Origin of the sequence: Pseudomonas sp. IT-232MI5, assembly GCF_949767845.1 — a bacterium.
Lineage (GTDB): Bacteria > Pseudomonadota > Gammaproteobacteria > Pseudomonadales > Pseudomonadaceae > Aquipseudomonas.
In genome coordinates this window covers 1-56,280 of sequence record NZ_CATKQE010000009.1, presented here as the reverse complement: position 1 = coordinate 56,280, position 56,280 = coordinate 1, and the positions used below count along the sequence as shown (strand labels likewise).

Here is a 56,280-nt window from a genome sequence, read left to right as displayed (position 1 = left end):
CCGTGCATTCCTTGTCCTCAATGGTGGGGTGTCGCAATTGCGATCCAGCCTATTCACCTTGCGGCCAACTGTCCCTGCCGGCCCTTTGCCCAAATCATTGCAATCGATGTCGCCCGCTGGTTATAGTCGGCGCTCGTGAGCCCCATGGTTCACCTTCCAGCCTTTCAAAAAAGATCTGCCCCTATGCCTGCATCCCTCATCAACGCGGTAGTCGATTCAGCGGTCAACGCTGGCGTCGTGCCGTGCGGGAATCAGCAGCCCCAGCAGATCAGTCATTACCCTCCACCTGTCAGTAGCACGCCGGTGTGCGCAGTCGTATCACCGCCGGGCGTTGGCGTTTCGGGCTGATCGGCAGTTTTTGCTGACCCCTGCGCCCGCCAGAAAAACCTACTGAATTTCAGCTTCGGCTGAGTTGGCTATTTGCCTGACTACAGGTGGTATTCATGTTTGTCCTGTCGAAAAAATCCGCGCTCGCGGCCGCGTCCACGAGCCTGTTCGTCCTGCTGTGGAGCAGCGGTGCGATCTTCTCCAAATGGGGCCTGGCCCATGCTTCGCCGTTTGCCTTTCTGCTGATTCGCTTTGTGATTGCCTTGTGCGGGCTGGTGCTGCTGGCGCCGCTGCTCGAACTGAAGTTGCCCAAGGGTCGACGGCCGATGCTGTTTGCGATCGCCACCGGCGTGGTGTTGTTGGGGGCTTATCAGATTTTCTATCTGCTGGCGCTCAACACCAAAGTCACCCCGGGGGTGATGGCGACCATCATGGGCGTGCAGCCGATTCTCACGGTGGTATTGATGGAGCGGCAGCGCTCGGCGAGCCGGATGTTTGGTCTGGCGTTGGGGCTGGCGGGGCTGATCATGGTGGTTTACCAAGGCATCGGTCTGGCCGGGATGTCCTGGGCGGGGATGCTGTTTGGTCTGCTGGCGCTGGCGAGCATGACGCTGGGCTCGATCATGCAGAAGCGCATCACCGACAATCCCCTCGGCACGCTGCCGGTGCAATATCTGGCCGGGCTGTTGTTGTGCGGGATCTTCGTGCCGTTTCAGCCGTTCCACTTTGAACACAGCACAGGCTTTATCGTACCTGTTTTGTGGATGGGGCTGGTGGTCTCGGTGCTGGCGACGCTGTTGCTGTATCGATTGATCGCGCGAGGCAATCTGGTGAATGTCACCAGTCTGTTCTATCTGGTGCCGGCGGTGACGGCAGTGATGGACTACTTGATTTTCGGCAATCGCCTGGCGGCATTGAGCGTGCTGGGTATGCTGTTGATCATTGTCGGTCTGGCGTTTGTCTTCCGTAAAAGGGGGTAACAGGTCGTCAGGTGGCGGCTTTTAGGCCATCGATCGCGAGCAGGCTCACTCCTACAGGGGAACGCATTCCAATTGTAGGAGTGAGCCTGCTCGCGATTGCCTTTTCGGCAACAGTACAAATTTATCGGGCCGGCACCTCAGCCGGCTTCACCACCGCCGGCTTCAACACCAGCCACAACGCCAAGGCAATCAACACCCCGCCATAAATGTGCGCCATCGACAACGGCTCATCCAGCAACAACGCCCCCCACAAAACCCCGAACGGCGGAATCATGAAGGTCACGGTCATCGACTTCACCGGACCGATCGAACTGAGCAGGCGGAAATAAATGATGTAGGCAAACGCCGTACAGCCCAACCCCAGGCCCAACAGCGACAGCCAGACATTCCAGCCGCCCCAGCTGACTGGCGGTGCAGTGATTACGCTATAGCCGAACAGCGGCAACAGGAACAACGTCGCACCGAGCATGCTGCCCAGCGCCGACAATCGGCTGTCCAGTCCACCGGCCTGATCCAGCCAACGCCGCGCGAGGAAACCGGCGAAGCCATAGCAAGTGGTCGCGAGCAGGCAGGCGACGGCGCCCATCAACAACTGCAAGTCGAACGCCACGGGGCCGGCGCGGGTCAGCACGCCAACACCGAACAGGCCGAGGAACACCCCACCCAACTTGGCAGCAGTGAGTTTTTCACTGAAGAACAACCCGCCAATCAGCACGCCCATCAACGGCGTGGTGGCATTGAAAATCGCCGAGTAGCCGGCTGGCAACACCTGAGCCGCAACGGAATACAGCGTCGCCGGAATCCCCGAATTGATCACGCCCAGCAGCATCACGGTTTTCAATTTGCCTTTGAAATCCCAGCGCACGCGCATCAGCCCGAGGATCACCAGCAGGCCAACGGCCGCAATCGACACGCGAAAAAAACCGGTCGGGATCGTGCCAATCACCGGCGCAATAATGCGCATGAACAGAAAACTCGCGCCCCAGATGGCCGCCAGCGACAACATACGGAAAATATCGACAGGGCTCACGGCGGGTCTCCTTCCTTGATCGGGACGAGAGTGTTGCCGAGCGCCCTGACGATGGCAACCGCTATTCGGGCATTCAACTTTGCGCTCAGATCACAAAGCGTGTCACCAGACCGTTGAGATCGACCGCCAGACGCGACAACTCCTGGCTCGCCGCCGAGGTCTGAGTCGCCCCGGCGGCGGTTTGCGTGGAGAGGTCACGGATGGTCACCAGATTCTGATCGACCTCACGCGCCACCAAAGCCTGCTGCTCGGCCGCGCTGGCGATCACCAGGTTGCGCTGGTTGATCTGCGAGATCGACGCGGTGATTTTCTCCAGCGCCTGACCCGCGCTGTTGGCTCGGCGCAACGTCTGACCAGCCTGCTCGGCACTGCTCTGCAACGCGCCCACTGTTGCCCCTGTGCCTTGCTGGATGCTGCTGATCATCAGCTCGATTTCTTCGGTGGAATTCTGCGTGCGTTGTGCCAGCGAACGCACTTCGTCGGCGACCACGGCAAAACCGCGCCCGGCTTCACCGGCGCGCGCCGCTTCGATCGCCGCATTGAGCGCCAACAAGTTGGTCTGCCCGGCAATCCCGCGAATCACCTCCAGCACTTTGCTGATGTCCTGTGCCTGAGTGGCCAGGCCCTCGGCTTGTTCGGAAGCACCGAGTACCGCATCGACCAGCTCCTGAATCGAACTGATGGTTTCGCTGACCTGTACATGACCGTGCTTGCTGTCTTCGTTGGATGCAGCGGACGCTTCGGCGCTGGACACCGCATTGGCCGCGACCTCATCCACCGCCGTGCTCATCTCGGTGACTGCTGTAGCGGCTTGTTCAATCTGATCGTTCTGTTGTTGCAGGCCGCGGGTGCTTTGCTCCATCACCGAACTCATTTCCTCGGCAGCGGAAGCCAGTTGCTGTGCCGATTCGCTGATTCCTCGAATGGTCGAGCGCAAATTGCCCTGCATCTCGGCCAAGGCGTCGAGCAGGTGCGCAGCCTCATCTTTACCAGTGCTGACGATCTGGCCGCTGAGATCACCGGCAGCAATGCGTCGCGCTACACCCAGTGCCTGATTGATCGGGGTGGTGATGCTGCGCGTCAACTGCCAGGCCAACAGCAGCGTGGCAATCAGGGCAATCACGATGATCGAGGCGACGATCCACAATGCCCGTTGGTACATCGCTGCGGCGGCATCGGCGGCGGCGTCGGCACCTTGCTGATTGAACGCGATCATCTGCTCAAGGGTTTTGTCGAGCAGCGTTCCCTGCGGCGCCAGTTCATTGTTAAGCCGCGTGTAGGCCTGTTCACTTTGCCCGGCGTCGATCTGGCCGATGATCTGTTCGAGAATGCTCATGTACTTGGCGGTGTTGGCATTCAAGCCATCGAGCATCAGCCGTTCTTCTTCGCTGGTGAGCAGGGCTTTGTGATCGGCGAGGCGCTTGAGCAGTTCTTCGCGCTGCGCCTTGATGATGCCTTTGCTTCTGTCGCGCACAGCAGACTGGGTGCTGGTGATCAGGCGCAAGGATTCAAGACGGATGCTGGCGATATTCGCCGCCGCGTCATGAATGCTTTCGATACTCGGCATCCATGACTCTTCGATCACCGCTGCACTTTCGCGCAGGGTTTTCATCTGGCCCAGCCCGAACAGGCCGACCACCACCAGCAGAGCGGCCAAAACGGCAAAGCTCAAACTGGCGCGCAAACCTATGCGCAGATTCCGGATAGACATCAGTGTGCTCCTTGATCTTTGAGGGGAGAGGTCGTCCTCGTCGGCGAGGATCTTGTTATGAGGCGGGTAATGGCGGGCTGTATATCAAAGTGCCACTATTTTGGTAAGACCAATCTGGAATCGGCACTGACGGTAAGTGCATTGGCAGCAAAGCCATGAACTAGACGCGCCTGATCAGTATTGGATCCGAAGCCCAGAGAATTCGCGGGCTGGCGCAGGACGGCCAGAAAGACCGGTAAGGTGATTAACTGACCGAACGGTCGATTTAAAAAACTTTGCTAAAAACTGTGTCGCTGTACAACCCTGACGCAGATTTGGCAGAAATTGCACTTCACCTGCGCGCGTATCCGTGGCTAAGCTCAGGCACAGATTTCCCAATGCACGCCGAGGTCTTATCTATGCCGCAGCAATGGCCAGCCACCGACATCGCCCGCATGATCCTCGATGGCTTTGACGATTACCGCGAGCATTTCCGGCGCATCACCGACGGTGCCCGGGAGCGCTTCGAGCAGGCGCGCTGGCAGGAGACGCAAACGGCGTCGGCAGCACGGATCAACCTTTACGAAGAAAAGGTCGGCGAAACCATCGCCCGCCTGCGCGAGTACTTCGACGATGAAACGCTGATGAATGTCAGTTGCTGGCCGCTGGTGAAAAGCGCCTACATCAGCGTCATCGACCTGCGCTTCGACGATGAGCTGTCCGAGACCTGGTACAACTCGATTTTCTGCGGGCTGTTCAGCCATGACCTGATCAGCGACGGCTGCATGTTCATCCACACCACGCGCCCGAGCCTGCGCCGCGCCCGCGCTGCGCAAACCCGCACATACAAGCCGCAGGGACAACTGTCGGGGATGCTCGCGAGCATTTTTGCCGACTACCGTTTCAGCGAGGACTACGCCGATTTGCCGGGTGACCTGCGCCGGCTCGAAGCGCAACTGCGCGAGAACCTGCCGGACTGGGTGTGCAAGGACCCGGAACTCAGCGTCGAGCTGTTTTCCTCGGTGCTGTACCGTAACAAGGGCGCGTATCTGGTCGGGCGCATCTACACCCGCGACGAGCAATGGCCGCTGGTGATCCCGCTGTTGCACCGCGAAGGGCGCGGGATTCAGATCGACGCGCTGATCACCGACGAAGCTGACGTGTCGATCATCTTCTCGTTCACCCGTTCGTATTTCATGGTCGACGTACCGGTGCCGGCGGAGTTTATCGGCTTCCTGCGGCGCATTTTGCCGGGCAAGCACATTGCCGAGTTGTACACCTCGATCGGTTTCTACAAGCACGGCAAATCCGAGTTTTACCGCGCGCTGATCAACCATCTGGCCAACACCGACGACCAGTTCATCATGGCGCCGGGTGTGCGCGGCATGGTCATGAGCGTGTTCACCCTGCCGGGCTTCAACACCGTGTTCAAGATCATCAAGGACCGTTTTTCGCCGTCGAAAAACGTCGATCGCGCCACGGTGATCGAGAAGTACCGATTGGTGAAAAGTGTCGACCGGGTAGGGCGCATGGCCGATACCCAGGAGTTCGCCGACTTCCGTTTTCCGCTGAGCAAGTTTGATCCGGCCTGTCTTGAGGAATTGTTGGAAGTGGCGCCGTCGACGGTTTCAGTCGAAGGCGACACCGTGTTGATCCGCCACTGCTGGACCGAGCGGCGAATGACCCCGCTCAATCTGTATCTGGAGAACGCCAATGACGCGCAGGTGCGCGAGGCGCTGGAGGATTACGGCCTGGCGATCAAGCAACTGGCGGCGGCGAATATCTTTCCCGGTGACATGCTGCTGAAGAACTTTGGCGTCACCCGGCACGGCCGTGTGGTGTTTTATGACTACGACGAGATCTGCTTTCTGACCGAGGCCAACTTCCGTCACATTCCTGCGCCGCGCACGCCCGAAGATGAGATGGCCTCCGAACCGTGGTATTCGATCGGGCCGCTGGATGTGTTTCCCGAGGAATTTCCGCCGTTTCTGTTTGCTGATTCGGGGCAGCGCAAGTTGTTCGATCAGTTGCATGGCGAGTTGTATAACGCTGATTACTGGAAGAGTTTGCAGGAGGCGATTCGGGCGGGGAAGGTTATTGATGTTTTTCCGTATCGCCGCAGAGGCTTGGATAACGAGTAAGCCCTGAAACCCTCACCCCAACCCTCTCCCAGAGGGAGAGGGAGCCGACCGAGTTGTCTTGCGCCAAACATTGACCTGAAAGATTTTGGCGATTATGGGTTCGGCAAAGCTCTTTCAGGTCGATGTACCTTTGAAGCATCCCCCAATTGGTCCCCTCTCCCTCAGGGAGAGGGCTAGGGTGAGGGCCGCAATCCCCCTGACACGCCACAAATCCGCCAAATCTGCGACAATCCGCCCCCTGCACATATAGACGACCGAATTGCCTACCCGATGACCGACGAATCGCCCTCCATCGACAAACTGCTGAAAAACCTCGATCACGCCATGCTTGCCGACCGTCACCGGCTGCGGCGGCAGTTGCTTGAGCTGCGCAAGAAGCCTGACGAGGACAAACTGGCCCAGTGGGTGACGCGCATGCAGGCGTCCTGTGATCAGGTGCTGGCGCGCAAGGCCAGCCTGCCGGTGATTCGTTATGACGACAGTCTGCCGATTGCGGCCAAGCGCGACGAGATCAAGAAGGCGCTGGAAAAGCATCAGGTGTTGATCATCGCCGGCGAAACCGGCTCGGGCAAAACCACCCAGTTGCCGAAAATCTGCCTGGAAATCGGTCGCGGTCAGCACGGTCTGATCGGCCACACCCAACCGCGCCGAATCGCTGCTCGCAGCGTCGCCAGCCGCGTCGCCGAAGAACTCGGCACGCCGCTCGGTGCGCTGGTCGGCTATCAGGTGCGGTTCGAGGATCAAAGCGATTCCAACACCCTGATCAAGCTGATGACCGACGGCATCCTGCTCGCGGAAACCCAGAACGACCGCTACCTCGAACGCTACGACACGATCATCGTCGACGAAGCCCACGAACGCAGCCTCAACATCGATTTCCTGCTCGGTTATCTGAAAACCCTGCTGCCGCGTCGCCCGGATCTGAAAGTCATCATCACTTCGGCGACCATCGATCTGGAGCGTTTCTCCAAGCACTTCGATGATGCGCCGATTGTTGAAGTGTCGGGTCGTACCTTCCCGGTAGACACTTGGTATCGCCCGCTGACGCTGGAGCAGGACGAGGAGGGCAACCGCGTCGAGGATGACCTGACGGTGGATCAGGCGATCCTCGCGACCCTCGACGAAATCGCCGCTTACGAGCGCAGCGAGCGTCGCAGTCCCGGTGATGTGCTGGTGTTCTTGCCCGGCGAGCGCGAGATTCGTGACGCCGCCGACATGCTGCGCAAAGCGCAAATCAAACACACTGAAATTCTGCCGTTGTACGCGCGCCTGTCGCCGGCCGAACAGCAGCGGATTTTCCAGTCGCACCCGGGCCGTCGCGTGGTGCTGGCGACCAACGTTGCCGAGACTTCGCTGACCGTGCCGGGCATCCGCTACGTGATCGACAGCGGCACCGCGCGCATCAGCCGCTACAGCTATCGCGCCAAAGTCCAGCGCTTGCCGATCGAGGCGATTTCCCAGGCCAGCGCCAATCAACGTAAAGGTCGCTGCGGCCGGGTCGAGCCGGGCATCTGCATTCGGTTGTACAGCGAAGAAGATTTTAATGGGCGCCCGGAGTTCACTGACCCGGAGATTCTGCGCACCAACCTCGCCGCTGTAATTTTGCAGATGCTGCATCTGCGCCTCGGCGAGATCACCGCGTTCCCGTTCATCGAGCCGCCGGATGGCAAGGCGATCAGCGACGGTTTCAACCTGCTGCAAGAACTCTCGGCAGTCGATCGCAACAGCCAGCTCACGCCGCTCGGTCGCCAGTTGGCACGCTTGCCGGTGGACCCGCGGATGGGCCGCATGTTGCTTGAAGCGGCCAAGCTCGGCAGCCTGCAGGAAGTGTTGATCGTCGCCAGCGCCATGTCGATTCAGGATCCGCGCGAGCGTCCGCCGGAGCGTCAGCAAGCGGCCGATCAGGCTCACGCACAGTGGAAGGATGTCGATTCGGACTTCGCCGGTCTGGTGAATCTGTGGCGTGGTTTTGAAGAGCAGCGCCAGGCGTTGACCGCAAGCCCATTGCGCAATTGGTGCCGCAAGAATTTCCTCAACTACCTGCGTCTGCGCGAGTGGCGTGATTCTCACCGCCAGTTGAGCCTGATCTGCCGCGACATGCAGTTGAGCCTGAATAAAGAGCCGGCGGATTATCCGAAACTGCACAAAGCCGTGCTGGTCGGGTTGCTCAGCCAGATCGGCCAGAAAACCGAAGACGGCGACTACCTCGGTGCGCGTCAGCGACGTTTCTGGATTCATCCGTCGTCGGGCATCGGCAAGAAGCGTCCGCAATGGCTGATGACCGCCGAACTGGTGGAAACCACCAAACTCTACGCGCGCATGGTCGCCAAGATCGACGCCGACTGGATCGAGCCGCTGGCCGGGCACTTGATCAAGAAAAACCATTTCGAACCGCACTGGGAGAAGAAGCGCGGTCAGGTCGTGGCGTTTGAACAGATCACCCTGTTCGGGCTGATCGTGGTCGGCCGCCGTCCGGTGCATTACGGCCCGGTCGATCCAGTGGTTTCCCGTGAGTTGTTTATTCGCGAAGGTCTGGTGCGTGGCGAGATTCAGTCGAAAGCCAAGTGCCTGACCGCCAACCAGCAACTGCTGGAACAGCTCGACGAACTGGAAGCCAAGGCTCGTCGCCGCGACATTCTCGCCGACGAAGAAACCTTGTATGCGTTTTACGATGCGCGGCTGCCGGCGGAGATTCACCAGACCGCGACCTTCGACAGTTGGTACCGGATCAACAGCCAGAAGAATCCGCAGCTGTTGATCATGCGCGAAGAAGACGTGCTGGCCCGCGAGGCCAGTGAAGTCACCGCGCGGGATTACCCGGATACGTTGCACATCGGCGATCTGGAGTTGGCGCTGACCTATCACTTCGAACCCAATCACCCGCGTGACGGTGTGACCCTGCGCGTACCGGCACCGCTGTTGCCGATGCTGCCGCCGGAACGCCTGGAGTGGCTGGTGCCGGGCCTGATCGAAGCCAAGTGCATCGCCCTCGTGCGCAACCTGCCCAAAGCCTTGCGCAAGAACTTCGTGCCGGTGCCAGACTTCATCAAGGCTGCCTTGCAACGCATGACCTTTGCTGAAGGTTCGTTGCCGCAAGCGCTGGGCCGCGAATTGCTGCGCATGACCGGCGCGCGGGTCAGCGATGAGGCGTGGGCAGAAGCTGAGCAAGGCGTCGAAGGGCATCTGCGGATGAACCTGGAAATCGTCGATGGTCAGGGCAAATTCCTCGGTGAAGGTCGCGACCTGGCCGAGCTGACTGCGCGGTTTGCCGAAGCCAGTCAGGCTGCACTGGCCGTGCCGCAGAGCGCGAAAAGCCAGCAACCGGTGGAGGCGAAAGTCTTCGCCCCGGTGGCGGAAAAGACTCAACAGAAGATCGCCGGGCTATCGATGACGGTGTATCCGGCGCTGGTCGAAGAGGGCGGTACGGTCAAGGAAGGGCGCTTCTCCACCCCGGCTGAAGCCGAGTTCCAGCATCGTCGTGCCTTGCAGCGTTTGTTGCTGCAACAACTGGCGGAGCCGGCCAAATTCTTGCGCGGCAAGTTGCCGGGGCAGACCGAACTGGGCTTGCTCTATCGCGAGCTGGGCCGCGTTGATGCGCTGGTTGAAGACATTCTGCTGGCCAGTCTCGACAGCTGCATTCTTGAAGGCGAAGACCCGTTGCCCCGTGATGGCGCCGGGTTGGCGGCATTGGCCGAGCGCAAACGCGGCAACTGGACCGAGCACGCCGAGCGCGTGGCCCGGTTGACGCTGGAGATTCTCAAGCTCTGGCACGGCCTGCAAAAGCGCTTCAAGGGCAAGATCGATCTGGCGCAAGCCGTGGCGCTGAATGACATCAAGCAGCAGATCAACAATCTGGTGTATCCGGGTTTCGTCCGCGAGACGCCGATGCAGTGGCTCAAAGAGTTGCCGCGTTATCTGAAAGCGGTCGAGCAGCGTTTCGAAAAACTCGGCGCGCAGGTGCAGAAGGATCGTGTCTGGAGCGGCGAACTTGCCGGTCTCTGGGCGCAATACCAGACCCGTGCCGCCAAACATGCGCAGGAAGGCAAACGCGACCCGCAGCTTGAGCTGTATCGCTGGTGGCTGGAGGAATACCGGGTCTCACTGTTTGCCCAACAGTTGGGCACCAAAGTGCCGATTTCCGACAAACGCCTGAACAAACAGTGGAGCCAGGTCGAACCGTAACGCTGATCGTTCCCACGCTCTGCGTGGGAATGCCTCTGGGGACGCTCCGCGTCCAGTGACGCGGAGCGTCACGGGCTGCATTCCCACGCAGGAGCGTGGGAACGATCATCCGTGTTGATCTTGAGAAAGGCGCCAAAAGTCTGCGTTTATGGCAAACTTCGCGACCATAAACGCCGGTTTCGCGACCCAGAGCCTTCGGCCGTGGTGCGAGATGGAATAAAGCGATGCCAGGTTTGCGTCCCCCGGATGGGAATAGACCCTTTGTGTGTTGGTACGACGGTTCCAGCACTTTCTGCCTGAACAGATTAGAGAAACGACCATGCATAACGTCGTCATCAGCGGCACCGGCCTGTACACCCCGGCCAACAGCATCTCCAACGAAGAGCTGGTGCAGTCTTTCAACGCCTACGTCGCCCAGTTCAACGCCGACAACGCCGAGGCCATTGCCAGCGGCGAAGTCCAGGCCCTGACCGAATCCAGCGCCGCGTTCATCGAAAAGGCTTCTGGCATCAAGAGCCGCTTTGTCATGGACAAGGACGGCATCCTTGATCCACAACGCATGGCCCCACGCCTGCCGGAGCGTTCCAACGACGAATGGTCGGTGCTTTGCCAGATGGCCATTGGCGCTGCCGAACAGGCCCTGCAACGCGCCGGCAAAACTGCCGCTGACATCGACGGTGTGATCGTTGCCTGTTCCAACCTGCAACGCGCTTACCCGGCCATCGCCATCGAAGTCCAGGAAGCCTTGGGCATTCAAGGCTTTGGTTTTGACATGAACGTGGCCTGCTCCTCGGCGACCTTCGGCATTCAGGCAGCGGCCAACAGCGTGCAACTGGGCCAGGCCCGGGCGATCCTGATGGTCAACCCGGAAGTCTGCACCGGTCACCTGAACTTCCGCGACCGCGACAGCCACTTCATCTTCGGCGACGCCGCGACTGCGGTGATCATCGAGCGTGCTGACACTGCGACGTCCAAGCACCAGTTCGACGTGGTCAGCACCAAACTGCTGACCAAGTTCTCCAACAACATCCGCAACAACTTCGGCTTCCTCAACCGCGCAGCGGAAGAGGGTATCGGTACCCGCGACAAGCTGTTCGTGCAGGAAGGCCGCAAGGTGTTCAAGGATGTCTGCCCGATGGTTGCCGAACTTATTGGCGAGCATCTGCAAGAGAACCAGCTCAATGTCGGCGATGTGAAACGTTTCTGGCTGCACCAAGCCAACCTGAGCATGAACCACCTGATCGTGCGCAAACTGCTCGGCCGCGAGGCCACCGAAGAAGAAGCGCCGGTGATTCTCGATACTTATGCCAATACCAGCTCCGCCGGTTCGGTGATTGCCTTCCACAAATATCAGGACGATCTGGCTGCCGGTTCGCTGGCTGTCTTGAGTTCGTTCGGTGCGGGCTATTCGATCGGCAGCGTGATTCTGCGCAAGCGTTGAAAAGAGGTTTAATTTCCTCTTAATCGCGCCGACCTTTCCTACATCCGAATCGGCTCAAACGCTGTAATTTTTCGGAAATGGCGGCAGGTGAAGACCTGCCGCTATCATTGTCGGAATCGGCACAAGGAAATTTCTGGATGGCGGCTGACGACACCCAACTGCTTGCGCGCCTGCTGGCGGGCGAGCAACAGGCTTTCAAGGAACTGGTGACGACGTATCAGAGCGCCATGCGCGCTGTGGCGTATGCGATTGTCGGCCAGCGTCACGTCGAAGAAGTGGTGCAGGACGCCTGGTTGTCGGTGGTGCGTCACATTGCCAGCTTCGAAGGCCGCTCCAGTCTCAAGACCTGGCTGTTGACCATCACGGCCAACTCGGCCAAAAGTCGTTATAAGCAAAATCGCCGGGAAGTGTTGATGGATGATTTGCCATCGCCTCATGGCACGATCGACGACGACCGCTTTTCTCCCGGTGACGGCCATTGGCTGGTCGCTCCATTCGCCTGGCACCAGGACACCCCCGAAGCGCTGCTCACTGAAGGCGAATTGCGCGACTGTCTCGAGCACACACTGCTGAGCCTGTCGGAACTGCAAAGCAGCGTTTTGCTGTTGCGCGAGCGCCAGGGATTGGAGCTGGAGGAGATCTGTAATCTTCTGGAGATTTCGCTCTCCAATGTCCGTGTGCTGCTGCATCGTGCGCGGCTGAAAGTCTTCGCGACCGTGGAGCATTTTGAGGAGACCGGAGAATGCTGACCTGTAAGGAACAAGTGGCGCGCTCCAGTGATTATCTCGATGGCCAATTGAGCTTTCGCGAAAAGCTGATGGTGCGTCATCACCTGATGTTTTGCCCGAACTGTCGGCGTTTCATTCGTCAGATGCGTTTGATGCAAGCGACCTTGAAGGCGCTGCCGGAGAAACCGGAAGAAGGCGTCGAAGAACTGGCCGAACGTCTGGCCGAGCAACGACGAAAAGATAATCCCCTGTAGGCGCTGTCGAGTGAAACGAGGCTGCGATCTTTTGATCTTTTTTAAGATCAAGATCAAAAGATCGTCCGATCGCGGCCCGAGCCTTCGGCAGCTCCTACAGGGGATTTTTGCATCCTGCAGAAATAGCCCGGCGCGAGCGAAACGAACGGATGATGGGGATCGTCCCGCCCGCACCGGGCTAAAGGGTGAAGCGTTTTAGAACTTGGCTTCCGCATCCAGCTGCAGGGTGTTGGCGTCAGCGTCACGCTGTGTACGGCTGGCGAAGTCGGCCTTGGTCAGGAAGTACGTCGCGCCAATGGCGAAGTTCTTGTCGATGTCGTAACCGACCTTGAACTTGTGGCCACGCGAACCGGTGGTGCCGTTGGCGAAGTCAGAGTCGGTGAAGGCGCCGACCACAGCGTTGCGCTGCACGTCACGATAGTTGTAATCGAGGTTCAGGCCGAAGACTTTCGACTTGGCACCCAACAGCCACGCGGTGTCCTGATCGGTTACGGCATCGTTGTTCTTCACGTACTGACCGTAGAACGACAGCGGCATCGGCAGACCGCCGATATCAACCTGGCTGAACCCTTCATACAGACGGAATTCGTTGTTGGCCGAGTTGCCGTTGACCGCCAGGGCGCACGGTGTGGAAGTGCCGGTGCAGCGGCTGTCTTCGTCGTTCTGGTAGGCGTAGACACTGCCGCCCAAGGTGACTTTCAGGTTGTCGGTGATGTTGAAGCGGCTACCCAACTGGCCAGCGGTCAGACGCAGGTCGTGACGGAATTGCACGCCATCGCCGTCGACGTTGTCCTTGAGGTTGTAGTTACCCAGACTGCCGAACAATTCGGCGCTGCTGCCCAACGGGTATTTGTAGGTAACGGCCAGACCTTCCGGGTTGATGTCGCTGTCCCAGATCACGTCGCCCATGCTGACCCACGGCTGGAGCATCTTGCCGCCAATGATGTGCAGGTTCTTGATCTGATCAGGGTGGTAGTCGATGTAACCCAGGTCGAGCCAGATCTGCTTCTTGTCGAAGTAGTTGTCCTGGTCCTGGTTGGTCGAACGGGCATCATCGCCGCCGCCGGTGGCGATACGGATGCCGGTGTCGACTTGCGGGTTGATCTCGGTGTAGGCACCCAGACGGGCACGGATGCGCTGACGATCCTTGTCGCGGCCACCGTTGTTCGGTTCGCCGTCGATCTTGATGGTTTCCTGACGGATCCGCACATCGCCCTTGAACTGGGTCTTTGCGGCCCAAGCGAGTTTCTGGTCGAAGACGCTTTGCTCGTTGGTCTTCTTCGCAACAGCAGCGACTTGTTCGTTGGTCTCTTGCTGCGCCTGCTGCGCGATTTGCTGAGCCTTCTGATCCTTGGCCAGTTCAGTTTGCAGTTCGATGTACTGCGCCTGGGAAATGGAACCGTTAGCCTTGAGCATGTCGAGCAGTTTGGCGTCGACTGCAGCACTGGCCGGAACACTCATGGCCAGCAACAAGCCACCGCACAGGGCCGCCGCAGTTTTCGTGGAAGCAAGACGCATAGCAATCTCCGAAGATGAGAGGGGATGGCACAGCCATCCGGGGCACAACCGACGATTCGAGCGTCGGAAAACAGTGTCCGGGTAGAACCCGGCGCTCTAAAAACAGGCGCCAGTATCGCGATGGTTTATGACAGGGCAGTGGCACAGTGATGGCAGGTTGATGACGATATCGATTCGCCCTGAACTATTGATCTAGAGCGCTGTCGGCCGATTGCGGGTGTGCAATGCCGCGCAATCGGCGATACTCGCCGGGCGCTGAAGTCCTGTTGTGGAGAGCTTTTTGATGCCGTTGCAACGCCTGCAAAACCTGTCGCAAATCGCTCCCGCAAGCTGGGATGCGCTGGTGCCTGAAAACCAGCCATTTCTGCGCCATGCCTTTCTCAGTGCGCTGGAAGACAGCGGCAGCGTTGGCCCCCACACCGGCTGGCAACCTGAGCATTTGCTGCACATCGAAGATGATCGTCTGATCGCCGCGTTACCCAGTTATCGCAAGTGGCATTCCTACGGCGAGTACGTGTTCGATCATGGCTGGGCCGACGCCTGCGCCCGCGCCGGCATCGATTACTACCCCAAACTGTTGAGCGCCGTACCATTCAGTCCGGTCAGCGGCCCGCGCTTGTTGGCGGCCAATGTCGAAGACGGTTTTGAACTGCTCAAGAGCCTGCCCGGCTATCTGGAAATTGAAGGGCTTTCCAGCGCGCACATCAATTTCACCGACCCGTTTACCGACGCGGCGATGGCCGAACAACCGGACTGGCTGCAACGCATCGGCTGTCAGTATCACTGGCAGAATCGTGGGTATCGTGACTTCCAGGATTTCCTCGACGTGCTCAGTTCGCGCAAGCGCAAGCAGATGCGCAAGGAACGCGAGCAGGTGGCGGGGCAGGGCTTTGAGTTCGAATGGCTGGAGGGGCGCGAGCTGGACGAGGCACAGTGGGATTTTGTCTACGCCTGTTACGCCAATACCTATGCGGTGCGTCGGCAAACGCCCTACCTGACGCGAGAGTTCTTCAGTCTGCTGGCCGAGCGCATGCCCGAGGCAATCCGCGTGGTCTTGGCCAAACAGGGCTCACGGCCGGTGGCGATGGCCTTCAGTCTGGTCGGTGGCGACAGTTTCTACGGCCGCTATTGGGGTTGTCTGGCGGAGTTTGATCGACTGCACTTCGAGACCTGTTTTTATCAGGGCATGGATTACGCGATTGCACAGGGTTATCAGCGTTTCGATGCTGGCGCTCAGGGCGAGCACAAGCTGATTCGTGGGTTTGAACCGGTGATCACCCACTCTTGGCATTATCTGCGGCATCCAGGTCTGAAAGCAGCAGTGAAAGATTTCCTGCATCAGGAACGCGCCGGCATCCTCGCCTACGCCGAAGAAGCCAAAACAGCCTTGCCCTACCGTCAGACATAAATCCCCTTTAGGAGCTGCCTTCGGCAGCTCCTACAAAGGGATCTTAGGCACCCCCTCAGGTTGCTTCCTTGCCCAACCAGCGATAAATCCCGCCACCGACCACCGCGCCAATCAACGGCGCGACCCAGAACATCCACAGTTGCGCGATCGCCCAGCCCCCGACCATCAGTGCCGGCCCCGTGCTGCGGGCCGGGTTTACCGAAGTGTTGGTGACCGGAATCGAGATCAGGTGGATCAGCGTCAGGCCCAGGCCGATGGCGATCGGTGCCAGTCCTGGTGGTGCGCGTCTATCGGTGGCGCCGAGGATGATGATCACAAACATCGCGGTCATCACCAACTCAGTGACAAACCCGGCGGCCATCGAATACTTGCCCGGCGAGTGTTCGCCATAACCGTTGGACGCCAGGCCGGCGGCGATATCGAAGCCCTCTTTGCCGCTGGCGATGTGCGCAATCAGCGCTGCCGCGAGAATTGCGCCGAGCACTTGGGCAATGATGTAAGCGGGCAGCTCTTTGGCCGGAAACCGACCGCCGACGAACAGACCGACCGAAACGGCCGGGTTGAGGTGACATCCGCTGATGTGGCCGATGGCGAACGCCATGGTCAGCACCGTCAGACCAAACGCCAGGGCCACCCCCAGCACCCCGATTCCCAACGGTGAAGACGCGGCGATCACCGCGCTGCCGCAACCACCCAATACCAACCAGAACGTACCCAACAACTCAGTGACTGAACGTTTGAACAGAGACATGAGAGGCGTCCTTGATAGCCCTGCTATCGAGACTGCATCGAGTTGTGCGTCCTTGCAGACTTACGACAGGCTCCGTTCCGGAGCCTTGGCTGAGTACAGCAGGCTTTTTGCCGATTTCCAGCGGCCACAAAAAAACTGCCAGCGCCCGTGGTTGGCGGGCTGTGGCGGTGATCGTTCCCACGCTCTTGGAGGGGTCAGTCGATGCCGACAAACCCCCCGGTCTGATGCGCCCATAGCCGTGCATACAAACCACGGTGGGCGAGCAATTCAGCATGGGTGCCGCTCTCGGCAATCTTGCCGTTCTCCAGCACCACCAGCCGATCCATGCGCGCAATGGTCGAGAGACGGTGGGCAATGGCGATTACGGTTTTGCCCTGCATCAGGGTTTCCAGACTTTCCTGAATCGCCGCTTCAACCTCCGAGTCCAGCGCCGAGGTCGCTTCGTCCATGATCAGGATCGGCGCATCCTTGAGCAGTACCCGCGCAATGGCGATGCGCTGGCGCTGGCCACCGGACAATTTCACCCCGCGCTCACCGACATGCGCGTCAAACCCGGTACGACCTTCAGCGTCCGACAACAGCGGAATGAACTCATCGGCGCGCGCCTTGTGCACCGCATCCCACAACTCGGCATCGGTCGCATCGGGTTTACCGTACAGCAAGTTGTCTCTGATCGAACGGTGCAGCAGCGAGGTGTCCTGCGTGATCATGCCGATCCGCGCGCGCAGGCTTTCCTGGCCGACTTCGGCGATGTTCTGACCGTCGATCATGATCCGCCCGCCCTCGACGTCGTAGAGGCGCAGCAACAGGTTGACCAGCGTTGATTTGCCGGCACCGGACGGCCCGATCAAACCGATTTTTTCGCCCGGTTTGATGTTCAGGTTGAGGTCGCCAATGATCCCGCGCTTCTTGCCGTAGTGAAAATCCACGTGCTCGAAACGCACTTCGCCACGGGCCACGTCCAGCGGTTTGGCCTGTTCGTGATCGGTGACGCTGACCGGTTGCGAGATGGTGCGCAAACCGTCCTGGACCATGCCGATGTTTTCGAAAATGCCGGTGACCACCCACATGATCCAGCCGGACATGTTGACGATGCGGATGACCAGGCCGGTGGCCAAGGCAATCGCACCGACAGTGATCAACGACTGCGTCCACAACCACAGGGCCAACGCGGTGGTGCCGACGATCAGCAGGCCGTTCATGGCAGTGATCGCCACGTCCATGCTGGTGACGACGCGGCCGGCCATTCGCGCTTTGACGGTCTGTTCTTCGATGGCTTCCTTGGCGTAGTGCTGTTCGAAGTTGGTGTGGGCGAACAGCTTCAGCGTGGCGATGTTGGTGTAGCCGTCGACGATGCGGCCCATCAGTTTCGAGCGCGCATCGGAGGCTTCCACCGAGCGATCTTTCACGCGCGGAACGAAGTAATACAACGCGCCGATGTAGGCGACGATCCACGTCAGCAGCGGGATCATCAGGCGCCAGTCGGCCTCGGCGAACAACACCAGCGAACTGATTGCGTAGATCACTACGTGCCACAGCGCATCCACCGCTTGCACCGCCGAATCACGCAGCGAGTTGCCGGTCTGCATGATGCGTTGGGCGATGCGCCCGGCGAAGTCGTTCTGGAAGAAGTTCAGGCTTTGCTTGAGCACGTAGCTGTGGTTCTGCCAGCGGATCATGCTGGTCATGCCGGGGCTCAAGGTTTGATGCACCAGCAGGTCGTGCAGGCCGAAGAAAATCGGCCGCAGGACGAGGGCAACCACCAGCATCCACGTCAGTTCGAGGGCGTGGTCGCTGAAGAAATTCGGGTTCGGTGTACCTTGGGCCAAGTCGATGATACGGCTCAGGTAACTGAACAGTGCCACTTCGATCAACGCGGCGAACAGGCCGACGACGAGCAGGGCGGCAAAACTTGGCCAGACTTGTTTGAGGTAATAGGTATAGAAGGGCCAGACGCGATCTGGAGGGGACGCCGTCGGCGCCTCGCGGAATATGTCGATCAGTTGTTCGAAACGGCGATAGAGCATCAGATAACCGCCCGGAGTACGGGCTCTCCTTTTATCGGTGTGAGCGGCGCGGGATCAGGCCAGCGCCGCTCGATACGCCCTGTACAGCTTAGTCGATGACTTTGGCCGACTTGATGAAAACAGGGTCGGCAGGTACATCTTTCATGCCGCTTTTGGTGGTGGTTGGCGAGTTGACGATGATGTCGACCACGTCCATGCCTTTGACCACTTTGCCGAATACTGCGTAGCCGTCGCCTTGGTCGAGGAAGTCGTTGTCCTTGACGTTGATGAAGAACTGGCTGGTCGCCGAGTCAGGTACAGAGGTGCGGGCCATGGACAGTGTGCCACGGACATTATGCAGGCCGTTTTTGGATTCGTTCTTGATAGGGGCCTTGGTTTCTTTTTGCTGCATCTGTTGAGTGAAGCCGCCGCCCTGGACCATAAAGCCCGGGATCACACGGTGGAAAATGGTGTTGTTGTAGAAGCCGCTGTTGACGTAATCGAGAAAGTTTTTGGTACTGATCGGCGCCTTGACCGGGTCCAGTTCGATTTCGATCTGGCCGTTGGTGGTGTCCAGCAGCACGTGCGGTGCTTTGGCCGGCGTGGCAGCCATCAGGTTGGCGGCAAACAGCACAGTACCAGCGGCGAGGGCGAGTTTTTTCAACATGGGTCAGTGATCCTGAGATTGAGTATCGGCTGCGGCGAGGAACTCCAGCAGCGTTTGGTTGAAGCGTTCGGGTTGATCCAGCGGGGTGGCGTGGCGCGAATCGGCGATCACCACCAGCCGCGCATTCGGCAGCAGTTTTACATAGGTTTCTTTCAGCGAGACAGGCGTGTAGTCACGGTCGGCGCTGATGACGAGCGTTGGACAGGACACTCGGGAAAGTCGTTCCTGAACGCCCCAGCCAACAATCGCATCGAAGCTGGCGAGATAAGCACGTTTGTCGTTTTTTGCCCAGCGTTCGGCCATTTTCTGCCGCAGATCGGCTTGTTCCGGTTTCGGAAAAAGTTTGCCGCCAAGGGCTTTGCCGATGCTGGAGAGGCTCAGCAGTCGCATCAGACTCCAGCGTTTGAACCACTGCCAATAATCGTCGCGGCTGCGGATTTTGACTTCGGGTGCGCTGTTGACGATGGTCAGGCTTTTCAGCATTTGCGGCTGATCGACGCCGAACTGGAAGCCGATCATGCCGCCCATCGACAGCCCGACGTAGTGCACCGGGCCGAGGTTCAAGTGCTCGATCAGCGCCAGCATATCGGCACTGAAACCGGCGATGCTGTAGCGCTCGCGCGGTTTGTCCGAGCGCCCGTGGCCGCGAATATCCGGGACGATCACCCGGTAATGCGCGGCCAGTGCCGGGATCTGCATTTCCCAGTCCAGTGTGCTCGAACCGAGCCCGTGAACCAGCAGCAACGGCGTACCGTGGCCATATTCCTCGTAGTGCAGGTTGCAACCTTCGTGCTCGAAATACGCCATCGGTGAACTCCGTGTCAGGCTTGTTCAGGGGCGGCGAACGGTGCGTCCAGCGGCAAAGTGTCGAAGGTACGCAGCAGTTCGATGAGGATTTGCGTGGCCGGGCCCAAGGGTTTGTCCTTGTTCGAATACAGATAGAAGCTGGAATTGCGGTTGCCGCCCCTGTCCAACGGTAGCAGCTTGAGCGAGCCATCTTTCAGTTCGCGCTCGATCATGTGCCGTGGCAGCCAGGCAAAACCGAGGCCGCTGCTGACAAACGTGGCCGCCGTGGCAAGGCTGCCAACGGTCCAGCGCTGCTCGGCGCCGAGCCAGCCGACGTCCCGTGGTTGCTGGCGGCCGGAGTCGCGAATCACCACTTGCATCTGGGTCTCCAGATCCTGAAAGCTCAGTTCGCGATTGAGTCGATGCAGCGGGTGATCGGGATGGGCGACGGCGACGAACTCGACGTCGCTCAATTCCGCACCGAGGTAACCGGGAATGCTCAGGCCAGTGATGGCCAGGTCGGCCACACCTTCGAGCAGCACTTCCTCGACACCCGACAATACTTCTTCACGCAGACGTACGCGGCAGCCGCGACTCTGCGGCATGAACGCGGTCAGTGCGCGAACGATGCGTGCGCTCGGGTAGGCCGCATCGACCACCAGCCGCACCTCGGCTTCCCAACCTTGTTCCATATGGTGGGCAAGGTCTTCCAGTTGGCTGGCCTGTTTCACCAATTGTCGCGAACGACGCAGCAACACGCCGCCGGCCTCGGTGAGCACGGCTTTACGCCCATCGATGCGCAGCAACGGCACGCCGAGCTGGTCCTGCATACGGGCGACGGTGTAACTCACCGACGATTGCGAACGGTGCAAGGCCTCGGCGGCCTGGGCGAATCCGCCGTGGTCGACCACGGCCTGCAATGTTCGCCATTGATCCAGGGTCACGCGGGGCGCTTTCATCAATAGCTCCTCTTGTCCTAAGCTGGCCGTCCCTCATGGAGACTGCCGAATGAAAAAATTCTGTTGTGTGCTGCTGGCGTTGCTTCCGCTGACTGCTTTTGCGTACCCGATCGATGTGCAGAAAGATCTCAATGGCATGAAGATCGATTACGAAACCTTCGACACCGATAACGACATCGGCTCGATTCGGGTGGCCAACTACGGTGATGTCGATGCATCCTGCAAAGCGGTGTTCAGCAATGGTCCGGAAGCACCGCGCACCCGCACAATCGAGGTACCGGCCGGCAAACATAAAAACGCCACGGCCAAGTTCACCCGCGAGATCATCAAGCTGCGCATCAAACTGACCTGCAGCCCGAAATAACACCGATCCCTGTAGGAGTGAGCCTGCTCGCGATAGCGGTGTTTCAGTTAAAACAGATGTAGCTGACACACCGCTATCGCGAGCAGGCTCACTCCTACAGGAGCATGGTTCAGCATCTAAACGAATTATTCGATACTTTGCAGCAATTATTTGCGCTTTTTCATCGATTCGACTCTGTTTAACCTTCACTCCATCGACCTACAACATTCTCGGATGGAGGCTACACACCATGTCCCGCGTTCTGATCATTGAAAGCAGCGCCCGCCAACAAGATTCGGTTTCCCGTCAACTGACCCAGACTTTCATCAGTCAGTGGAAGGCGGCGCATCCTAACGATCAGATCACCGTACGTGACCTCGCCGCGAACCCGGTGCCACACCTGGACAGCAACCTGCTGGGCGGCTGGATGAAGCCAGCCGAGCAGCGCAACGACAGCGAACAAGCCTCGCTGGACCGCTCCAACGAATTGACCGATGAATTGCTCGCCGCCGACGTGCTGGTCATGGCCGCGCCGATGTACAACTTCGCCATCCCGAGCACCCTCAAGGCCTGGCTCGACCACGTGCTGCGTGCCGGCGTGACCTTCAAGTACACCGAAACCGGCCCGCAAGGCTTGCTCAGCGGCAAACGTGCCTACGTACTCACCGCTCGCGGCGGCATCTACGCCGGCGGCCCGGCGGATCATCAGGAACCGTACCTGCGTCAGGTCATGGGTTTCATCGGCATCAACGACGTGACATTCATTCACGCCGAAGGCATGAATCTCGGTGGCGACTTCCAGGAGAAAGGCCTGAATCAGGCCAACGCCAAGCTGTCCCAGGTCGCTTGATAGGTTAATCGCCAGATAATCCCCGATTGTTTAAGTGACCTGGCGCAACCCCTTCAAGGCTCTACGCGCATCGAACCTCCCTTTGCACTTGTTGCTCCTGAGTGCTGTAGCCCGATTGAACGCATTAGCGAGATCGGGCTTTTTTTTGCCCGTAACTCACCGATCCCCTGTAGGAGCTGCCGCAGACTGCGGCAGCTCCTACAGGGGGATTTTTGTTGGTTGCGGGGTGGAAAAACCGCTATCGTCGCCGCCATTCGATTTCGAGGCGAGCATGGGCTATCTACTTTTTGTCACGCTGATCCAGGCGTTTTCCTTCAGTCTGATCGGCGAATACCTGGCCGGTCATGTCGACAGCTATTTCGCGGTGCTGGTGCGTGTGGTGCTGGCCGGGCTGGTGTTCATTCCACTGACCCGCTGGCGTTCGGTGGAACCTTCATTCATGCGCGGCATGCTGCTGATCGGCGCCTTGCAGTTCGGCGTGACCTACGTCTGCTTGTACCTGAGCTTCCGGGTGCTGACGGTGCCCGAAGTGTTGCTGTTCACCATCCTCACGCCGCTGCACGTGACGCTGATCGAAGATGCGCTGAACCGCCGCTTCAACCCATGGGCGCTGATCGCCGCGCTGGTGGCGGTGAGTGGGGCGGCGGTGATTCGCTTCGACAGCATCAGTCCGGACTTCTTCATGGGCTTCCTGCTCCTGCAACTGGCCAACTTCACCTATGCCGCCGGGCAGGTGATGTATAAGCATCTGGTGGCCATGCACCCGAGCGATCTACCGCACTATCGGCGCTTCGGCTTCTTCTACCTCGGTGCACTGGCGGTGGTGTTGCCCGCATTCCTGATGTTCGGCAAAGCGAATTTCCTGCCGGAAGCACCGTTGCAGTGGGGCGTGTTGCTGTTCCTCGGCCTGGTCTCGACCGCGCTGGGCATGTATTGGTGGAACAAGGGCGCGTGCATGGTCAACGGCGGCACGCTGGCGGTGATGAACAATTTGCATGTACCGGTGGGGTTGCTGCTGAATCTGCTGATCTGGAATCAGCATGAGGAACTTGGAAGATTGTTCCTCGGTGGCAGCGTCATCCTTGCCGCCGTATGGATCAGCCGACTGGGCATCCGCAAATCCCCAGCCACTGCATAACCCCTGTAGGAGTGGTGGGGTTACATGAGGTGTTTCTGCGGTTCAGGAATGCTGGCTGCGCCGAGCACCGCCGGCAGCAATCCAGAGCGCAAATCCCCACCACTCGGCTGTTGATACAGGCTCAGCCCGAACTCCGGCAATACCGCCAGCAGATAATCAAAAATATCGCCCTGAATCCGCTCGTAATCGGCCCACGCCGTGGTGCGGGTGAAACAGTAGATCTCCAGCGGAATGCCCTGCGCGGTGGTCTGCATCTGCCGCACCATGCAGGTCATGTTTGGCTGAATCTCCGGATGACTCTTCAGATACGCCAGCGAATAGGCGCGGAAAGTGCCGATATTGGTCATGCGTCGACGGTTAGCCGACATCGCCGCGACATTGCCCTGGGCCTCGTTCCACGCTTTTAATTCGGCTTTCTTGCGGCTCATGTAATCGGTGAGCAGATGCACCTGGGAGAGCTTTTCCTCCTCGTCATCACGGATGAAACGTACGCCGCTGGCGTCGATGAACAGGCTGCGCTTGATCCGTCGCCCACCCGATTGCTGCATGCCGCGCCAGTTCTTGAATGACTCGGACATCAGCCGCCAGGTCGGGATCGAGACGATGGTCTTGTCGAAATTCTGCACCTTGACCGTGTGCAGGGTGATGTCGACCACATCGCCGTCAGCGCCGACCTGTGGCATCTCGATCCAGTCGCCGACACGCAGCATGTCGTTGCTGGTCAACTGCACGCTGGCAACGAACGACAGCAGCGTGTCCTTGTAGACCAACAGAATCACCGCCGACATTGCACCCAGACCAGACAGTAGCAACAGCGGTGAGCGGTCGATCAGTGTGGCGACGATGATGATCGCGCCGAACACATACAAGACCATCTTCGCCAGTTGCACGTAGCCTTTGATCGAGCGCGTCCGGGCGTGTTCGGTACGTGCATAGATGTCGAGCGACGCATTGAGAAGGGCGCTGACCGAGAGCAGCAGGAAAAGAATGGTGAACGACAACGCCACATTGCCAAGAAAGATCATGGCGGTTTTGCTTAATTCCGGCACCAGATGCAGGCCGAACTGGATGACCAACGACGGCGTCATCTGCGCCAGGCGCTGAAACACCTTGTTATGGCGAAAGTCATTGATCCAGTGCAGCGCCGGCTGGCGGCCGAGCATGCGGCTGGCGTGCAGGATCAGGTAGCGCGCAACTCGTCCGAGCACTAGCGCGATGACCAACAGCAACATCAGCGCCAGGCCGGATTGCAGAAACGGATGCTGTTCCAGGGTGCCCCAGAGGTCTTGGGCTGTAAGCCAGAGCTGTTTGAAATCCATGGGAGAACGATTCTTCTGTGAGACGCGATGAGTAATTAGAGCATTTAAAACGCGCGGTATTGCCGTTGATGATAAATCAGGCAACAAAAAATGCGCCTGCATTGGTGTGTGGGGGGCTCGGCGTAGCACTGTCCGGGCGCGCCGTACAAGGTGTGAATGATCGCTGTTCGCATAGATGAATTTGTGGATCTACGTCTTTTTTTAGATTGATTAATGACGTCAGAAAGTTGTCGGTTGGGGCGAAACCTGTAAAGCGCCTGGGAACTCGAAGCGTATCTATCCAGAACGTTAATTTTGGCAGGTCACAATAAATAAGTTTCGCACTGATAGATATCAGCAAAATGGACGTCGCACCATCCTGACTAATCGTTAGTTATGGGGTTTTAGCGCCTATTAATAGTTTTAAGTTGATGATTTTGAAGTGCTTTAAATAATGTAAGATTCAGTTACACTTCTACGGATTTACTTATCGTTCAACGCAAATGTAGTCTGCAAAAACTTTCTACCTTGCAGACGGAACTTGCATGGAAAACAACTCTGGAGCTTTCTTCGGAAAGCACACTCTTGGCGAGCTTTATAATGTCGCTCCGAAAAAACTAAACGACCTAAGTTTTCTGACTGAGCTCTTGTGCGCTGCGGCGACTAAAGCGGGCGCAACTGTCTGTGGAACTGTGTCCAAACAGTTTGATCCGCAAGGCGTTACAGTTCTGGTTTTACTGGAAGAGTCTCATGCTTCCTTTCATACCTACCCTGGTTAAACTGGAAGATTTATCTTTGGGTTACGGCGCAGAACCGGTATTTGAAGGCGTGGCGCTGTCTCTTGCCGAGGGTGACCGATTAGGCCTGGTGGGTAGCAACGGTTCCGGCAAGTCGTCCCTGCTCAAATGTATCTCCGGTAGTTCAGATGATTACAGCGGATCACTGACCAGACAAAAAGGTCTGAAATCCTTCTATGTCCATCAAGGTTTGATTGAGCTCGCTCAAGGTAATGTGACATGCGACGTTTTTCTGCGTGGTTATCTCACGGATGCCGTGGATGACTGGAAAATTGACTACACTTTTGAGTCATTGAAATTTCCGAAGAAGTATCGGGAGTTGCAAATCCGTGAGTTAAGCGGTGGCTGGAACAAAATGTTGATGTTTGCAGCTGCTCTGATATCCGAGCCTGATTTGTTGATCCTTGATGAACCGACCAATCACCTGGATATGTACAGGACAGATATTCTCGTTGATGTTTTGCAAACCGTTGGCTGGGTCAATACGTTGTTGGTTGCCAGCCATGATCGTTTTTTTCTCGACGCTGTGACTCAGCAAACACTTTTCCTTGATCGGATAGGGGTATACAGATTTCCCTACTCGTATTCTCGTGCAAAAGGCTTTATGTATGAGAAGGAACGCGAACTCGAGAACTCCCTGCAGGACCGAAAGTCAGAAATTGAAAGATTGACTCAAAGTGCGAAATTACAACGTCAGTTGGGTGTCAATAATTTTTCTGACAAGGCCTCTCAGAAAGCCAAGCAGATCGAAAAAAAGATAAGAGTGCTAAAGACGACGTTACCCGATCGACAGACCGTTGATACTGTGCAAATCAAATTGGAAACCGAGTCGATCGAGGCGAAGTATCTGATCAAACTCTATGATTTCAAGGTGAATAATCCTTCGGGAGAGTTGTTATTCACGGTTCCAGAGTTGGAAATAAAACGAGGTGACAGGATTGTTATCACCGGCGCCAATGGGTCTGGCAAGTCATCTTTTCTTCGTGTTATCGCGGGATTGTCGAGCGACGCGCTGGAACTGACTCCTAGCGCTCGAGTCGGGTACTTCGAGCAGAGCTCATCCAGGCTATCAGTTGATAAATCCATACTCGATTTTGTTTTAGAAAACGCTGAGCCCGATTCAACTCGGGCTGTTGCACTGCTGGCTTCGGCGGGTTTCACCTATCTTGATACAAAAAAAAGCATGCTGCGAACCAGCTTCGGCGAGAGGGCGCGACTGTCTCTGTTGGCGCTACGGCAGACCAAACCAAATTTTTTGCTGTTGGACGAACCCACGAACCACCTTGATATCAAGTCCCAGGAAATGTTGGAGGATGAAATCAGGCGCATGAACTCTGCGGCATTAATTGTTTCTCACGATCGACGTTTTGTTGAGAATGTCGGGAACAGATTTTTTTCAATCAAAGGTGGTGTTCTGGTGGAGGGGGCCTTTCATGGAGAGGAATCTTTTTGAGGATAAGATCAGACTGGATTTAAAGAAGTTAAGATTAGATATGGACGCGTTGAAGTTGCGCGAGGATATCTCTGCTCTCATGCGTCAGTCGACTCTGAAAAGCATCTGCTATATCGCTTTGGAATATTTCATCATTGCGTTTTCGGTTTGCCTGGTGTTGAATTTCAGTTATTGGTTCATTCCGTTAAGCGTCATTCTTATGGGCGCGCGGCAGCGTGCACTCGTCGTATTGGTGCACGAAGGTTCACACCGTAATCTTTCCGCTAGTGCTTTACTGAATGACGTCATGACCAAGTTGTTTTGTGCATTGCCGATGATCATATCGCTTGATTCATATAGAAGTATTCACGGGCAGCACCATCGATATCTCGGTGATCCGGAAAAAGACAGTGACTATCTGCATGATCCCCAGTTGGTTGAAAAGGGCTGGATAAAGCTTTACTGCTCTGAGCTATTAAGCCTGGAGTCGTGGTTGGGTAATGCTTTTGGTTTGCCGGTGCAACTGAAGTTGGCATTGAATTGTTTGCTATGGTGGAGTGCAGTCCTTGGATTGATATTTTATTTTTCTGGTCTGGAGGCCGTTGCTGTTTTCGTCGGGCTCTGGATTATTTCCAGAGCAACCGTTTATCACGCGATCATCAGCTTTGTGATCATATCGGATCATGTTGGTCTTGTTCCCGGTGGAATCATGAGCTTCGCCAGAAACCATCCTTCCACGGGGTTCCTGAGGAAAATGGTTCATCCGCATTTCAATGGTTTGCATTTGACTCACCATTTATTGCCGACGGTGCCGTATCACAACCTCAAGAAAGTTCATGAGGTACTATTGGCAGTGCCGGATTATAACAAGGCAGAACACTGCTATACTTATTTTACCGGGACGCATAGCGTAATTGAGTCTTGGTGCAGGAAGATATCCAAGGGAGCGGAATCTTGATTACACCATGTATAGATAACGAATACGAAAAACTCGAAGCGGTTTTGTTGTCTCAGCCTTTGCTCAGTCACGCCTGTCCTGAGTTTCCGACCGAGAAGTCCTTGGGCCAGTACGCCAGGTTAGTCAGTGAGTTGGAAAAGCGGGATATTCACTGCCTATATGTAAAGTCTGAGCTTGATTTGCCTTATCAATGTTATACCCGAGATAGCAGCATTTTTACGCCGTTCGGCGTCTATGTAAATAACATGGGTTTTTGTGAGCGAGAGAAAGAGACGCAGTTGATCAAAGAGTTTGCATCTGATCATGGATGGCCTCTAGCACATGAGGCTCAACAAGGGACGTTGGAGGGCGGAGACGTCATCGTTGTACGAAACGGTCTGGTTGTCATCGGGACGAACCAATTGAGGACATCCCATTCAGGTGCGACTGAAATTCAGGATTTATTCATAGACAACGGCTGGAAGGCATTAATAGTCAATTACGACGTCACACTGAGGCATCTTGACGTCGCCTTGGGCGTTATTGATAAGCATACGATTGTCTATGCTGCTGGAAAGATTGATGAAGAGGAAATAGACCGATTAAGGACGGAAGGGATTGACTGCATTCCAGTGGACGTAACCGAAACGCCGTTTGCCTGTAATTTTGTCAATCTCGGCGACGGTGTGCTATTGACAACTGTACTTTGCCCCGCAACCAGGGCAGTGTTCCAGAAGCTCGGCTGTACGTTGGTCGAAGTAGATCTGTCTGAATTTATAATGGACGATGGTGGCCCTCATTGTTTAATACAGTGCATTGCCAGAAAGATGCTAAAGGACTATTGATGATTCGCTTGAGTAATATATTAGGTGTTTACCGACTGGCGCTGCCTCTGGCTGTTTCGAATTTGATCGTATTTGCCTCGGGAGCGATTGATTATTTTTTTATTGGGCGACTGGGGGAGCAAGAACTTGCGGCCGCTTCCCTGGCGTTTAACCTGTATTTTTTTATAAAAATTCTCGGGGATGGAATTATTCTTGCGATCATCCCGATGCTAGGGAAGTTGGTTGAGGCCGGCGCGTATAAAGAGGCCACGCAGGTTGTCCTGAACAGTGTAATCGCGTTGGCGGTTGTGTCATTGCTGGCGAGTCCCTTTTTGATAGGTGGCGAATGGTTGCTCAATGTTCTCGAGCAGCCGCGTGAACTGACCAGTCTTATGTTTCCGCTTTTTCTCTCTCTCACGATCAGTTTGCTGCCGTCTTTTGTATTTACCATTCTGGTTACTTATCTTTCTGTGCTGCATGCACCATGGGAGGTTTTCAAGCAATCGCTGCTGTATTTGTTGGCGAAGTTGCTTGTTGGCTACTGTCTGTTCACGGTGTTCGACGTGGGGCTTCCGAGTGTCGGGATTTCGACATTGCTCTGCAGCTTCATGGCGATTTTGGTGGCGGGTGATCATCTGTATCGAAAGCGGCGAATCGTGTTCTCTGCGAATAGATTCAAATTCAGTCGGCACTTGGTATCGCAGGTTCTTGCTATTGGCACACCGATCGGGCTGCTCGAACTCTCGACTATTGCCTCGACCATGGTTGCTGCGTTTTTCATGTCACCCTTCGGCGAGTCGGCGATTGCGGCCAATGCCTTGGCTGTGCTCTCTATAGAAATCGTCATTGTTTTGATGTTCGGCTTCAGTGACGCTTCTGCGATATTGGTTTCAAAGTCTATTTCGTTGTCGGAATCACGGCGCAACATCATTTCTGTCCTGTTTGCTGGTTTGTTGTTTTCGATCGTATTGCTGTTGGTTATGTTTGCTTTCAAAGGGGATATTCCCATTTTGTTTTTACCCGATTCCTCTGGGTCAGCTGATACCTTGCAGCTCACCGAAGACTTCATCGAGATTGCATTGTTCTTGTTTGTCTTTGATTCGGTAGCCATTATTTTGCGCGGAGTTATGCAGGGCTATGGTGAAACCGGAAAACAGCTTTTTATCAGCCTCTTGGGTAACTGGCCGATAGGTCTCGGTTTGGGACTTGCGCTGGCTTATGCGGGAGGTTTTGACGCCAAAGGGATATGGTATGGCATGGCAGCCGGCCATTTATTCACGTTTGCAGGCATGGTTTTGCTGGTGATTTTTCGTGATAAGGAACAGCGACTTGACTCAAAAGCTCGCTCTCTGACTTCCTGAGGTGTGCTGACAGATAGAAGATGTGTCGGTGGCTCGGAAGGCGTTTTCAGGACGCAGTTGAGTCCACCCGATGGCGTTATTTTTTGCCGTTTGTATAAAGAAACTCGGCCTGAGCGCTCGAAACCGGTAACCTATGCAGCTGTTTTTTTGCATATCTTCGAGGTAGCACCCGTGTTTTCCCAATTCGCCCTGCACGAACGCCTGCTTAAAGCTGTGGCCGAGCTGAAATTTGTCGAGCCAACGCCTGTGCAAGCCGCGGCCATTCCGCTGGCGCTCCAAGGGCGTGATCTGCGGGTGACGGCGCAAACCGGTAGCGGCAAAACCGCCGCTTTCGTTCTGCCAATCCTCAATCGCCTGATCGGCCCGGCCAAGGTTCGCGTCAGCATCAAGACGCTGATCCTGCTGCCGACCCGCGAGCTGGCCCAGCAGACGTTGAAGGAAGTTGAGCGCTTTTCGCAGTTCACTTTCATCAAGTCCGGCCTGATCACCGGCGGTGAAGACTTCAAGGTCCAGGCCGCGATGCTGCGCAAAGTGCCGGACATCCTCATCGGTACCCCGGGCCGGATGATCGAGCAACTCAACGCCGGCAACCTCGACCTCAAAGAAGTCGAAGTGCTGGTGCTCGACGAAGCCGACCGCATGCTCGACATGGGCTTCGCCGAAGACGTCCAGCGTCTGGTGGACGAATGCCCGAACCGTCAGCAGACCATGCTGTTCTCGGCCACCACCGGTGGTTCTGGACTGCGCGATATGATCGGCAAGGTACTGAACAACCCTGAGCACTTGCAGCTCAACGCGGTCAGCCAACTGAACTCGACCACCCGCCAGCAAATCATCACCGCCGACCACAATCAGCACAAAGAGCAGATTGTGAATTGGTTGCTGGCCAACGAGACCTATCAGAAGGCCATCGTCTTCACCAACACTCGCGCCATGGCCGACCGTATCTACGGCCGCCTTGTGGCTCAGGAATACAAAGCGTTCGTGCTGCACGGTGAGAAAGACCAGAAGGATCGCAAACTGGCGATCGACCGTCTGAAGCAGGGTGGCGTGAAGATTCTGGTAGCGACCGACGTCGCGGCCCGTGGTCTGGACGTGGATGGTCTGGATCTGGTGATCAACTTTGACATGCCCCGCAGCGGCGACGAATACGTGCACCGCATCGGTCGTACCGGCCGTGCCGGTAACGACGGTCTGGCGATCTCGCTGATTTGCCACGGCGACTGGAACCTGATGTCGAGCATCGAGCGCTACCTGAAGCAGAGCTTCGAGCGCCGTACCATCAAGGAAGTCAAAGGCACCTACGGCGGACCGAAAAAGGTCAAGGCTTCGGGCAAAGCCGTTGGCGTGAAGAAGAAAAAGACTGACGCCAAGGGCGACAAGAAAAAAACCGCTGCCAAGACGCCGACCAAGCGCAAGAGCGCCAACCGTCCGAAGCCGGACTCGTTGGTGAGCAGCGATGGCATGGCGCCGCTGAAGCGCCGCAAGCCGGCAGAACCTGCGGCTGAGTAAGGCGTTTCAGGCGCACAAAAAAACCCGGACACTGTCCGGGTTTTTTTTCGTCCATCAGTTGCCGAGCTGGCCACTGGTGTCGGCGTCAAAGCGCCGCTTGGCTTGATCCGCTGCCGGTCTCAATGCGGCGAGCAGTGTTGCTTCGCTGTACAACCTGGTAACCGCCAATTCCTTGGGTGTCGGCTCGATCGGGATCAGCACGTCTTTACCGTCGGCATGCAGCCAGATCGCCACAACGTGCAGTGCCGAGACAAACAGAACGCGCAGCTCAACGGTTTTGCCGTGCAATTGCGGCGCTTGTTCCGCCAGTTTCAGCGCACCCACCGTAGCTGCGGCATGATCGCCGTGATTCAGCGAGGCGAATTCAACATGCCCGCGCACCTCGGCCAACTGCGCATCGGCAATCGTTACGCCGTCGGCAAACACCAGGTAATGCCAGTCGCCGAGGCGGGCATCTTTCAGGCCTTTGCCTTGGCTCAGGTCATCCAGACTCAGCGAGTAGCCACGATAGGCCTCGCTCAGGCTGATCTTCGCAGGTGCTGCATTGGCGAACTGGCGATTGGCGCCAAAGCCATGGGTTTGCAAAGCGGCTTGCAGCGCCGGACGCAAGGTCTGTACGCCGTTGGAAGGCGCCTTTGGATAAGTCAGTTGCATGATGTCGCCCTCCTAGTTTTTCACGGTGAAGTAAGTGTGGGTCCAGTTGCCGCCGCCGTTATAGGCACGGGGGAACGCGTTCAGCGCGCGGGTCGAATAGCCGTAGATCGAGTCTGCAACCAATACGTAATCGCCATTGGTGCCGTAGATCGTCAGAAAGTGCGCACCGCCGCCGTACCAGGCGCAGCGCAAGCCGACCGGGCGGCCCATGCTGATCTGGTTCTGAATGGCCGACATTTGTAGCGAGCCCTGATTCATGCCGTTGTAACTGCGGGTGGTTTGCAGAGCGGAATCCAGATAGCCGTAGACGTTGCACGGTCCCGGCTGATTGCAGCAGTTGCGGTCGAGCTGGGTGCTGGCCACGCCGCACTGCGTCCAGTTTCCGGTGCCGTAATAGTTGCCAACCGAGGCGGACACGGCGGCCCAGCACCAGTTGGTCTGGGTCTGTTTCTGCATGTTGAAGTTGAGGCTGCCAGCGGCGAGGGCGCTGATCTGTTCAGCGGCCTCGACTTCGACCAGTTGCGGGTCGAGCAGATGGCTGACCAGGCACCTTGGCAGTGATTCGCCGGTGAATCGTGTTGCTTCTGTGGTTAACATTTTTTCAATCCTCCATGAATGAAAACAAGCATCTTGCTTGTGAGGGTGTTGCGGTATTGCTGAGCGATCGGTGCTTAACGGTTGCCATCTTCTGTGGCCGGTTCCGATCTCCTTGCTCGAGGTAACCCTAGTCAGAGATATGCATTAGTGCAAATAAATAAATGCATTAATGCATTTTCAGAAGCAAAAGATCGCAGCCTGCGGCAGCTCCTACAGCGATCGATGCAGGAGTTGCCGCAGGCTGCGATGTTTTGACCTGGCTTTTAGCTTTCGGCTTTTTTCTCAGCCGTACTCAATTCTTTCAACCGCTGATCAATCAATTGGCACTTGTCCGGCAGGTCCTTGCTGGCCGTACCAAGATCCATTTTCTGCAACTCGGCATTGATCTCTTTGGCCTTGGCCGGATTCTGTTCGGTGAGCTTGGCGACTTCCTTGGCCAGTTGTTCACGTTTGGCGGTGGCCTCCTCCGGCGTACAGGCCCAGACGGGCAGGGCGCAAGCGAGGGTGGCGGCGAGGGTGAGCTTGATCAGGGTTTTCATCGGGGCAGGCCTCAGTTCCGGTTAAGGCGGGTTAACCGGTTGAGGCCTTGAGCGCGGGAAAAGTTCAGTGCTTATTGCTCTTCGTGGCAGCAACTCGATTTAGCACCTTGCTCATAACGATCATGATGCCGAACCCATTCCATGATCTCGTCTTCATTCCTGCCTTTGGGCGTGAGATCGAGGTAGTTGTGGGCACCGACCAGCATGTCGAGACCGCGAGCATAGGTTGAGTAGGTGTGGAAAATGTCGCCATTCGCGTTGCGATAAAACACGCTCAGCCCGGGCATTTCTTCCTCGGCGCTGTCAGTTTTTTCGTAGTTGTACGTAGCCTTTCCCGCCGCGACATCTTCTGCCCGGGCGCAAACACCGAAGTCGTAGTTGAAGTCGCAACTCTCTGACGACACCCAATCAAACTTCCAGCCCATGCGCCGTTTAAAGTCCTGGAACTCATTGAATGGGGCGTGAGAAACAGCCACAACGGCGATGTCGTGATGGGCCAGATGCTGATTGGCGCCATCGATATGGTCGCTGAGGAACGAGCAACCCTGGCACCCTTCCTCCCAATCCTTGGCAAACATGAAGTGGTAAACCACCAGTTGGCTGTGTTTGCCAAACAAGTCAGTGAGTTTCAATTCACCGTTCGGACCCTGGAAGTGGTAGTCCTTGTCGACCTTCACCCATGGCAAAGCGCGCCGTTCCGCGCTCAGCCGGTCGCGTTCCTTGGTGAAGGCTTTCTCGTGAATCAGATGTTGCTTACGGGCGGCGAGCCATTCTTCGCGCGATACCACCGGATGATTCTCAATGTTCATGATGATTTCTCCTGCGGGGTTGAAACCGTCTGTTTCAGACTAGTCGTTTAACCCTGCTGAAAATCGACAGACCGCCGGTCGGTCGGCTCGGGAAATGCGGCTGAACGGCTGACAGCCACTCCGGTCACAACCTATGAACGCGCCATAAATCACGCGCACCGGAGGTTGTATCAGGATGACGACTTATAACTGGGATTTGATTGAACGCTTGCTGCACGAAGTGCAGAACAGCGCCGGCCACAGTTTTGCCCCACGGGCCTACGCCGAAGACTATGCCGCGGCGAAAGCCAGCGCCGGCGAGCCGATCGAGAATCTGGATCATCTGAAAACGCTGGCTTGCGACTATGAAAGGTTGCTGCTGTTGCGCGGCTACATCGCACCGCGTCCGGATGAGGAGGGCAGCACGGGTAACAATTTTGTCCTGACGCCGCGCGGTTCCAGCTTGCTGAGCCTGATCGCCAGCAGCATTCCCGGCAACGATCACCCGCGTCAGGTGCTGGATGAGCAGGAGGATGCGCTGGCTGAGGCGACGTTTGATGAAGTGGCGTCAAAAGCCCAGATCGCCTGATTTTCCACAGGGCAAAACATCGCAGCCTTCGGCAGCTCCTACAGAGATCGGTGTAGGAGCTGACGAAGGCTGCGATGTTTTGATCTTCTAATTCTGCTTCGCGGCCTTGAGGCATTTGAGGTCGTTGAAGTCTTTGCGCACCCCTTCGATCTTCTTCAACAACCGCTGCCGCTGTTGCGGCGTGCTTTCGGCCATCAGATCCACTGCTAGCGAGCGTCCCTGCGCCTCAGTATCGGCAAAGGCCTTGCGGTAATCCGCTGTCCATAAGGTCTCGCGATTGACCAGAAGCGTCTCGATTCTCTGTGGGAATTCGGGACTTTTCCGTTGTGCGACTGCGGCACTGAACTGCTTCTGCCAATGGGCGCGATTGGCGATCCATTGCGTGTACTGATCGCCCAGCGCGGTCGACCACGCCATGACCCGCTGCTCCTGCGTGGCGCTCAGTGGCCCCAGCCAATCGTTCAGACGTTTAACCATGCGCGCGCCACGTTCGGCAATTTGCTGCTTAAGCGGTGGTTTCAGGTATTCCTGCTGACGCTTGCGCAAATCCTTGGCAAACGCGTCATTCATTTCCGCCACCTGTTTGTCGTCCAGACCTTGCAACAGCTCGACGGCGGACGGGGTGATTTCCCGCGCTGTTTCGGCGATGGCCTGCTTGGCCTCCACCGTGCGGGCCTGCAGCGCGGCATCGGTGACCTGATTGGTTTCGACCATTGTCTGCAGGCGATCAAGCCAGTCCAGGTAGCCCGGCAATTGCGTGGTGCAATGCCAGCTCAGGTGGTCCTTGAGGCGTTCGTTGAACCAGTCTTTCTGCTCGCCGTTCATGTCCAGGTAATCGCCGAGCGTCCATGGAATGATCACATCGAGATTGCGATAGGCCAGGCCGACGCGACTGCAGGCGCCGAGGGCGAGGGTGAAGATCAGTAGCGCGGCGATGTGTTTGAACCAGCGAGACATGGGCGAATCCTTGCGTGAGCCTGGCTTCGAGGGACTGATTCCTATGTGAACGCAGAATGAACCCGGCAGTTCAGCCGATCAATAGAACGCGCGTTCAGCCTTGAGGGTGACGAGGCCGTCGCACTGACTGTTGTGCCCGGAGTAGGCCGAGCAATCGCTGCCGCTGAGGCTGGAGTTGCTGTAGATCAGGTCGAGATCGACGCCCATGAATGGCCGGGACAATTTCACTGACCAATCGGTAAAGCTGCCGACATAACCACCGTCCACAGCTACCGGCGTGTTCAGTTGGTGGGTGGTGTATTTCATGCTGACGCCGATGCCGAACGGTTGATTGCCGCCAAGATCGGCAAACAAGGTGTTGTTCTGTTTATCCGGGTCGTTGCTGAAGGCCACGCCGAAGCGGCTGCCGAGCAAGGTCAAACCACCGAACAGCTCCTGGCTGTCGAGCGTTTCTACCTTGGGATAGCTGTAGTGGATCATCCCGACTTCGTAACCAAGGGTTTGATCGAAAGGCTGTTTAAAACCGACGTAGGAGTCGATCTCGAGGTTCTTGCCCGGCGTGATGCCCATGCTCGGCGCGTACTGGCCAACGTAGAGGCCACTGTCGTGGCTCAGGTCGAGGCCGCCGTGGAAGGAACCGATTGCCGCGGGTTTGACCAGACCCTGGGCCATGCTACGTGTCGGCGTGGTGCCGAGTTTGAGGTCGAAGTCGCCGAGCTCACGCTGGAAAATCTGCGCGTGCGCGGTCGCACTAGCCAATAGGCCTACGAGTAATAAACAGGATGGTTTGCGCATGCGTCACTCCATGAACAGCGAGGGCAGGGCGGCGGGCCTGCTGAAACGCTTGATCTAGACGCGTGCAAGGATACCGGCGAATGCTCGGCGTTGAAGGCCGTTCGTCGATTTAAAAGGATTTTTGTTTAATGCGGAGGGTATGTTGCGCGGTGCCAGTCCAGACGCTTCGAAGCTCAAAGCGCCTCTGGACGGGTGTAAACCGGGTATTACTTCTTGCCCAGGCTGATCTGCTTGGACGGGCCGAATGTCTGGCCACTGACGCCTTTGGCAATTTGCTGAATCTCGCCGCCGGACTTGAGGAACGCTGCGATCTGATCGTTGATCGATTCGCTGGTTTCAACGGCTGGAGCTGGCTTTGCTTTGCTGGTGGATGCTTTTACACGCATGGCGGCCATTAACCTGTAGAAAAGTAACTCGGCCAGGCATCGTACAGGAATAACTTGACAATTGCTTGGCAAATATCCCCGGGAATAACCAACCTCATTGCTGCATTATTCTCGATTAAATGTTCGAAATATTCGGCTAACCTGCTGTTTTAAATAAGAACATTCAGGTGTTACGGCATTCAGGTTTTCACTCGCGAGCGCTTGTGCCTGCCTGACGAGCGGCACTCAAGCACTGGCGCGAGCAAGGAAAATCAAGGCGTTGAGCGGGTTTCAACAGTGTGCGGATCTGCCGCCCGACGGGCACGCCAAAAACGGGTAGAATGCCGCCCACGCAATGAGGGTTTCGGAAAATGGCTTTAGTCGGGCGTTACAACAGTTTGCAAGTGGTGAAACACACTAACTTCGGTTTATATCTGGACGGCGGTGCTGACGGCGAGATTCTTTTGCCTAATCGTTATATTCCGAAAGATATTCCTACCGAAGATGAAGATTGGCTCAACGTATTTGTTTATCTGGACAGCGAAGACAAACTTCTCGCCACCACGGAAAAACCAAAAGTTCAGGTCGGCGAATTTGCCAGTCTGAAAGTCGTTGAAGTCAACAGCATCGGTGTGTTCCTCGATTGGGGGCTGCCGAAGGATCTGTTGCTGCCGTATTCCGAAGAAAAGCGCCAGATGACCGCCGGCGAATACTGCGTGGTGCATGTCTACCTCGATAAGCACACCCGCCGCATCACCGCGACCGCGCGTCTGGATCGCTACCTCGACAAGACCCCGGCCAACTACAGCCAGGGCCAGGAAGTTGATCTGCTGGTTGCCGAAGCCACCGACATGGGCTTCAAGGCGATCATCAACAACAAGCACTGGGGTTTGATTCACAAGAACGAAATCTTCAAGTTCATGCGCGCCGGCATGATCGAGAAGGGCTATATCAAGGAAATCCGTGCCGACGGCAAGATCGCTCTGAGCCTGCAACCGGTTGGCCAGGAAGCGGCCAGCAGCCTGAACTCGAAGATCCTCGCCAAGTTGCGCGACAACAGCGGCACATTGCCGGTCAGCGACAAGAGCGATCCGGCATTGATCAGCAGCCTGTTCGGCGTCAGCAAAGGCAACTTCAAGAAGGCCATCGGTGCGCTGTACAAGGAAGGCAAGATCGTCATTCATGCCGATCGCATTGAACTAACCTGAGCCTTGGGTGGCCCATGTTGCATGGGGCACACACGAGGTCGGGTCGATGAAAAAAGCGCTGATTGCCTACGTTGCCACGCTGGTGACGTTTCTGTTGCTCGACGGTATCTGGCTCGGCCTGTTGATGGCGCCGACCTATCGCGAACTGCTCGGTCCGCTGATGCTCGAAAAACCGCTGCTGGTTCCGGCAGCGGTTTTTTATTGCCTGTATGTTTTTGGTTGTGTGGTGTTTGTGGTGCTGCCGGCCGTGACGTGGCAATGGGCGGCGAAGCGGGGGGCGTTATTGGGGCTGGTGGCGTATGGCACTTACGACCTGACCAATTGGGCGACGTTGCGCGGGTGGTCGGTGCAGGTGTCATTGATGGATTGGGCGTGGGGGACGTTTGCCACGGCAGTGGCTTGTAGCGTTGGGTTTTTGTTGGCTAAACGACTGCATTCAGATCCATAAGCAGGGTTGATTGAACTGACGCCATCGCTGGCAAGCCAGACTCCCACAGGGTTTTGTGTCGAACAGTGGAATAGCGGACAACCTGTCACTGTGGGAGCGGGCTTGCCAGCGAATGGCGGCGCAGCCGACAGCCATTCACCCCTGCCGCCACTGAAGAACTAAATGTCTTTTCCAGACGGCTTTTTCCCTCTGACTGATTGATAATCCCCGGCACTGTTTTTGACCATTGGATGGCCTGCCATGTTGTGTGTGTTCGAGGTGTTGCGGTGAGTGTCGAGCGGCGCAATGCCGACAGTTTTGCCCTGCAAGTGATGATCGGTCTGTGCCTGATCTGGGGTGTGCAGCAGGTGATGATCAAATGGGCGGCGCCCGACATCGCGCCAGTCATGCAAGCGGCCGCGCGCTCGGGGATCTCTGCGTTGCTGGTGGGATTGCTGATCTGCTGGAAGGGCGGCTGGGATCAGGTTGGCGTGACCTGGCGTGGCGGGCTGCTGGCCGGTGCGTTGTTCGGTCTGGAGTTCTTCTTCATCGCCGAAGGGTTGCAACTGACTACTGCCGCGCACATGTCGGTGTTCCTCTATACCGCGCCGATTTTTACCGCGCTGGGCGTGCATTTCCTGTTGGCCAGTGAGCGACTGCGACCGTTGCAATGGTTGGGGATTCTGCTCGCGTTTATCGGCATTGCGATTGCTTTCGCTGGCGGCGTGTCCTGGAATGACCTTGATCGGCGCATGCTCCTGGGCGATGCCTTTGGTGTCTTGGCCGGTGCCTGCTGGGGCGCAACCACGGTGGTGGTGCGCGCCTCGCGATTGTCGGAAGCGCCGGTGACGTTGACCCTGTTTTATCAGTTGATCGTCGGTTTCCTCGGCCTGCTGTTGATCGCGCTTTTCAGCGGCCAGATCACTCATGTCAGCCTCACCACTGTGGCCGTCGCCAGTGTGCTGTTTCAGGGGCTCGTCGTATCGTTCTTCAGTTACCTGATCTGGTTCTGGTTGCTGCGCCGTTATCTGGCGGCGAACCTTGCGGTATTCTCGTTCATGACGCCGCTGTTCGGCGTGACCTTTGGCGTGTTGCTGCTCGGCGAACAACTGAGCGTGAACTTCATCATCGGCGCGGTGCTGGTGTTGCTCGGTATCACCTTTGTCAGCGCCGAGCAGTGGTTGCGCCGGCGTTTGCGCAAAGCGCTCGGCCAACGTTAGTCGATTGCATCGCCAGGCCGCCGGCCAGCAGCAAACCGCTGCCGGCGATCACTAATGCGGGCTGCAAACCGCCGCTGAAATGGCTGCTCAACGCGGCCAGCAGCGGGCCGCTGAGCTGGCCGACCGCAAAGCAGGCAGTGAGCATCCCGGCGTTGCGCTGGGTGGCGTGCGGCGCCAGTTCCCGCGAGCGCTGCATGACCAGTTGCATGCAAGCCAGAAACGGCATGCCACACAGGATCACGCCCAGTGCCAGGCCAAGTCCGCTGCCCAGCAGACAGGCAAACACCCCGGCCGCTTGCAGCCACAGCGTCGCCATCAACCAGTGACGGGTCGTTGCGCGATCGTGACGCCGCAGGCTCACCAGCAACACGCCAATCGCAGCGCCAAGACCGAAGCAGGGCCAGAACAGATCCGCCTGCCATTGCCCGTGAAACTGCGCATTGGCCATTTGCGAGAGGAAGGTTGCCGGAATGATGTAGCCGACGCCGTACAGCGCATAGATCACCGCCAGTCGACCAATGCCCCGATTCGACGGACTGACCGCCGCAGCAACCGCCGTTGTCGTTGCGACAGGCGTTGGCAGCAGACGCCAGACCCCCAACATCATCACCAACGCCGCTGCGGCATAAATCAGCCACAACGTTGCGGACGTCTGATTCAGCAGATGTGAGACCAGCGCCAGCACCCCCGTCAGAAAAATCCCCAGACCTGGTCCGGCAAATACCAGAGCACCCAAACCTGGGCGACCCGCTGCCGCCGCCAAGGGTTGGCTTAAAGACGTGATCATCACCAGCACCCAGGCGCTCGCCACCCCGGTGCCGAAGCGCAACAGCAAGTGCGACCAGAAGCCATTGGCCCAGAACGACGCCAGGGTCAGCAGCACGCACAACCACAAGCCGCCGTGCAGGCGCCGTTGCACCTGCTGCGGGCGATGCGCAAACATCGCGTCCACCGCGCCGAGCAGATAACCGAGGTAATTGGCCGCGGCAATCAGACCAGCGGCCGTCAGGTCGATCTGCCCTTCGCTGAGCAGGTGTGGCATTTGCGGGGTGAGGGCGAAACGCCCGATGCCCATGGCCATCATCAGGGCCACGAAGCAGGCGGATAAGCGAATCAATGGCGACATGGTCGGGATTCCGTTGAAGGATCAATGACCGTCAGGCTAGGACTGATTGACTTTCTTTAAAATTGAATAATAGTGAGTAACTTGTTCTGTTCTGGAGAAAGGTTGTGGAGTTCAGCCAACTGCGGATCTTTCAGGCCGTGGCCGAAGAGGGGTCAATCACCCGCGCCGCCGAACGCCTGCACCGCGTGCCGTCGAATCTATCGACCCGGCTCAAGCAACTGGAGGAGCAGCTCGGTGTCGAGCTATTCGTCCGTGAGCGTCAGCGTTTGCAACTGTCGCCTGCAGGAAAAGTCCTGCTGGACTACACCGCCAAACTCTTTGCCCTGCGCGATCAGGCCAGCGCGGCGGTGATGGGTGGCAAGCCGGCCGGTGATTTTGCTCTGGGCACCATGTACAGCACGGCGGCGATTCATCTGCCGGCGTTGCTGGCGCGTTATCACAAGCAATATCCAGCGGTGAATCTGCAGGTGCAGTCGGCACCGAGTGGTGAGTTGTTGGAGGGGTTGCTGACCGGACGCCTGGATGCCGCGTTGGTCGATGGACCGCTGGAGTTGGCTGGCCTCGACGGTGTGCCGTTGTGCGAGGAACGACTGGTGTTGATCACCGAAATTGATCATCCGCCGGTGCGTGGCGCCCGAGATGTCGAAGGGCGGTCGGTGTTCACCTTTCGTCGCGGGTGTTCTTATCGCATGCGTCTGGAGGCGTGGTTTTCGCACTACCAGGCGACGATGGGCCGGGCGATGGAGATCGAGTCCTATCAGGGCATGCTCGCCTGTGTGATCGCCGGCAGTGGTGTGGCGCTGATGTCGGAGTCGATGCTGGCCAGCCTGCCGGGGCGCGAGAGCGTCGCCGCGCACCCGTTGGCCGAGCCATTCGTGGGTGCGACAACATGGCTCATGTGGCGCAAAGGCATGGTCGGCGCCAACCTCAATGCCTGGATCGAGGTGCAGCAGGCTGTCTATCCTGCGGCTCAGATCGAAACCCGCGAAACCGCCTGAACCAATGCCGGCGATTCCTGTTCAATTCAGTAACAGATCATTGCGGATTTGGCCGAGCATTGCGTAGGACTTCGGACTATTATCAGTGCGAAGCGGCCTCAGAATTCCGGCCGCTCAGCACCACCCTGAAGGGGGCATGACGATGAAAGAGAAAATTCAAAACTGGCTGCACGACTTGGGTGTTGCCCTCGGCTTGATCGAACCGCCTCTGCAACCTGTACCGATCCGCACCGATGACGAGCAGCGCCGCCGTCAACAACGGCGCCGGTAACGCCCCCGATCCGAGATCAAAGGATTCAAGGTCAAGAGATCGCAGCCTGCGGCAGCTCCTACATGGATTAATGCAGGAGCTGCCGCAGGCTGCGATCTTTTGCTTTTAATGACGGCCGATCTCCAGCAAAAACCGGCTCAAGTCATTCGCGGTCTTCGCGGTCTTGAGCATGCGGTCTTCCTCGGCGGTGAACGCCGTCAGTCCGAATTCATCTTCCAGATGAAAGATCAAATCTTCTATATCAGCTTTCTCCAGGCCCAATTGCACGAGGCTGGTGTTGTCGTTGAATTCATGGGTTTCCAGCAGACGCCGGATATATCGATGCACGGCGGCACGCACGGCAGCTCTTCTCATGGCAGATTTTCTGATTGTTGTTGTGCTTGAGTGAAGCAGGCCTCAGGCGTGGCCGCGTAACCACTCGTCAATCATCGAGCGCAAATGCTCCCCGGAAAAGCTGTCGAAGTGCCCGCCATGCACCGTGCGGATCGGCAACGCCCGCAAACGTCGCAGACTGGCGGCGTAATTCTCAAGATTGGAGTGGTAGGCGTCTTCGATCAGCGGCCCGTCGTAAATGATGTCGCCGCTGAACAGGGTTTGCGTCGCCGCCTCATACAGGCTGATCCCGCCCGGCGAATGCCCCGGCGTGTGCAGCACTTGCAGTGTGCGATTGCCCAGATCGAGCACATCGCCGTCCTCGACAAACCCGGTGGCCGGCGCGGCTTTGACCCGGTATTCGGCGTAGCACAACGGGCAGTCCGGATGCGCTTCAAACATGTCGTCGCCGACGAAGGCGCGGCTCAAATCGTTTTCGCCATCCGGCGCCGCCAGAATGTCTGCCTCGGCGGGATGCACCAGTCGTTCGGCAAATTCATGGTGGCCGGCGATATGGTCGAAGTGGCAATGACTGGCCACTGCCACTAACGGGCGTTCAGTCAGCCACGGCAACTGCTCACGAAGGCTGACCAGCCCTGAACCGCTATCCAGCAACAAGTCTTTGTCACGGCCCTGAACGTGCCAGAGGTTGCATCGGTAAAACGGCCGAATATACGGCTCGTGAATCAGCCGAATGCCGTCACTCAGGTGTTGTACTTCGAACCATTTACCGCGAGAAACAATCTTCATCAGCACTTTCCTTCAGACGAAAAAAACGGGTGTGGCAACCGACGCCACACCCGTCGAAGAAAGCATCAAGTCGTTACATCAGAGCTTAGATCGCACTCGCCACGGTTGCCGGGCGAGGAGAGACCAGGCTCACCACCACAAAGCTCACCAGACCTACAGCCAGGCTGTAGTAGATCGGCGTGTTCGCATCCAGACCGTCCTTGAACATGAACAGCAGCGCGGTGGCAAAACCCAGGCCCATGCTGGCGATGGCGCCGGCGGTGGTCGCACGTTTCCAGAAAATCGCACCGATCAGCGGGACCAGCATGCCGCCCACCAACAGGTTGTACGCCAGCGTCAGGGCGCTGATCACGTCATTCACCACCAGCGCGATACCCAGCACGACCACACCGGTCAGCAGGGTGAACAGGCGGTTGATGCCCAGGCTCGACGGTTTACCGCCACGCAGTTTCGGCAGCAGGTCTTCCGTCAGCGTGGTGGCCGCGGCGAGCAGGCCGGCGCTGGCGGTGGACATCATTGCAGCGAGTGCCGCAGCGATCACCAAACCACGGATGCCGTCCGGCAGCGACAGTTTGACGATGGCGGCGAAAGCGTTGTTGACGTTGTCCAGATCCGGGATCAGCACGTGTGCAGCCATGCCGATCAGCGCGCAAGCCAGGCCGTAGAGGATGCAGTAGATACCCGCGATGCTGCCGGCGTATTGCGCGACTTTGGCGGTCTTGACGGTGAACACCCGTTGCCAGATGTCCTGACCGATCAGGATGCCGAAGAAGTAGATCATGAAGTAGGTGATGATCGTGTCCCAGCCGATGGTGGTGAAGCTGAAGGCAGTCGCCGGCAGTTTCAGCACCAGTTCGTCCCAACCGCCGACGCGGTACAGGCAGATCGGCAACAGGATGAACATCAGGCCCACGGTCTTGATGATGAACTGGACGATGTCGGTCAGGGTCAGCGACCACATGCCGCCGATCGCCGAGTAGATCACCACGACGCCACCACCGACGAGTACCGAAACCCAGAATGGCAGGTCAAACAGCACTTGCAGGACGGTGCCGATCGCCAGGATCGAGGTCACGCCGATCATCAGCGCGTAAGCCAGCATGATTGCCGCGCTCGCCGAGCGGGCCATCGGGTTGTAGCGTTTTTCCAGAACCTGGGTGACGGTGTAGATCTTCAGTTTCAGCAGCGGTTTGGCGAGAAACAGGTTCAGCGCAACGATGCCGCAACCCAGTGCCGCGCACAGCCAGAAACCGGAAATGCCATGCACGTAACCCAGACGTACAGTGCCGACGGTGGACGCGCCACCGAGAACGGTCGCGGCCATGGTGCCCATGTACAGGCTCGGGCCGAGGTTACGACCGGCAACGAGAAAGTCCTCGTTGGTCTTGGCCTTGCGCATGCCGAAGTAGCCGAGCAAGAGCATGCCGGCGGCGTAGATGAGGACGACGAATAAATCCAAAGCCATGATGGCGTGTCTCCGATTGTCTTTTTTATGTTGAGGCCAAAATCATTTCCCTTGTAGGCCTTCGCCTGCTCGCGATAGCGGTCTGTCAGTCACATCTTTATTGGATGTGCTGAAGTCATCGCGAGCAGGCGAAGGCCTACAGGGATCTGCGTCAGGCGGCCTGACGCAGTTGAGGTTTTACTGCGGCTTCACGCCGGGCATCCTTCGGGCCGAACACTTCGCGCGGTTCCGGGAACAGGCTCAGCAGCGTCAGGTACACCACCGAGGCCAGGCCCAGGGTCACCGGCAAACTGATGTCGATGCCGCCGGCCATTTCACCTAGCGGGCCAACGAACTGCCCCGGCAAATTCACGAAGCACAGGCCAACCGCCGCGCTCGGGATCCATGCACCCAGACCGCGCCAGTTCCAACCGTGGCTGAACCAGTAGCGTCCGCCCTGTTCGCCGCGAGTGAACACTTGCAGGTCATCCGGGCAGTAGAAGCCGCGACGCACCAACAGGCCGATGATCATGATCACCATCCATGGCGTGGTGCAGGTGATGATCAGCACGGCGAAGGTCGACACGCTCTGCACCAGGTTCGCCGCAAAACGGCCGATGAAGATGAAGGCAATCGACAGCACGCCGATCAGCAGCGTCGCCTTAACCCGTGACAGCACCCGTGGGAACACGCTGGACATGTCCAGCCCGGTGCCATACAGCGAGGTGGTGCCGGTGGACATGCCGCCGATCACCGCAATCAGGCACACCGGCAGGAAGAACCAGCTCGGCGACACCGCCAGCAAACCGCCGACATAGTTGTTCGCCGCGATGTAGTCCGGCGCCTTGATCGCGACGATGGTCGCGGTGGTCAGGCCGAACAGGAACGGGATGAACGTGGCGATCTGCGACAGCACCACCGCCGCCATGATCCGTTGCTTGGAAGTTTCACGCGGGATGTAGCGCGACCAGTCGCCGAGAAACGCACCGAAGGAAATCGGGTTGCTCATCGCCACCAGCGCAGCACCGATGAACGCGGCCCAGAAGCCTGGCTGACCGAGGCTGACGGTGCCAGCGTAATGCGCGTCGAAAGGACCGGCGAAGGCGAAGATGCCCAGCAGGAATAGCAGGCTGGCGCTCCACACCGCGATCTTGTTCACCCACAGCAAAAAGCGGAAGCCGTAGATGCACACGGTCAGCACCAGAATCGCGAACAGACCGTAGGCCAGGCCCAGAGTCAGATCAGTTTCCGGCAAGCCGATCAGGCGTTTCGCACCACCGATCAGCGCATCGCCCGAACTCCACACCGAGAGCGAGAAAAACGCGATAGCGGTCAACAGCGACAGGAACGAACCGACGATCCGCCCGTGCACGCCGAAGTGTGCGCCGGACGACACGGCATTGTTGGTGCCGTTGAGCGGGCCGAACAGGCCCATCGGTGCGAGGATCAGCGAACCGAGCAGCACGCCCAGCACAATCGCCCAGACGCCGGCCTGAAAAGACAGACCGAACAGCACCGGGAAACTGCCGAGCACGGCGGTGGCAAAGGTATTCGAACCACCGAAGATCATCCGGAACAAGTCCGTCGGACCTGCGCTGCGTTCGTGGTCCGGGATCTGTTCGACCCCGTGGGTTTCAATCTGCGTAAGGCTTTGGTCGTTGTTGTTGTTATTCATGATCTGCTCCGATCATAAAGGCGCGCTCATCGTGCGTGAGCGTCACCTGTCTTGGCTAAGGGGATGGCAGCCCTTCCGGCATTGCGGACAAATGTTCGTGGCAGGCCAGCCAATGGCCTTGTTGTTCTAGGCTCGACGCGTGTTTTTTGAACACAATCGTCTCGCGCTCCTGGCTGAAGTGTTGCTCCCCTTGCATGCGCAGCTCGGTGGCCACGTCATGGATGAAAATCGCCACGTCACCCTGCAGGCTGACGAAGGCGTTGCTCGACGTGCACGCAAGCACCTCGAAGCCATCCTCGGCGCGCCAGCTGTCCCACAAGGCCTGATAGGCATCGCGCGACAGCAGCGGCTGTTCGAGGGTGTAGAAGACGAAACTCGCATCGGCGCTGAACGCGCCGAAGTAAGCTTCGCGATCGTTACGGGCGAAGGCGGCCACCAGCTCGGCGGCCGCTCGCAAAACCTGATCACGTTCGTTCATGACCCGACCCTTAGCGATGGACCACGCCAGGCAGTACGCAGAGCATTTCGTACAGCAGGTTGGCGGCCAGCAGCGAGGTGTTGCCGGTGGTGTCATAAGCGGGCGAGACTTCTACCAGATCGCAACCGATCAGGTCGAGGCCTTGGCAGCCACGGACGATTTCAATCGCCTGAATGGTCGTCAGACCACCGATTTCCGGGGTGCCGGTGCCAGGCGCCCAGGCCGGGTCGATGCCGTCGATGTCGAAGCTGAGGTACACCGGACCACCGCCGACTTTCTCGCGTACTTCAGCCATCAGCGGCGCCAGCGACTTGTGCCAGCACTCTTCGGCTTGAACTACGCGGAAGCCCTGATCGCGGCTCCAGTTGAAGTCGTCAGCGGTGTAACCCTGCGCGCGCAGACCAATTTGCACCACGCGGTCGCAATCCAGCAGACCTTCTTCGACGGCGCGACGGAAGGTCGTGCCGTGAGCAATCTTCTCGCCAAACATGTGATCGTTGACGTCAGCGTGGGCATCGATGTGCACCAGACCGACCTTGCCGTGCTTTTTATGAATCGCGCGCAGGATCGGCAGGGTGATGGTGTGGTCGCCACCCAGGGTCATCGGGATCACGTTGTGCTCGAGGATGTTGTCGTAGGCTTCTTCGATGATGCGCACGGCGTCGAGCAGATTGAAGGTGTTGATTGCCACGTCACCGATGTCGGCGACCGACAGCGAGTCGAATGGCGCCGCGCCGGTGGCCATGTTGTACGGGCGGATCATCACCGATTCGGTGCGGATGTCGCGAGGCCCGAAGCGGGTGCCGGGGCGCAGCGAAGTACCGATGTCCAGGGGCACGCCAACAAAGGCAGCGTCCAGGCCGGCAGCGGTCGGTACATGGGGGAGTCGGAGCATGGTGGCGATGCCGCCGAAGCGCGGCATTTCGTTGCCGCCCAGTGGTTGGTGAAGAATCTTGTCCACGGGTAGGGCCTCATCGTCTTTGTTTTATTTATGTCGGCGCGCCGTAGAGCAGGGGGCGGACGCCGCTGTGGGGCCGATGATGCGAAATGTAGTGCGGCGGAAGAATCGCTACGGGCAAAAACTTAGTTCAGATTTTTCTAAACTAATGGCGAGGCTGGGATTAGACTTTGCGATCTTGAGATTCTTGCCTGGCTGAACATCGCGGCCCCCTCACCCCAGCCCTCTCCCGGAGGGAGAGGGGGCCGACCGAGTTGTCAGCGGAATCTGCAGCGACCTGAAAAAACGAGTTGAACTCAGGATTTGAAAGCCATGGAGATCAGCTCCCTCTCCCTCGGGGATAGGGCTGGGGTGAGGGGCTTTTCCCACAGACACACAGTTGCAAAGCCCGGAGCAGACATGGCCAACGCTTTACCCGACCTGAAACTATTGCGCATTTTCGTCAGCGTCGTCCGTCATCAGGGTTTTGCCAACGCGCAACAGGAACTCAACCTGTCGACCTCGGCCATCAGCACTTACATGAGCCAGCTCGAAGCCGCGCTCGGCCTGGTGCTGTGTCATCGCGGGCGCGGCGGGTTCAGCCTGACCAGCAAAGGTGAGCTGTTCCATCAGGAAACCTTGCGCCTGCTCGCCGAACTCGAAGGTTTCGAGCAATACGCCGCCGCGCTCAAGGGCGAACTGCGCGGCACGCTCAACCTCGGTGTGATCGACTCCACCGTCAGCGACAAGGCCTTGCCGTTCGCCGAAGCCATCGGCGCCTACAGCCAGGAACACCCGGCGGTGCATTTGCACCTGTCGGTGATGAGCCCCTACGAGTTGCAACTCGGCGTGCAGGACAACCGTCTCGATCTGGCCATCGGTGCGTTTTCCACACGCATGAGCGGTCTGATTTACATGCCGCTGTACCGCGAACAACATTGGTTGTATTGCAGTAGCCGCCATCCGTTGTTCAACGAGCGGCGGATTCCCGAGCAAGTCATCACCCAGCAACGCATGGTTGGGCGTGGGTACTGGAGTCAGGCCGAATTGGCCCGCCACGGCTTCAAACACAGCGCCGCCACCGTGGAAAGTATGGAAGCGCAACTGATTCTGGTGCTGTCCGGCGCCTACATCGGTTACTTGCCAGAACACTACGCTCAGGCGTGGGCCGACAAGGGCGATTTGCGCGTGCTGCTACCGGCGACGTTTGGTTATCAGGCACCGTTTTCGATGATCATGCGCCGCGGCCGTAGCCGCGAACCGCTGATCCAGACCTTCCGTGATTTGCTCAAAGCACAGCTCAATCAGGCTTAAGACCGATGTCCAGAATTCAATGCCCGCGCTGCCTGCGCCCACAAACCCATTGCCTGTGCCCGTTGATCCCGAGCCTCGACAGCCGCACGCGGGTGTTGCTGTTGCAGCATCCAAGTGAAGTTAATCATGCGTTGAATACCGCGCGGTTGGCGGCACTCGGGTTGAGCAATGCCGAGATGATTGTTGGTGAGGTGTTCGAGAATTTGCCGGCGCTGTTGAACCGTCCGGGCTATCGGGCGCGGTTGTTGTTTCCCGCTGATGATGCGCAGCCGATGCAGGCTTACGGCGAGTCCGATGAACCCCTGTTGCTGGTCGTTCCGGATGGCACCTGGCGCAAGGCGCGCAAGATGCTGCACCTCAATCCGCTGCTGGCGGCGTTGCCACGGGTGACGCTGGCCGAGGGTGGCGTGTCGCGCTATCGCTTGCGCAAAGCACCGGGGCCGGGGGCGTTGTCGACCATTGAGGCGATTGTGCAGGCGTTGCAGACGCTGGAAGCACCGACGTCATTCGAGCCGTTGCTCAAGCCGTTCGAGGCGTTGATCGAGGGGCAGATTGCGGCGATGGGGGAGGAGACTTTCCAGCGTAATCATGCTGAAAAATAGTCGGTATTCTTGCTGGCCTCATCGCTGGCAAGCCAGCTCCCACAGGTTCTGAGGTGTTCACAGGTTTTGTGGCCGACACGGACACTGTGGGAGCTGGCTTGCCAGCGATGGGGCCAGTCAATTCACCACAAAATCCGGATATCTCTAGCGTTCGCGCATCGCCTCGGTCCGCGCTTTCAGCACCGGTTTCAACAGGTAATCGAGGACGCTTTTCTCCCCGGTAATAATGTCCACCGTCGCCACCATCCCCGGAATGATCAGCAGCGGTTTCACATCCCCGCCCAAATGGTTTTTATCGGTGCGCACCTGAATCAGATAGAAGCTGTTGCCCTTGTCATCGGTGATCGTGTCAGCACCGATCAGCTCAAGCTTGGCGCTCAGCCCGCCGTAAATCGTGTAGTCGTAAGCGCTGAACTTGACCATGGCTTTCTGGCCCGGATGCAGGAACGCTACATCCTGTGGGCGCACTTTGGCTTCGATCAGCAGGTTGTCTTCCAGCGGTACGATTTCGACCATGTCACTGCCCGGCTGGACCACGCCGCCGATGGTGTTGACCTTCATTTGCTTGATCACACCGCGTACCGGTGAGGTCACGGTGGTGCGGGTCACACGGTCATCGATGGCGATGCTGGTGGCGGTGATTTTCGACAGGTCGGTGCGTTTCTCATTCAGCTCTTTCGCCGCCTCGGAACGGAAGGTCTGTTCCGACTCGTCGATCTTGCTGCGGATCTCGGCAATCGCCGATTCGGCGCGGGGAATCGCCAGGGTCGTGGCGTTCAACGAGCCTCGGATTTCTACCGCGCTGCGCTTGAGCCGGAGAATTTCCACCGGTGACACCGCGCCGGTTTTTACCAGCGGTTCGGACATGTTCATCTCTTGTTGCAGCAACGCCAGGCTGGAACTGAACTGGCCCTGCTTGGAGCGAAACTCCGCCAGCTCTTGAGTCTTCTGTCGCAGTTGCTCGCTCAGCGTACGCTGCTCGCTGGCCAACCGACGCTGGCGCTGTTCGTACAGCGAACGTTCGTCTTCGGCGACTTGCGGCGCCTTGGCAATCACTTCATCAGAGAGCTTGAACGGCCGACCTTCGGCCTCTGCCGACAGCCGCTCGACCTGCGCCGTCAGCGCATAACGATCAGCCTCGCTCTCACCCTTGTTCGAGCGAAAGCGTGTGTCATCCAAGCGCAGCAAGGTATCGCCCTTGTTCACCATTTGCCCTTCGCGCACAAAGATCTCGGTGACGATCCCGCCTTCAAGGTTCTGGATCACCTGAACCTTGCTCGACGGAATCGCCTTGCCTTCACCCATGGTCACTTCTTCGAGCACGGCGAATTTGGCCCAGACCACCGCGCTGATCAGCAACGCTGCGGCCAGCCACACGGTGATCCGCGACCAGCGCGGCGAATCCTGCAAGGACGCGCCGGCGGTTTCCGGCATGAATTCGGCTTCGGCGCTTTTGCCGAAACTGTCGAAGTAGCCACGATCTTTGCTATCGGAGGAAGCAGACATGGGGCAACTCCTAGACCGCCGCCGAGCCGACACGGCCCTTGCGCAGTGCATCGATGACCGCTTCTTTCGGGCCGTCAGCGACGACCCGGCCGTTGTCCAGCACCAGCAAGCGGTCCACCAGGCTCAGCATCGAGGTGCGGTGGGTGACCAGCAGCAGCGTCTTGCCTTGCACCCAGCCGTGCAGCTTCTGCCGCAGCAAGTCTTCACTGCTGTTGTCCATGGCACTGGTCGGTTCGTCGAGCAGCATGATCGGCGGGTCGAGCAACAAGGATCGCGCGAGCAACACCGCTTGGCGTTGGCCGCCAGAAAGCAATTGCCCGCGTTCGCCTACCGGCCGGTCGAAACCTTGCGGATGCTGACGAGCGAGTTCGGTAACGCCGGTCAGTTCGGCCACTTCGAGCATGCGTGAATCGCTGATGTAACGTGCGCCGAGCGTGAGGTTGTCACGCAGACTGCCGGCCAGCAGCGGCAGGTCGTGGGCGACGTAACCGATCTGCTGGCGCAGGTCAGCGACATCGAGTTGGCGCAGGTCGAGGCCGTCGAGCAGGAGCTGACCTTCCTCAGGTTCGTAAAAGCCCATGAGCAATCGCGCCAGGGTGCTTTTGCCCGAACCGCTGCGGCCGATGATGCCGACCCGCTCGCCGGCTTTCAGGCTGAAGCTGACATTGCTCAGCGCCGGCGCGTTCTGGCCGTTGTAGTGAAAGGTCACGCCGCTGACGTCCAGCGCGCCTTGCAGTTGCGTGCGTTCCAGCGGCCGCTGTTTGCCGTCGCGTTCCTGCGGCAGGGCCATCAATGCGTCGGTGCTTTTCATGGTCAGTTGCGCTTGCTGATAACGGGTGATCAGCCCGGCAATCTGCCCCAGCGGCGCGAGCACGCGGCTGCCGAGCATGTAACTGGCGACCAGCGCACCGACGCTGAGATTACCGGCGATGATGCTGTAGACCCCGGCGACAATGGTCGCCATCCCCGAAAACTGTTGAATGAACAGCGTGCCGTTGGTGGCCAGCGCCGACAGATTGCGCGCGTGGCTGTCGAGGCGGGTGAGGGCGCCGTGGGTGCTTTCCCATTTGTGCTGGCGCTCGCTTTCGGCGCTGCAGGCTTTGAGGGTCTCCAGGCCACCGAGGGTTTCGATCAGCACCGCTTGGCGTTCAGCGCCGAGGCTCAGGCTCTTCTGCACGGTGTCACGCAGACGTACCTGAATGATCATCGCGAAGACGATGGTGATCGGAAACGCCAGCAGCGGAATCACCACCAGCCAGCCGCCGAGCAGACCGATCACCACCAGCATCAGCACCACGAACGGCAGGTCGATCAGGCTGGTCAGGGTCACCGCCGTGAGGAATTCGCGCAGGCCCTGGAAGTCATGAATGCTCTGGGCAAAACCGCCGATGGTTGCCGGCCGCGCTTTCATCGACATGCCGGTAATGCGCTCGAATAAAGTCGCGGAAAGGATCACATCGGTTTTCTTGCCGGCAGTGTCGAGCAGGTGCGCACGCACCACCCGCAACACCAGTTCGAAACCGGTGCCGATCAGCAGTCCGATCGACAGCACCCATAAGGTCGACGTGGCCTGATTGGGCACCACGCGGTCGTAGGTCTGCATGACGAACAACGGCACCATCAGGCCTAACAGGTTGATCAGGAAACTGGCGAGGATCGCATCGCTGTAGAGCCATTTCGACAGCTTCAGGGTGTCGCGAAACCACGCATGTACCCGTGGCACCAGCGGCGAGCGCAGGTCTTCGAGTTCGTGGCGCGGACGGGCGAACAAGGCTTGGCCGCTGTAGTGCTCGGCGAGTTCTTCACGGTTGATCCATTGTTCGCCGCCATCGGCTTCGCTGGGCAGAATCAGCGCTTTGCCGTCGTCGCCGAAACGCCGCAGAACAGCGGTGCGGCCGTCGTTGAGCAGCAGCAAAATCGGTAGATTGAGCGGCGAGATGTCTTTCAGATCACGCCGCAGAATCCGCGCCTGCAACCCGGCCCGGGCGGCGGCGCGGGGCAGCAGATCGAGGCTCAGGCGTTGTTTGTTGAGGGGCAGCCCGGCACTCAGGCTGGCCCGGCTGACCGTCGCGCCATGCAGTTTGCAGAGGATCAACAGACCGTCGAGTAACGGATCATCGAAGCTCAGCCGCGGATCGACCCCGGAATGGCCGGGTTCCATGCTGGTCATATTGATCGCCTCTGTTGAACGGACTCAGGTTGATCGTTCCCACGCTCTACGGTCGATGCGTGATCGTTCCCACGCAGAGCGTGGGAACGATCAGGTCAGGGCAAAGTCAGCTCCTGCACCGTTTATTTCAGCTCGGGCAGGCGCGCTTCGTTTTTCACTTCGGTCGCGGCGATCGCATCGGCCGGCAGCACCACCCGTTGCTTGCTCAGCAACTGGCCCATGTTCGCCAGCACGCGATACATCGAATATTCCTCGGTGTAGCGGATTTCGGTGTAACGACGGTTGGCGTTGTAGAGCTCGTTTTCACTGTCGAGCAGGTCGAGCAGGGTGCGTTGGCCGAGGCCGAACTGATCCTGATAGGCGGCGCGCACACGCTTGGTGGTTTCGGCGTATTCGCGGGCGGTCGGGGTCTGTTTCTTTGCGTTTTCCATGGCGTTCCACGCCAGGCGGATGTTCTCGTTCAGCTGGCGCAGGGCGTTGTTGCGGATGTCCATGGCCTGATTGATCTGGTGCGCATCGGAGGCCAGGCGCGCCTTGTCGCTGCCACCACGGAACAGGTTGTAGTTCATCACCACACCCACACGCCATTCGTTGTCGTGGCCTTCGTCGCCCTGCACGTTGTTGTTCGCGCCGACGGCGGCTTCGGCATCGAAGCGCGGGTAGAAGGGTGATTTGGCGACTTCATACTGGCTCTCGGCCGACTGCACGTCAGCCTGGGCGGATTTCAGATACGGGTTGTTGTCGACCATGCTCTGCTGGGCTTCACGCAATTCGGTCGGCAGTTCGCCACGGGTCGAGGCCGGCGTTTCCAGCTCATCGGGCATGCGCCCGACCACGCTGTAGAAATTGGCTTCGGCGTCAGACAGATCGACCTCGGCGGTATCGAGGTTGTTTTGTGCCAGCGCCTTACGCGCGACCGATTGATCCGAGTCGGCGGTGCTGCCGACGCCACGCTCGGTGCGCAGGCCGATCTGATCGTTGACCCGCAAGTGCGCTTGCAAGTTGTTGCGGGCCAGGGTCACCAGTTCGCGGCGCTTGAGCACTTCGAGGTAAACCTCGATGGTGCGCAGGGCCAGATCCTGAGCGGTGCCTTGCGCGTAGTAAGCGCGCGAATTGGACACGCCTTTGGTGCGCTCGACCTCGTTGGCAGTGTTGAAACCGTCGAACAGCATTTGCCGCAGGCGCAGCTCGGACTGGGTGTAATTGAGGATTTCGGTGTGGTGATTACCGAAGGCCCGGGTGTTGGTGTTGTCGCTGTAGCCACGGCCATACGCAGCGTTCAAATCGACGGACGGATAGAAGCCGCCCTTGGCCACTTTGACCTGTTCATCAGCCGACAGGCGGGCGTCCACGCGCGAGGCCAGTTCCGGGTGAGTGGCGATGGTGCTTTGAATCGCCTCGGTGAGGTTCATGGCCTGGGCTTGTGAAGTGCAAGCCATGGCCAGCAAAACCGCGCTGCAGAGGGGGGTTAGAACGCGCATGGGTGCATCTCCCTGAGTCCTGATGGTGTGTTACTGTCGCCAAATATTTGACGATATTTTTAGGTGTAGGCGTTTCACTCTTGTAACAACAGAGCTAAGAACATCCTGAAGCGTAGCTAAGAAAAAATTTTCATAAGGCTTATGCCGAAAAAAACTTATGCGCTTCGTAAAAACCAGCACATTGTTCAGCATGAAAGCCTTTGTTTTATGCGCTTTAGGGAGCGCAAAAAGGCTTGAGGAAAGTTCCATTCACTTTGCGACATACGGCGAAGTACTGCTGAAGGGGAGGGACGCGTAACCGCTGATGAGCGACAGATTTTTGTCACTCGAGTGATTCACCAGCGTTACGTAGCGTTAGCGGGCGTAGTGCTTTGATCAGGATGCGGAAGTGCTTGATAGCACTGATGTTTCCAGAAGAAGCCACCTGCGAAACGAACTGTTGAAGGTGCGAGCGTCACCTGCAACAACCCGATTGAGCCATGGGCTGCTTCGCTTACCAGTGCCGACGGTGGTCGGCAGCGGAGGATTTCACATGGCAACGCTCATCGGCACAGTCACTAAAGTCATTGGCCAGGTTTTCGCCCAGTCAGCCGACGGTACTAAACGCGCACTGGTTGAAGGGGATCGCCTGTTTGCCGGCGATCAACTGATCACCGGCGCAGAAGGCGCCGTCGCCGTTCATCTGCAAAACGGCCAGGAACTGACTCTCGGACGCGGCAGCAGCATGACCATGACCGGTGAACTGCTGGCGGGTCAGGCGGCGCATGTCAATGCCGCGGAGGCCGTGACCCCGAGCGACGCGCAACTGACCGACGTCGAGCAGATCCAGAAAGCCATCGCCGCCGGTGATGACCCGACTAAAAGCGCCGAAGCCACCGCCGCCGGTCCGAATGCACCGGGTGGTACACCGGGTGAACTGGGCGGTGGTCACAGTTTTGTCTTGCTGACGGAAGTTGGCGGTCGGGTCGACCCGATCATCGGTTTCCCGACTGCCGGGTTTGGCGGTATTCCTGAATTCCCCGAAGAACGCCACAACGCGGTCATCGACAACGGTGACGACACCCCGCCAGTCGTGGTGCCGCCACCGGTCAACAATCCTGTAACCCTCACTGGCCTGAACGTGGCGGGCGGCGAACTCAGTCTCAATGAAGCCAATCTGCCTGCCGGCTCGGCGGCCAACCCTGGCGCACTCACGCAAAGCGGCAGCTTTACCGTGTCGGCGCCGGACGGTCTGACCAGCCTGAGCATTGGTGGCATCAACGTTATCGTTGGCGGTGTGGCGATCGGCTTTCCGCAATCGATCACCTCGCAACTGGGCAACACCCTGACCATCACCGGGTACAACCCGGCGACTGGCGTTGTCAGCTACAGCTACACCCTCAACGGCAACGAAAACCACGCAGCCGGCGACGGCGCGAACAATCTCAGCGAACAGTTCACAGTGATTGCCGGCGACAGCAATGGTGATACCGCGACCGGCACGCTCGACGTCAACATTACCGACGACGTGCCGAAAGCGTTCGATGACAGCAATGGCACGGCGTCAGAGACTCAGCTGACCCTGACTGGCAACGTCCTGACCAACGACGTGCAAGGTGCGGATCGCGTACCGACCGGACCGGTAACCCCTGGCACTTTCACCGGCACTTACGGCACC

At 58.1% G+C, this 56,280-nt stretch carries 51 protein-coding genes; 25 read left to right on the top strand and 26 right to left on the bottom strand.

The features are described from left to right. Positions 1 to 443 precede the first annotated feature (443 nt). A complete protein-coding gene (locus ACM6JQ_RS08025) occupies positions 444 to 1,307 on the top strand; it encodes a DMT family transporter (protein ID WP_414893525.1) in 864 nt (287 codons plus the stop codon). A gap of 121 nt (positions 1,308 to 1,428) precedes the next feature. On the opposite strand, the gene ACM6JQ_RS08020 is transcribed toward ACM6JQ_RS08025, so the two are convergent. After that, a complete protein-coding gene (locus ACM6JQ_RS08020; RefSeq protein ID WP_095113753.1) occupies positions 1,429 to 2,337 on the bottom strand; it encodes a DMT family transporter in 909 nt (302 codons plus the stop codon). 85 nt (positions 2,338 to 2,422) lie between these two features. Continuing rightward, positions 2,423 to 4,048 (bottom strand): methyl-accepting chemotaxis protein, encoded by a 1,626-nt coding sequence (locus ACM6JQ_RS08015; protein ID WP_414893524.1) that lies wholly within the window; start codon positions 4,046 to 4,048, stop codon positions 2,423 to 2,425. Between the two features lie 398 nt (positions 4,049 to 4,446). Between ACM6JQ_RS08015 and aceK the strand changes: the two genes are divergently transcribed. The 5 genes from aceK (at position 4,447) to ACM6JQ_RS07990 (ending at position 12,773) form a co-directional block, all read left to right on the top strand. Further along, positions 4,447 to 6,168, top strand: coding sequence for a bifunctional isocitrate dehydrogenase kinase/phosphatase (aceK, locus tag ACM6JQ_RS08010; RefSeq protein WP_095113751.1), 1,722 nt, complete (start codon positions 4,447 to 4,449; stop codon positions 6,166 to 6,168). 270 nt (positions 6,169 to 6,438) lie between these two features. Continuing rightward, positions 6,439 to 10,350, top strand: a complete 3,912-nt coding sequence (hrpA, locus tag ACM6JQ_RS08005; RefSeq protein ID WP_414893523.1) for an ATP-dependent RNA helicase HrpA — start codon at positions 6,439 to 6,441, stop codon at positions 10,348 to 10,350. Between the two features lie 319 nt (positions 10,351 to 10,669). Beyond that, on the top strand, positions 10,670 to 11,791 hold the full coding sequence (locus tag ACM6JQ_RS08000) for a beta-ketoacyl-ACP synthase III (protein WP_007914423.1): 1,122 nt from the start codon (positions 10,670 to 10,672) through the stop codon (positions 11,789 to 11,791). Between the two features lie 137 nt (positions 11,792 to 11,928). Next, a complete protein-coding gene (locus ACM6JQ_RS07995; protein WP_007914424.1) occupies positions 11,929 to 12,540 on the top strand; it encodes an RNA polymerase sigma factor in 612 nt (203 codons plus the stop codon). Then, positions 12,534 to 12,773, top strand: a complete 240-nt coding sequence (locus ACM6JQ_RS07990) for an anti-sigma factor family protein (protein ID WP_007914426.1) — start codon at positions 12,534 to 12,536, stop codon at positions 12,771 to 12,773. The genes ACM6JQ_RS07995 and ACM6JQ_RS07990 overlap by 7 nt, the downstream gene beginning before the upstream one ends. 195 nt (positions 12,774 to 12,968) lie before the next feature. On the opposite strand, the gene ACM6JQ_RS07985 is transcribed toward ACM6JQ_RS07990, so the two are convergent. Then, a complete protein-coding gene (locus ACM6JQ_RS07985; RefSeq protein ID WP_007914428.1) occupies positions 12,969 to 14,291 on the bottom strand; it encodes a putative porin in 1,323 nt (440 codons plus the stop codon). 283 nt (positions 14,292 to 14,574) lie between these two features. On the opposite strand from ACM6JQ_RS07985, the gene ACM6JQ_RS07980 reads away from it, so the two are divergent. After that, complete coding sequence (locus ACM6JQ_RS07980; protein WP_414893522.1) at positions 14,575 to 15,699, top strand: GNAT family N-acetyltransferase; 1,125 nt, start codon at positions 14,575 to 14,577, stop codon at positions 15,697 to 15,699. Positions 15,700 to 15,754: 55 nt separating this feature from the next. Here ACM6JQ_RS07980 and aqpZ read toward each other — a convergent pair whose 3' ends face one another. From aqpZ to ACM6JQ_RS07955, 5 genes are all read right to left on the bottom strand, one after another. Then, entirely contained in the window at positions 15,755 to 16,450 is a 696-nt protein-coding gene (gene aqpZ, locus ACM6JQ_RS07975) for an aquaporin Z (RefSeq protein ID WP_123376300.1), read from the bottom strand. A gap of 194 nt (positions 16,451 to 16,644) precedes the next feature. Further along, the gene (locus tag ACM6JQ_RS07970) at positions 16,645 to 18,477 is read right to left on the bottom strand and encodes an ABC transporter ATP-binding protein (protein WP_007914438.1); all 1,833 of its coding nucleotides are present in this window, start codon (positions 18,475 to 18,477) and stop codon (positions 16,645 to 16,647) included. Positions 18,478 to 18,565: 88 nt separating this feature from the next. Further along, positions 18,566 to 19,123 carry a peptidylprolyl isomerase A gene (locus ACM6JQ_RS07965; RefSeq protein ID WP_007914440.1) on the bottom strand — a complete coding sequence of 186 codons (558 nt, stop codon included), beginning with the start codon at positions 19,121 to 19,123 and terminating at the stop codon, positions 18,566 to 18,568. A gap of 3 nt (positions 19,124 to 19,126) precedes the next feature. Next, a complete protein-coding gene (locus ACM6JQ_RS07960; protein ID WP_095113747.1) occupies positions 19,127 to 19,930 on the bottom strand; it encodes an alpha/beta fold hydrolase in 804 nt (267 codons plus the stop codon). A gap of 14 nt (positions 19,931 to 19,944) precedes the next feature. Beyond that, on the bottom strand, positions 19,945 to 20,868 hold the full coding sequence (locus ACM6JQ_RS07955) for a LysR family transcriptional regulator (protein ID WP_007914443.1): 924 nt from the start codon (positions 20,866 to 20,868) through the stop codon (positions 19,945 to 19,947). Between the two features lie 49 nt (positions 20,869 to 20,917). On the opposite strand from ACM6JQ_RS07955, the gene ACM6JQ_RS07950 reads away from it, so the two are divergent. The 3 genes from ACM6JQ_RS07950 (at position 20,918) to ACM6JQ_RS07940 (ending at position 23,199) form a co-directional block, all read left to right on the top strand. Further along, complete coding sequence (locus tag ACM6JQ_RS07950) at positions 20,918 to 21,232, top strand: 3-phosphoglycerate kinase (RefSeq protein WP_095113746.1); 315 nt, start codon at positions 20,918 to 20,920, stop codon at positions 21,230 to 21,232. A gap of 229 nt (positions 21,233 to 21,461) precedes the next feature. Continuing rightward, positions 21,462 to 22,061 carry an FMN-dependent NADH-azoreductase gene (locus ACM6JQ_RS07945; protein WP_007914445.1) on the top strand — a complete coding sequence of 200 codons (600 nt, stop codon included), beginning with the start codon at positions 21,462 to 21,464 and terminating at the stop codon, positions 22,059 to 22,061. Positions 22,062 to 22,332: 271 nt separating this feature from the next. Beyond that, positions 22,333 to 23,199 carry a carboxylate/amino acid/amine transporter gene (locus ACM6JQ_RS07940; RefSeq protein ID WP_414893521.1) on the top strand — a complete coding sequence of 289 codons (867 nt, stop codon included), beginning with the start codon at positions 22,333 to 22,335 and terminating at the stop codon, positions 23,197 to 23,199. Positions 23,200 to 23,219: 20 nt separating this feature from the next. On the opposite strand, the gene ACM6JQ_RS07935 is transcribed toward ACM6JQ_RS07940, so the two are convergent. Continuing rightward, positions 23,220 to 24,518, bottom strand: coding sequence for a mechanosensitive ion channel family protein (locus ACM6JQ_RS07935; RefSeq protein WP_414893520.1), 1,299 nt, complete (start codon positions 24,516 to 24,518; stop codon positions 23,220 to 23,222). Between the two features lie 524 nt (positions 24,519 to 25,042). Between ACM6JQ_RS07935 and ACM6JQ_RS07930 the strand changes: the two genes are divergently transcribed. The 6 genes from ACM6JQ_RS07930 (at position 25,043) to ACM6JQ_RS07905 (ending at position 31,360) form a co-directional block, all read left to right on the top strand. Beyond that, positions 25,043 to 25,276 carry an S-adenosylmethionine decarboxylase family protein gene (locus ACM6JQ_RS07930; protein ID WP_414893519.1) on the top strand — a complete coding sequence of 78 codons (234 nt, stop codon included), beginning with the start codon at positions 25,043 to 25,045 and terminating at the stop codon, positions 25,274 to 25,276. Beyond that, positions 25,248 to 26,747 carry an ABC-F family ATP-binding cassette domain-containing protein gene (locus ACM6JQ_RS07925; RefSeq protein WP_414893518.1) on the top strand — a complete coding sequence of 500 codons (1,500 nt, stop codon included), beginning with the start codon at positions 25,248 to 25,250 and terminating at the stop codon, positions 26,745 to 26,747. Before ACM6JQ_RS07930 ends, ACM6JQ_RS07925 begins: the two co-directional genes overlap by 29 nt. Positions 26,748 to 26,787: 40 nt before the next feature. After that, complete coding sequence (locus ACM6JQ_RS07920; RefSeq protein WP_176472356.1) at positions 26,788 to 27,684, top strand: fatty acid desaturase; 897 nt, start codon at positions 26,788 to 26,790, stop codon at positions 27,682 to 27,684. Then, entirely contained in the window at positions 27,681 to 28,508 is an 828-nt protein-coding gene (locus ACM6JQ_RS07915) for a dimethylarginine dimethylaminohydrolase family protein (RefSeq protein ID WP_095113744.1), read from the top strand. Before ACM6JQ_RS07920 ends, ACM6JQ_RS07915 begins: the two co-directional genes overlap by 4 nt. Continuing rightward, positions 28,508 to 29,848 carry an MATE family efflux transporter gene (locus ACM6JQ_RS07910; protein WP_095113743.1) on the top strand — a complete coding sequence of 447 codons (1,341 nt, stop codon included), beginning with the start codon at positions 28,508 to 28,510 and terminating at the stop codon, positions 29,846 to 29,848. Before ACM6JQ_RS07915 ends, ACM6JQ_RS07910 begins: the two co-directional genes overlap by 1 nt. A 171-nt stretch (positions 29,849 to 30,019) precedes the next feature. Continuing rightward, positions 30,020 to 31,360: a DEAD/DEAH box helicase gene (locus tag ACM6JQ_RS07905; RefSeq protein ID WP_007914470.1), complete on the top strand. Its 1,341-nt coding sequence runs from the start codon at positions 30,020 to 30,022 to the stop codon at positions 31,358 to 31,360. Between the two features lie 54 nt (positions 31,361 to 31,414). On the opposite strand, the gene ACM6JQ_RS07900 is transcribed toward ACM6JQ_RS07905, so the two are convergent. The 4 genes from ACM6JQ_RS07900 to ACM6JQ_RS07885 form a co-directional block, all read right to left on the bottom strand. Then, positions 31,415 to 32,014: a hypothetical protein gene (locus ACM6JQ_RS07900; RefSeq protein WP_414893517.1), complete on the bottom strand. Its 600-nt coding sequence runs from the start codon at positions 32,012 to 32,014 to the stop codon at positions 31,415 to 31,417. A gap of 12 nt (positions 32,015 to 32,026) precedes the next feature. Then, positions 32,027 to 32,611 (bottom strand): papain-like cysteine protease family protein, encoded by a 585-nt coding sequence (locus ACM6JQ_RS07895; protein WP_414893516.1) that lies wholly within the window; start codon positions 32,609 to 32,611, stop codon positions 32,027 to 32,029. Positions 32,612 to 32,874: 263 nt separating this feature from the next. Then, complete coding sequence (locus ACM6JQ_RS07890; RefSeq protein ID WP_007914473.1) at positions 32,875 to 33,150, bottom strand: hypothetical protein; 276 nt, start codon at positions 33,148 to 33,150, stop codon at positions 32,875 to 32,877. Positions 33,151 to 33,221: 71 nt separating this feature from the next. Then, the gene (locus tag ACM6JQ_RS07885) at positions 33,222 to 33,959 is read right to left on the bottom strand and encodes a DUF899 domain-containing protein (RefSeq protein ID WP_414893515.1); all 738 of its coding nucleotides are present in this window, start codon (positions 33,957 to 33,959) and stop codon (positions 33,222 to 33,224) included. 175 nt (positions 33,960 to 34,134) lie between these two features. Between ACM6JQ_RS07885 and ACM6JQ_RS07880 the strand changes: the two genes are divergently transcribed. Further along, positions 34,135 to 34,527 carry a transcriptional regulator gene (locus ACM6JQ_RS07880; protein WP_414893514.1) on the top strand — a complete coding sequence of 131 codons (393 nt, stop codon included), beginning with the start codon at positions 34,135 to 34,137 and terminating at the stop codon, positions 34,525 to 34,527. 87 nt (positions 34,528 to 34,614) lie between these two features. Here the strand turns inward: ACM6JQ_RS07880 and ACM6JQ_RS07875 are convergent, their stop codons facing one another. From ACM6JQ_RS07875 to ACM6JQ_RS07865, 3 genes are all read right to left on the bottom strand, one after another. Further along, complete coding sequence (locus ACM6JQ_RS07875) at positions 34,615 to 35,484, bottom strand: DUF6279 family lipoprotein (RefSeq protein ID WP_007914478.1); 870 nt, start codon at positions 35,482 to 35,484, stop codon at positions 34,615 to 34,617. A gap of 78 nt (positions 35,485 to 35,562) precedes the next feature. Next, positions 35,563 to 36,279, bottom strand: a complete 717-nt coding sequence (locus ACM6JQ_RS07870) for a TorF family putative porin (protein ID WP_007914480.1) — start codon at positions 36,277 to 36,279, stop codon at positions 35,563 to 35,565. Positions 36,280 to 36,485: 206 nt separating this feature from the next. Further along, positions 36,486 to 36,674 carry a hypothetical protein gene (locus ACM6JQ_RS07865; protein WP_016985943.1) on the bottom strand — a complete coding sequence of 63 codons (189 nt, stop codon included), beginning with the start codon at positions 36,672 to 36,674 and terminating at the stop codon, positions 36,486 to 36,488. A gap of 341 nt (positions 36,675 to 37,015) precedes the next feature. Between ACM6JQ_RS07865 and ACM6JQ_RS07860 the strand changes: the two genes are divergently transcribed. The 3 genes from ACM6JQ_RS07860 (at position 37,016) to ACM6JQ_RS07850 (ending at position 39,499) form a co-directional block, all read left to right on the top strand. Next, a complete protein-coding gene (locus ACM6JQ_RS07860) occupies positions 37,016 to 37,852 on the top strand; it encodes a S1 RNA-binding domain-containing protein (protein WP_007914483.1) in 837 nt (278 codons plus the stop codon). Between the two features lie 46 nt (positions 37,853 to 37,898). Next, complete coding sequence (locus ACM6JQ_RS07855) at positions 37,899 to 38,300, top strand: DUF2177 family protein (protein ID WP_007914485.1); 402 nt, start codon at positions 37,899 to 37,901, stop codon at positions 38,298 to 38,300. Between the two features lie 266 nt (positions 38,301 to 38,566). Next, positions 38,567 to 39,499, top strand: a complete 933-nt coding sequence (locus ACM6JQ_RS07850; protein ID WP_095113742.1) for a DMT family transporter — start codon at positions 38,567 to 38,569, stop codon at positions 39,497 to 39,499. Here the strand turns inward: ACM6JQ_RS07850 and ACM6JQ_RS07845 are convergent. After that, positions 39,444 to 40,625, bottom strand: a complete 1,182-nt coding sequence (locus ACM6JQ_RS07845) for an MFS transporter (protein ID WP_414893513.1) — start codon at positions 40,623 to 40,625, stop codon at positions 39,444 to 39,446. The two genes, ACM6JQ_RS07850 and ACM6JQ_RS07845, sit on opposite strands and share 56 nt — an antisense overlap. A gap of 104 nt (positions 40,626 to 40,729) precedes the next feature. On the opposite strand from ACM6JQ_RS07845, the gene ptrR reads away from it, so the two are divergent. Together ptrR and ACM6JQ_RS07835 are read left to right on the top strand one after the other, a co-directional pair. After that, positions 40,730 to 41,623, top strand: a complete 894-nt coding sequence (gene ptrR / locus ACM6JQ_RS07840) for a putrescine utilization regulator PtrR (protein WP_007914490.1) — start codon at positions 40,730 to 40,732, stop codon at positions 41,621 to 41,623. A gap of 142 nt (positions 41,624 to 41,765) precedes the next feature. Next, positions 41,766 to 41,894 (top strand): PA1414 family protein, encoded by a 129-nt coding sequence (locus tag ACM6JQ_RS07835; RefSeq protein WP_007914492.1) that lies wholly within the window; start codon positions 41,766 to 41,768, stop codon positions 41,892 to 41,894. Between the two features lie 105 nt (positions 41,895 to 41,999). Here the strand turns inward: ACM6JQ_RS07835 and ACM6JQ_RS07830 are convergent, their stop codons facing one another. The 6 genes from ACM6JQ_RS07830 to speB form a co-directional block, all read right to left on the bottom strand. Next, positions 42,000 to 42,248, bottom strand: a complete 249-nt coding sequence (locus tag ACM6JQ_RS07830; RefSeq protein WP_095113740.1) for a phosphopantetheine-containing protein — start codon at positions 42,246 to 42,248, stop codon at positions 42,000 to 42,002. 42 nt (positions 42,249 to 42,290) lie between these two features. Further along, positions 42,291 to 43,016, bottom strand: coding sequence for an MBL fold metallo-hydrolase (locus ACM6JQ_RS07825; RefSeq protein WP_414893512.1), 726 nt, complete (start codon positions 43,014 to 43,016; stop codon positions 42,291 to 42,293). 85 nt (positions 43,017 to 43,101) lie between these two features. Further along, a complete protein-coding gene (locus ACM6JQ_RS07820) occupies positions 43,102 to 44,481 on the bottom strand; it encodes a sodium:solute symporter (protein WP_007914497.1) in 1,380 nt (459 codons plus the stop codon). 151 nt (positions 44,482 to 44,632) lie between these two features. Then, positions 44,633 to 46,135, bottom strand: coding sequence for a purine-cytosine permease family protein (locus tag ACM6JQ_RS07815; protein WP_123376290.1), 1,503 nt, complete (start codon positions 46,133 to 46,135; stop codon positions 44,633 to 44,635). Positions 46,136 to 46,190: 55 nt separating this feature from the next. Continuing rightward, complete coding sequence (locus ACM6JQ_RS07810) at positions 46,191 to 46,613, bottom strand: YybH family protein (RefSeq protein WP_123376289.1); 423 nt, start codon at positions 46,611 to 46,613, stop codon at positions 46,191 to 46,193. 10 nt (positions 46,614 to 46,623) lie between these two features. Beyond that, positions 46,624 to 47,574 carry an agmatinase gene (gene speB / locus ACM6JQ_RS07805; protein ID WP_003222717.1) on the bottom strand — a complete coding sequence of 317 codons (951 nt, stop codon included), beginning with the start codon at positions 47,572 to 47,574 and terminating at the stop codon, positions 46,624 to 46,626. Between the two features lie 396 nt (positions 47,575 to 47,970). Here speB and ACM6JQ_RS07800 point away from each other — a divergent pair, with 396 nt between their 5' ends. Further along, on the top strand, positions 47,971 to 48,864 hold the full coding sequence (locus ACM6JQ_RS07800) for a LysR family transcriptional regulator (protein WP_007914510.1): 894 nt from the start codon (positions 47,971 to 47,973) through the stop codon (positions 48,862 to 48,864). Positions 48,865 to 48,869: 5 nt separating this feature from the next. Next, positions 48,870 to 49,466, top strand: coding sequence for a tRNA-uridine aminocarboxypropyltransferase (locus ACM6JQ_RS07795; protein WP_414893509.1), 597 nt, complete (start codon positions 48,870 to 48,872; stop codon positions 49,464 to 49,466). 144 nt (positions 49,467 to 49,610) lie between these two features. On the opposite strand, the gene ACM6JQ_RS07790 is transcribed toward ACM6JQ_RS07795, so the two are convergent. The 3 genes from ACM6JQ_RS07790 to ACM6JQ_RS07780 form a co-directional block, all read right to left on the bottom strand. Then, a complete protein-coding gene (locus tag ACM6JQ_RS07790) occupies positions 49,611 to 50,972 on the bottom strand; it encodes an HlyD family type I secretion periplasmic adaptor subunit (RefSeq protein WP_007914514.1) in 1,362 nt (453 codons plus the stop codon). 10 nt (positions 50,973 to 50,982) lie between these two features. Further along, positions 50,983 to 53,142: a type I secretion system permease/ATPase gene (locus ACM6JQ_RS07785; RefSeq protein ID WP_007914521.1), complete on the bottom strand. Its 2,160-nt coding sequence runs from the start codon at positions 53,140 to 53,142 to the stop codon at positions 50,983 to 50,985. Positions 53,143 to 53,264: 122 nt separating this feature from the next. Further along, positions 53,265 to 54,623 (bottom strand): TolC family outer membrane protein, encoded by a 1,359-nt coding sequence (locus ACM6JQ_RS07780; protein WP_095049304.1) that lies wholly within the window; start codon positions 54,621 to 54,623, stop codon positions 53,265 to 53,267. A 532-nt stretch (positions 54,624 to 55,155) separates the two neighbouring features. Between ACM6JQ_RS07780 and ACM6JQ_RS07775 the strand changes: the two genes are divergently transcribed. Further along, positions 55,156 to 56,280, top strand: a 1,125-nt coding sequence (locus tag ACM6JQ_RS07775; RefSeq protein WP_414893508.1) for a retention module-containing protein, incomplete at its 3' end; no start/stop codon positions are given.

What these genes read in the sequence shown, in the direction of transcription:
- ACM6JQ_RS08025 (WP_414893525.1), top strand. Translation starts at nt 444, where the DNA reads ATGTTTGTCCTGTCGAAAAAATCCGCGCTCGCGGCCGCGTCCACGAGC.
- ACM6JQ_RS08015 (WP_414893524.1), bottom strand. Translation starts at nt 4,048, where the DNA reads ATGTCTATCCGGAATCTGCGCATAGGTTTGCGCGCCAGTTTGAGCTTT.
- aceK (WP_095113751.1), top strand. Translation starts at nt 4,447, where the DNA reads ATGCCGCAGCAATGGCCAGCCACCGACATCGCCCGCATGATCCTCGAT.
- hrpA (WP_414893523.1), top strand. Translation starts at nt 6,439, where the DNA reads ATGACCGACGAATCGCCCTCCATCGACAAACTGCTGAAAAACCTCGAT.
- ACM6JQ_RS08000 (WP_007914423.1), top strand. Translation starts at nt 10,670, where the DNA reads ATGCATAACGTCGTCATCAGCGGCACCGGCCTGTACACCCCGGCCAAC.
- ACM6JQ_RS07995 (WP_007914424.1), top strand. Translation starts at nt 11,929, where the DNA reads ATGGCGGCTGACGACACCCAACTGCTTGCGCGCCTGCTGGCGGGCGAG.
- ACM6JQ_RS07990 (WP_007914426.1), top strand. Translation starts at nt 12,534, where the DNA reads ATGCTGACCTGTAAGGAACAAGTGGCGCGCTCCAGTGATTATCTCGAT.
- ACM6JQ_RS07985 (WP_007914428.1), bottom strand. Translation starts at nt 14,291, where the DNA reads ATGCGTCTTGCTTCCACGAAAACTGCGGCGGCCCTGTGCGGTGGCTTG.
- ACM6JQ_RS07980 (WP_414893522.1), top strand. Translation starts at nt 14,575, where the DNA reads ATGCCGTTGCAACGCCTGCAAAACCTGTCGCAAATCGCTCCCGCAAGC.
- aqpZ (WP_123376300.1), bottom strand. Translation starts at nt 16,450, where the DNA reads ATGTCTCTGTTCAAACGTTCAGTCACTGAGTTGTTGGGTACGTTCTGG.
- ACM6JQ_RS07970 (WP_007914438.1), bottom strand. Translation starts at nt 18,477, where the DNA reads ATGCTCTATCGCCGTTTCGAACAACTGATCGACATATTCCGCGAGGCG.
- ACM6JQ_RS07965 (WP_007914440.1), bottom strand. Translation starts at nt 19,123, where the DNA reads ATGTTGAAAAAACTCGCCCTCGCCGCTGGTACTGTGCTGTTTGCCGCC.
- ACM6JQ_RS07960 (WP_095113747.1), bottom strand. Translation starts at nt 19,930, where the DNA reads ATGGCGTATTTCGAGCACGAAGGTTGCAACCTGCACTACGAGGAATAT.
- ACM6JQ_RS07955 (WP_007914443.1), bottom strand. Translation starts at nt 20,868, where the DNA reads ATGAAAGCGCCCCGCGTGACCCTGGATCAATGGCGAACATTGCAGGCC.
- ACM6JQ_RS07950 (WP_095113746.1), top strand. Translation starts at nt 20,918, where the DNA reads ATGAAAAAATTCTGTTGTGTGCTGCTGGCGTTGCTTCCGCTGACTGCT.
- ACM6JQ_RS07945 (WP_007914445.1), top strand. Translation starts at nt 21,462, where the DNA reads ATGTCCCGCGTTCTGATCATTGAAAGCAGCGCCCGCCAACAAGATTCG.
- ACM6JQ_RS07940 (WP_414893521.1), top strand. Translation starts at nt 22,333, where the DNA reads ATGGGCTATCTACTTTTTGTCACGCTGATCCAGGCGTTTTCCTTCAGT.
- ACM6JQ_RS07935 (WP_414893520.1), bottom strand. Translation starts at nt 24,518, where the DNA reads ATGGATTTCAAACAGCTCTGGCTTACAGCCCAAGACCTCTGGGGCACC.
- ACM6JQ_RS07930 (WP_414893519.1), top strand. Translation starts at nt 25,043, where the DNA reads ATGGAAAACAACTCTGGAGCTTTCTTCGGAAAGCACACTCTTGGCGAG.
- ACM6JQ_RS07925 (WP_414893518.1), top strand. Translation starts at nt 25,248, where the DNA reads ATGCTTCCTTTCATACCTACCCTGGTTAAACTGGAAGATTTATCTTTG.
- ACM6JQ_RS07920 (WP_176472356.1), top strand. Translation starts at nt 26,788, where the DNA reads ATGGACGCGTTGAAGTTGCGCGAGGATATCTCTGCTCTCATGCGTCAG.
- ACM6JQ_RS07910 (WP_095113743.1), top strand. Translation starts at nt 28,508, where the DNA reads ATGATTCGCTTGAGTAATATATTAGGTGTTTACCGACTGGCGCTGCCT.
- ACM6JQ_RS07900 (WP_414893517.1), bottom strand. Translation starts at nt 32,014, where the DNA reads ATGCAACTGACTTATCCAAAGGCGCCTTCCAACGGCGTACAGACCTTG.
- ACM6JQ_RS07895 (WP_414893516.1), bottom strand. Translation starts at nt 32,611, where the DNA reads ATGTTAACCACAGAAGCAACACGATTCACCGGCGAATCACTGCCAAGG.
- ACM6JQ_RS07890 (WP_007914473.1), bottom strand. Translation starts at nt 33,150, where the DNA reads ATGAAAACCCTGATCAAGCTCACCCTCGCCGCCACCCTCGCTTGCGCC.
- ACM6JQ_RS07885 (WP_414893515.1), bottom strand. Translation starts at nt 33,959, where the DNA reads ATGAACATTGAGAATCATCCGGTGGTATCGCGCGAAGAATGGCTCGCC.
- ACM6JQ_RS07880 (WP_414893514.1), top strand. Translation starts at nt 34,135, where the DNA reads ATGACGACTTATAACTGGGATTTGATTGAACGCTTGCTGCACGAAGTG.
- ACM6JQ_RS07875 (WP_007914478.1), bottom strand. Translation starts at nt 35,484, where the DNA reads ATGTCTCGCTGGTTCAAACACATCGCCGCGCTACTGATCTTCACCCTC.
- ACM6JQ_RS07870 (WP_007914480.1), bottom strand. Translation starts at nt 36,279, where the DNA reads ATGCGCAAACCATCCTGTTTATTACTCGTAGGCCTATTGGCTAGTGCG.
- ACM6JQ_RS07865 (WP_016985943.1), bottom strand. Translation starts at nt 36,674, where the DNA reads ATGGCCGCCATGCGTGTAAAAGCATCCACCAGCAAAGCAAAGCCAGCT.
- ACM6JQ_RS07860 (WP_007914483.1), top strand. Translation starts at nt 37,016, where the DNA reads ATGGCTTTAGTCGGGCGTTACAACAGTTTGCAAGTGGTGAAACACACT.
- ACM6JQ_RS07855 (WP_007914485.1), top strand. Translation starts at nt 37,899, where the DNA reads ATGAAAAAAGCGCTGATTGCCTACGTTGCCACGCTGGTGACGTTTCTG.
- ACM6JQ_RS07845 (WP_414893513.1), bottom strand. Translation starts at nt 40,625, where the DNA reads ATGTCGCCATTGATTCGCTTATCCGCCTGCTTCGTGGCCCTGATGATG.
- ACM6JQ_RS07835 (WP_007914492.1), top strand. Translation starts at nt 41,766, where the DNA reads ATGAAAGAGAAAATTCAAAACTGGCTGCACGACTTGGGTGTTGCCCTC.
- ACM6JQ_RS07830 (WP_095113740.1), bottom strand. Translation starts at nt 42,248, where the DNA reads ATGAGAAGAGCTGCCGTGCGTGCCGCCGTGCATCGATATATCCGGCGT.
- ACM6JQ_RS07825 (WP_414893512.1), bottom strand. Translation starts at nt 43,016, where the DNA reads ATGAAGATTGTTTCTCGCGGTAAATGGTTCGAAGTACAACACCTGAGT.
- ACM6JQ_RS07820 (WP_007914497.1), bottom strand. Translation starts at nt 44,481, where the DNA reads ATGGCTTTGGATTTATTCGTCGTCCTCATCTACGCCGCCGGCATGCTC.
- ACM6JQ_RS07815 (WP_123376290.1), bottom strand. Translation starts at nt 46,135, where the DNA reads ATGAATAACAACAACAACGACCAAAGCCTTACGCAGATTGAAACCCAC.
- ACM6JQ_RS07810 (WP_123376289.1), bottom strand. Translation starts at nt 46,613, where the DNA reads ATGAACGAACGTGATCAGGTTTTGCGAGCGGCCGCCGAGCTGGTGGCC.
- ACM6JQ_RS07800 (WP_007914510.1), top strand. Translation starts at nt 47,971, where the DNA reads ATGGCCAACGCTTTACCCGACCTGAAACTATTGCGCATTTTCGTCAGC.
- ACM6JQ_RS07795 (WP_414893509.1), top strand. Translation starts at nt 48,870, where the DNA reads ATGTCCAGAATTCAATGCCCGCGCTGCCTGCGCCCACAAACCCATTGC.
- ACM6JQ_RS07790 (WP_007914514.1), bottom strand. Translation starts at nt 50,972, where the DNA reads ATGTCTGCTTCCTCCGATAGCAAAGATCGTGGCTACTTCGACAGTTTC.
- ACM6JQ_RS07785 (WP_007914521.1), bottom strand. Translation starts at nt 53,142, where the DNA reads ATGACCAGCATGGAACCCGGCCATTCCGGGGTCGATCCGCGGCTGAGC.
- ACM6JQ_RS07780 (WP_095049304.1), bottom strand. Translation starts at nt 54,623, where the DNA reads ATGCGCGTTCTAACCCCCCTCTGCAGCGCGGTTTTGCTGGCCATGGCT.